The sequence below is a fragment of the Macrococcus epidermidis genome (assembly GCF_003259695.1).
Classification (GTDB): Bacteria; Bacillota; Bacilli; order Staphylococcales; family Staphylococcaceae; genus Macrococcoides; species Macrococcoides epidermidis.
The window spans coordinates 1-57,671 of record NZ_PZJH01000008.1 but is presented as its reverse complement, the minus strand read 5'-3'; the positions used below and the strand labels follow the sequence as shown (position 1 = coordinate 57,671).

Below are 57,671 nucleotides of genomic sequence, written 5' to 3'. Positions count from 1 at the left end.
GTAGATGTTCGTGCAGCTTCTTCTTCATGACAGCCTGTGAGTATTAGGGTTATTGTGCACAATGCTATGATTCTTTTCATGCATCCTCCAAAAATATCCTTAAGTTTATCAGTACTCACATATTTTAACATAACGCTATCAGATTGTAACTAGTTTTGAAGGAACAATTTAACCTCTTTTACAAAATCATCGTATTGTTCATATAACAACCCATGGCCACTATTTTCATAAATCGACAATTTGCTGGCAGGTAATAGTGCAGCGAGCGCTTCGGCTTCTTCAACCGGTACTAATTCATCATATCTACCGCTCATCACGAGCGTCTTTACTTCAATCACATCAAGCCTTTGTGGATTATAATCAACAGTAGAAGTGATGACTGCATCCTCTTCTTTTTCAGTCATACCACTTTGTGTATCTTTCATCTTCTTACAATATTTTTTTACTGTTTTAACATCTTTAAACATATAGTCTTCCAGCATAGCGTTACGTTCTTTACGTGACATCGTTCTTAATATACTTGCATATTGATTATGAAATTCACGCTCAGCTTCGTAGTAACTTCTTATTCCCGTGCTAATCAATATCAGCTTGTTTACATATCTCGGATATTTAGAAGCGATGGTTGCTGCTACAGAACCACCGAGTCCAAATCCTAAAAAGTGTGCTTCTTTAATATACAAAAGATCCAGAACGGTTAATACATCTTCTACATAATCGTCCATATGAATTTCTAACGGTTTATCACTAAATCCATGACCACGCAAATCTATTTTAATAATTTGAAAATTTTTCATAAAAGCCGTATCGAAATCATCAAACATTGTTGTGTTCATAAATTGGCCATGGAGCATCACTAGTGGATACCCTTTTCCAATGAGTTCGTAATGAACAGCTATATCATTATTTGTTAGCGCTAGTTCCATATTCTATCCCTCTAGTCTCTTGTAATTTTTGCAAATTCTAATACATCTGAAGCTTCGTCGTATTTATAATCATTAACGTACTCTACGACTTTAATCGAGCAATGTGCTTTAATCGTTACATCATCTGCACGCAGTAAATCACAAACTACATTTTCTACACTTGCATTTACTGCATCGATTTCACGTACTGTAAGGATTGATGATTCATCTTTAAAGATGAGCTTTTCTCGTTCTGCTTTCACCGTAAGTTCGTCGCATATAATATAGCGAATGTTACTTACTTCAGCGACAGTGATCGTTATGTTTTCTGCATTCAGCTCTTCATCCAGACGCACTGATCCATTAGACTGAAATGTAGTGGCTTTTACTGGTCCCATACCAATAAATGCACCTTTATTTTGAATATCATTCACTTTTATTCCACGCTTTAAGTCCACCGTTCCCTTATTATTGATTGTGTCGATAATTGCTTCATCCTGTACAGCAATATAGCCATCTTCATCAATTACAAGTTCATTCGTTTCAAGTGTTCCTTCAATGACTAATTCACCATAAACTTTCAAATAAGGTACATTTAATTTACCTTCAATTTTTAATACACTATCTTTCTCAATGAATAATTCATTGGCCTCAACACTTGAAGTAACTAATGAATTTCCTTCAACATTGATCGTCTCAAATATACCACCTGTAACTGTTTCATCTTTCCATACGACATTCATCTATATCGTCTCCTCACCTATAATATTAAATAACTCTGATAAGTCTTCAATTCGATAGTCCATCATTGTTTCACCAGGGGCTTTAAAATAATGATTATCTTTAAATACTGTCTTCATTCCTAAACGGTGGGCTGCTTCGATATCATTGACCGGATGGTCACCAACAAAAATACATTCCTCCGGTTTAACGCCGAGCTTATCACACATCATCATAAATATTTCCGGTTCAGGTTTTCTGTAACCTACCGCCTCTGAAATTAACGTTTCTAAAACATATTTCTCTATACCCAAAACATCGATAATATAACTTTGATGTGACACCTTACCATTTGTAATAATACCTATTTTTAATCCTCTATTTTGAATTCTTGAAATAATATCTTTTAAATCAGGATAACCTGTCGCAAACTTCGGATAATTTAAATCATAGTCCAGCAGTAAATCCTTCTTTTCGATGTAATGAATATCAAGTTGATTAAGCAATGCTTTATATACACGATCTTTTTTCACATAACCGTGTTCATCGTATGCTATAAAATAATTGATATAGTCATTTTTTTGTACATGCGTAAAATATTCTCTATATCTTTCAAACTGATCTTCTAAAAATAATCGTAACGAACGTTCTCGATCAAGTAATGTACCATCCAAATCAAATATGATTGCTCTTTCCATCTAAATCCCTCCAGTTAACAATAGTATAGCCTATCTGTTAAAATGAAATCGATTAAAATGACGAGGTGACTTATGAACTGGAAAAAAAGACGTATCATCGACAAAACGGATTATCTTGTATTTCAAGTCAATACGACAGAATTTTCTTATCAGGCACAAAGTGCTGAATTTTATCAGATTGAGGCCCCGCATTGGGTCAATATTATCGCAATACATAATGATTGTATCGTCATGATCAAGCAGTTTCGTATCGGCATAGAAGATTATATACTTGAATTACCCGGCGGTATCGTTGAACCCGATGAATCCCCATTAAATGCTGGTCAAAGAGAACTCAGTGAGGAAACAGGATATATCGGCGAGGCACAAGTGATTGGCGTTATGCATCCGAATCCAGCTTTATTTACAAATCAATTAACAACCATTTTAGTGACCGACAGCAAGCAAAGCGGGACTATTTCCCGAGAAATATTTGAAGATATCGAAGTCGTCCTCGTTCCAATTAAAGACTTAAAAACAAAAATAGCGCATGGCGAAATCACCAATGCGCTTACTTTAGCGAGTTTAATGCAATACTTTAGTTTATAGTATTTCTGTTTTGTTTCAAAATAATCCATAGTAATAGCGGCATACCCATTAAACACATCATGATTGATACAGGAATCTGTACCGGATAAAGCATTGCTCTGCCCAGAAAATCTCCCGTTAAGACGAGTAATACTGCTAAAAGTAATGTCAGGTTCAATTTTGCAAGATGGTTTCCTTTAAAATTCAGTTTTACAAACGGCGGAATAATCATACCGACAAATCCAATAATACCTGTCATACTAATGAGCACAGCACACATAATACTCGTTGTAATGAGCAGCATATAGATGATTGTATGCGTTCGTAAACCAAGTGCAATTGCTCGGTCTTGTCCTAATCCAAGTATTTCAATTTGTTGCTGTAAAAAATAAATAATCATCATACCCACAATAGTTAACGGTAATAAAACGATAACATCTTTAAAACTTACCGAGTTTATCGAGCCAAACAAATAATTCATGATGTTGGATGATTTCTCCGGAAACATCAGCATTAACACATAAACGAGGCTGGAAAAGAAGAAGTTAATAAACATGCCGATCAGTATCATCCATGTTGTCTGTGAATTAAATTTATGATTTAAGCTGGCAAGGATCACTATCAGTAACGTTATCATACTGAATAAAATACTAAATATTGCTGTCATCGTAATGCTAAATCCTAATACGATGGAAAGTGCACTCCCAAAACTTGCACCACTGGCAAGTCCTAACGAAAAACTATCTGCAAGATAATTATTTAATACGGTCTGAAACACATATCCTGTAATGGAAAGAATGATTCCGACGAGCATACCCGTTATAATTCTTGGCAGTCTAATTTCAAGTAAAATTGTCCTACCCATTGGATCCGTTACGTCCAGCCATCCAAAGTTGTCATAAAATAACGATAAGCATGTCACAATAATGATAAGCGACAATACGATAATATTATTTTTCATGTGCGATAGCTTTGGCAATAATTTCCATACCTTGTGCGATTCTTGGTCCTGGACGTGATACAATATCCGGATCAACGGCATAGATTTGATTTTGTTTTACCGCTTCAACATGCTTAAATCCGTTTCTTGATTTTACTTCTTTGATTAATGCTGCATTTGACAGACCACTCGTAGAAATAATGATATCCGGATTTTTCTTAACGATTGCTTCCGAACTCACCGCCTGGTACCCTTCTATGCCACTAAATATATTGACTGCACCGAGTTGTTTCAATAAATCATTCATTAATGTATGATTGCCACCCGTATAAATGTCGGGGTGTGATGAAATTTCCAGAAATACTTTTTTACCCTGGACATCCTTTTTGTATTTAATCGCAGTTTCTTGAATTTGACGTTTAATATCTTTTATCAACGCTTTGCCTTCAGCTTCTTTATGTGTGACAATAGCAATTTGTTCTATGCTTTTATATAGCGAATCAAATGAATGAGCATCCTGAACGACGACGACTTTAATACCTTTTGATTTCAACTTTTGTAACGTTTTCTCTTGCGCTTTTTCCATAGATTGATGCGCAAACACAATCGTTGGTTTCGCTTTTAATATCGCTTCATAATCAAGTTTCATTCCATCAAACTTTTCCTTATCTTTAACCTGTTTAGGATAATCATCTACTGTCGAAACACCGATAATCTCTTTATAGACGCCTAAATCATAAAGAATTTCTGTATTGCTTGGTATTAACGAAATAATACGTTCCTTAGCGTCAGACTGCTGCAACTTGTCTGTCGTATTACAGCCTGAAACAATGAAAAGTACTGTCATCAAGAGTATAAATAACGTTTTCTTCATAAATCCTCCATTCATTCAATTTTTGTATAATTATACCATATGCAATATCTTTCTTACAAAATACAAAAAGCGTTAGTCATAAGTCTTAGTCCTCTTCTGTTTAACAGCTTAAACGGCGGAACAGACGTTGCCCGTACTACAAAAACCGAAGAAAACTATAAATCAAAGAGCGATTTATTCGTTTTCTTCGGTTTTTGCTTGTGGCAAAACACTTCAGTTCCAGCCTCTAGTTACTACATCTTTTCAGGGCTTGAAACGCCAATCAATGTTAAAGCATTGTGTAATGTAATTCTTGCTGCTTCAATTAACGCAACATGTGCTTTAGATTTTTCTAAGTCGTCAGTTAATACTTTCTCAGCATTATAGAATTTATGGAAATGTGCTGCTAAATCCTGAATATAATTTGTAATACGGTGTGGTGCACGTGCTTCTGCTGCCTGATTGATTACCGTTTCAAAATCAGCGATACGTTTCAACAATTCAAATGCTTTGTCATTTGTTATTAAACTAAAGTCTGCGTCAGTAGAAGGTGTGATACCATTTTCAGCTGCCTGACGTAAGATCGAACAAATTCTCGCATGTGCATATTGCGCGTAGTAAACAGGGTTGTCACTTGATTCGCTCTTTGCAAGTTCCATATCGAAATCAAAGTGTGAGTCAGGGCTTCTCATCGTTAAGAAATAACGTGCTGCGTCAATACCTACTTCATCCATGATGTCTCGTAACGTAATGGCGTTACCTGTACGTTTACTCATCTTAACTTCCTGGCCATCCTGCAATAAACGTACCATCTGCATCACTTGTATTTCTAAACGTTTAGAATCTGTACCGAAAGTTTCAAGCGATGCTTTTAAACGGTTAATATAACCATGATGGTCTGCACCGAATAAGTTAATTAACGTATCATAGCCACGTTCAATCTTATCGTAGTGATACGCAATATCCGGAAGGAAGTACGTATAGCTGCCATCTTTTTTAATCAATACGCGGTCTTTATCATCGCCAAACTCAGTTGTACGCAACCAAGTTGCACCGTCTTCTTCAAATAAATAACCATTTTCGCGCATCTTATCTAATGCTTTATCGATTTCTTTATTTTCATAAAGTGAAGTTTCACTGAACCAATTATCAAAATGAACATTAAATTCAGTTAAATCTTTTTTAAGTTTATCCATTTCATAATCTAATCCTAGCTTACGGAAAGCTTTAATACGCTCATCCTTGTCAACATCTTTGTATTCCGGATGCTCTGCAGCTAACTTTTTACCGATTTCAATAATATCTTTACCATGATAACCATCTTCAGGCAGTTCCATTTCCTGACCTAACGCCTGAAAATAGCGCGCTTCAATAGAATATGCTAAGTTTTCAATCTGTTTACCTGCATCATTGATATAGTATTCGCGTAATACGTCATATCCTGCTGCAGATAATACGTTACATAAAGTGTCACCCACTGCCGCATTTCTTGCATGTCCAATGTGCAAGCTGCCAGTTGGATTCGCTGAAACATACTCAACTAAGATTTTTTCATTTTTAGGTTGCTCCGCTTTACCGAAGTTATCTTTTTTAGTTAATGCTTCAGTAATAATACCAGTGAGGTATGCGTTATCCATATAGAAGTTGATAAATCCAGGACCTGCGATATCAATTTTAGTGACATCCGCTTTCTTAACATCTAAATGATTTACGATTGCCTGTGCAATTTCACGTGGATTTTTTTGAGCGAGTTTCGTTAACACCATGGCGATATTTGTTGCATAGTCACCATTTTTAGTATCTTTCGGGATTTCAATTTTAATTTCCGGTACTTCTGTTACAAGCTCTGCTTTTAATATCGCCTGTTTAATTTCTTCGATTAATGTTTCTTTTTGCTGTTGTACGATGTTCATTATACTCGCTCCTTATATTCTATATCGTATGTATAACTGCCTAAGACAGTTTGGTTATTTACAATGGTATATTGAATGTAAACTCTACCGGAATGTTCATCAGACTCAATGAGCATTTGATTGGTTGTAACTTCCATAACAGTTTTTTGATTAGCCAGGTGATACATATTTTGTGTTGTCTCGTATGGGACAAACAGAAAATCTAACGTTAGTTGACCTTTTCGATTAATGCGCACCCGTTCATCCTCAATCTTAACACGTACATCGGTCAGAATATCATCGATTGTTTCCTTATACATAATATATGTATGTGCCTTTTTTATGCGTGTGCCTGTAGTATTAAATTCGAAGGTCTCCGTGCCTTCACTATTTGTGATTTGTTGCTTTATGTGAATCTCTATATCCAAGTTGATCACCCACTAATGATTATAACAAAATTTGCATAAAATTAAAGAAAGCAGGTATAAAAATACCTGCTTTCTTTAGTGTCCTAGCTATTTTTATAGCTACTCATATCTTACTAATGTTAAGCAAAAATTACAACCGAAAATCTACACGATTATTAAAGTCACATTTTTGTCACAAAATTGATAATATGAGGGTGCTTATCTTTTCCGGATACTCGCCGTATTCGGAAAAGATGGACTGTCGTTAGCTCGTTTAACCTAACATTGATTTTAGTTCTTCTCCAGAATTGTTCCACATTTCAGGGTTATGGTGCATTAAGAAGTCTTTTAAGACCGCTTTATTGTCATCACCAATCTGATCTAAAATGAACTTGTGCTTCATCGATTTATCCATCATATTAACATGTTCAGCCATCACTTTATAGCCACGTTTACGTTCCTTATTTACTGCCATATAACAAGCAGTAACACCCGCATAATACGGACCGACTTCTGCACGTTCTGTTGTTACCCATACAAGCCAGTATTCTTTCTGGTCAGGACCTTCTGTTTCAGATTTATCCGTCACCCATTTCACACGCTTTTCAACTTCACTACGCGCATGCATCGCACCGATATCGATAAACGCCTTTTTCTCTGCAACATCAATAAATACTGGTGCCACATTATCTAAGCTAATCGAGCCGATATTTGTACCTTTATGTCCGTCAAGTGGATCATTTTTTATAATATTAAACTGAAATTCTGCCATATTATCACCCTATTCTAATTCATTTAATACGTTAATAATTGCACCTCGAATTTCAAGGTCTTCGATATTTAAAATTGTCTCTTTAGGATAGTAAATTTTATAATCTTTTCGCTGAATACCTGTAATACTATTGATTATAACTGATTGTGTACTAATTTCCTTAATCTTGCCAGTAGAAGTTATTAAGTGAATTGGTTTACGCGAGTTAATACCAGGTCTATTGTAGTCATATGGCAAGTCACTAAACGAGTCCACAACAAAATAATAATCCGGATCTATGCCCGCTTTCGTAAACAATTCAGTGAGTTCATCTATCGTAAATCGATTACCGTCAAACGGTAGATGTTTAAATAAATCACGGTTAACAAATCTGCGCGATAAATCACTTAAAATGGCGTCTTCTTCCTCAATCCATTCCTGCAGATAATAATTTAGAACCATTTCATCAAGTCTTAAATATGCATCAACGGACACTTGATTTGATTTAAAGAACGGCACTAAATATTTAGGTGGTTCTTTAAACGCATAACCTGTCTCATACAACACTTTGGCACGTTTCAGGACACGATTTAATAATACTTCACCACCACGACTGACTGGATGAAAATATACTTGCCAGTACATCTGATAACGGCTCATTAAATAATCTTCTACCGCATGCATACCACTTTCTTTAATCACAACTTCATCCTTTGTCGGACGCATAAGCCTTAATATACGTTCCATATCAAAGCTACCATAACTCACACCTGTATAGAAAGCATCGCGTTGCAGGTAGTCCATACGGTCAGCATCAATCTGCGAACTAATCATTGAAATGACCAGCTTATTATGATGTGTCTTGTTGATTACAGCAGCTACTTCTTTCGGAAATTCGGGTGAAACGCGTGACAACACATGATTCACTTCCGTATCTCCTAATATGATCTGCTGTGTGTAAAGCTCGTGATCCGTATTAAAAATCTTCTCGAAACAATGAGAGAACGGACCATGGCCTAAGTCATGTAACAGTGCTGCACATAATGCGAGTGGACGATCTTCATTATGCCAATGTTCACGTCCAGCAAATATTTCGTCTATCATACGACGTACGATTTCATAAACGCCTAACGAATGATTGAAACGTGAATGTTCAGCAGTATGAAAAGATAAATATAACGTACCAAGTTGTTTTATTCGGCGTAATCGCTGAAATTCTTTTGTCTTGATTAAATCCCAAATTAACTGATCTCGTACATGCACATAGCGATGCACTGGATCTTTGAATACCTTCTCTTCCTGCATCTTTTGGAATTGGTAGCCCATAGTGGTTCTCCTTTATTTTTTCATTACTTAAATTTTATCATAAAGCCTTTAAAATAGAATGATTAACGGCTTTTAAAAATTTTGTAATACAAAAAATTTTCAGAAAGTTATTGACTTATATTTTTAATTAATTTAATATTCAACTTAACAAAAAACTAAATAATTATTTATCAAGAGTGACTGAGGGATTAGGCCCTATGACGTCCAGCAACCTGTCCACACGGAAAAGGTGCCAATTCCTACAGTACAATTGTGCTGAAAGATAAGTAGAGATACTGATGGCTAACGTTTTCCCGTGCATACGGGGAAACGTTTTTTTTGTGAAAAAATTAATTCTGAGGTGAAAGCATTGTCTAAGTTTAGTTCATATTTCTTAATGCAGGAAGTTGATATTGCAGCATACATACTTGAAACTACAAATTTATTTAATCCCGCTGACAACTTAGCAGTAAACGAAATCGGAGATGGTAATTTAAATTATGTCTTTCGTGTATCTAACGGCATCAAATCCATTATCGTCAAACATTCAGGCGTCGTAGCGCGTATTTCAGATGAATTTAAATTATCAACGGACCGTACAATTCGTGAAGGGAAGTTACTCAAAGTACATGGCGAAATCGTACCACAACTTGTACCGCATATTTATGCGATTGATGATGTGATGAAATGCGTCATCATGGAAGACTTAAAAGAATACACAGTATTACGCCAAGGTTTAATCGATGGCAATATATATCCAAATATCGGTGTTGATTTAGGGACCTATTTGGCAGAGACACTGATTAACACTTCTGACTTTGTACTTGATGCGAAAGAGAAGAAGGCTTTACAAAAAGATACGATAAATCCCGAATTATGCGAGATATCTGAAGACCTCGTGTTCACCGAGCCATTTTACAATAATTTCTCACGCAATGAAGTGAGTAGCGCTTTGCTTCCATACGTCGAACAGTTACTTTACAACGATGACACATTAAAGCTTGCAGTTGCAGAAGCGAAACTTAAATTCTTAAATAAAAGTCAAAGTTTAATCCATGGAGATTTACATTCAGGTTCAGTATTTGTGAATGAAACAGAAACAAAAGTCATTGATCCTGAATTCGGTTTCTATGGGCCAGCAGGATATGATGTCGGAAATGTGCTCGCTCACCTCTTCTTTGCATATAGTAATGCGCAGGCGCATGGCCGAGATGAACAAGCTAAGTTTATTGCCGAAAGTATCACAGAAGTATTAGAAGTATTCAAACAGAAAAGTTTAGCGATCTTACAGGAAAAGACGAAAGATGTCGCATTGAAACAAGCTTCAGTTTATGCAAGCTATATCCGTTCAGTGCTTGAAGATGCGTATGTTGTATGTGGACTTGAAATTATTCGTCGTATCGTCGGACTTGCTAAAGTAAATGATTTAACGACTTTACCTGAGCAACAATGTGTTCAGATAGAAGTGCAACTCATTAAGTTTGCGAAATCGCTGATTCAACATCCGGAATCAGTATCCATCTACCCATCTATATTCTCACTCTATACAGAATTTAAGGAGATCGCGGCATGACATTACAATCGATCCAATACAAAGATGGCGTTCTTACGCTCCTTGACCAGACGAAATTACCACATGATATACAGTATGTCGACTGCACAGATTATGAAGCAGTCGCAGTAGCGATTGAAGATATGATCGTGCGCGGTGCACCCGCTATTGGAATTACTGCGGCATACGGTGTCGTAATCGGTGCCTTACAATACAACGGGGATAAAGATTTTATAATTTATATGCAGAATGTTATTACACGACTATCCAACACACGACCAACAGCAATCAACTTGTTATGGGCACTTGATCGAATGAGCCAGGTCATCACCGAAGATGTCAATCAGAGTATCGTGGCTTTAGAAAAGCTCGCGCAACACATTTATGAAGAAGATAAATCAATCAATGACCGTATCGGGAAACATACATTACCACTCATAAAACCGAATTCAACGTTTATTACGCATTGCAATCCAGGTAGTCTTGCAACAAGTGCGTTAGGCACAGCGACAGCGGGATTCTATCTAGCTCACGCTCAAAACATTCAATTTAAAGTATTTAGCGATGAGACTAGACCGAGATTTCAAGGCGCACTTACAGCTTTTGAGTTATCGCAAGCCGGCATCGATGTTACAACAATTACAGATAGTACTGCAGCCACTGTGTTACAGCAACAAGGTGTTACAGCTGTTATTGTCGGTTGTGACCGCGTAGCATTAAATGGCGACGTCGTTAACAAAATTGGCACATTACCGCTCGCTATTGCAGCAAAGTTTTATAATGTACCATTCTACGTTGCAGCACCAACACCAACCTTCGATTTAATGGTATCGAGTGTAGATGCAATTCCAATCGAAGCACGCAACGCACGTGAAGTAACACATATTTATGACAATAAAGTCGCAGCAGACGTAGCAGTTTATAATCCAGCTTTCGATATTACACCTAACAGTTTAATCACAGGACTGATTACTGAACATGGCATTATCGACGCACATGAACAAGCAATCGCAAAACTATTTGAGGAGGTTAAAGCATGAATAAACCATTACAATTATTACTTGCAACAAGTATCTTACTTACAGGATGTAATCAGGCAACATCACAATCTGGAGCGACAGGTGAAATAAAAGGCAAGAAAATTGCTGTTATCCGTAACCTTGGTAGTGATGATCACACGAAACAATTTATCGATGGTGCTAAATCACAAGGTGAGAAACTTGGACTCAAAGTGGATACTTTTCTTTCGAATGGGAATGACGCAAAGTTTCAGCAGCTCGTCGATCAGGCAATCCTTAAAAAATATGATGGCATTGTATTATCACACGGCAAAGAAGATTACAGCTATGATTTGGTTAAGAAAATTGCAGATGCAAAGATCAAAGTTGTTACTTTTGATACAAAGTCAGATAAAGACGGCAAAGTTATTGATAATGTCGTTGCTACAAGTCAAGATGACCATGCATTAGCAAAGTTATCGTTAGACGCGCTGATAAAAGATAAAGAACAACCCGTAAAAGTACTTAAATTATGGGTCGGTCCTGGTTTCCTACCGCTTGATAAACGTCAGGAAATTTTTAAAAAGTATGAAAGCGAAGGCAAAATTAAAGTCGTTGAAAGTATCGGACCAACGAATTTTGAAGACGTACAAGGCGATGTAAAAAAGAAAACACAAGCTGTACTTTCAAAATATCATCCAAAAGATTTCGATGCGGTATGGGGATCTTGGGATGAGATGACAAAGGGCGCTTATCTTGCACTTAACGAAAAGAAAATCAATCTACCGATTTATTCAATAGATATCTCAAACCAGGACATTAACTTTATGAAAGCTAAAAACAGCAACTGGAAGACATCAGCAAGTGTTAATCCTAAAGTCATCGGTGAAACAGATGTAAGAATTCTGGCAAAGCTCATTAAAGAAGAAAAAGTCCCTGCGACTTATGCATTTAAACCAGTTCAAATTACACAAAAAGATTTGAAACAAGATACGAATATGAATAATCTTTCAAAGGCAGTTCCGGCATTTAGTCAGGAAGATGCTTTCAAAATTAAATAACGATAGGACTGAATACAATGCGCTTTGAAGTCTCAAATCTTAATTTAACAATCAATGACCATCATATTTTAAAGGATTTATCTATTCATTTTGAACAAGGAAAGATTCATGCAATTATCGGTGGCAACGGTGCAGGTAAATCATCGTTAATGAAAGTATTGAATGGCACTTACCCTTATCAAAAAGGAACTTTATATAAAGATGGACAAAAAGTTTCAAGCTTTGCAGATGATATCGCTTACGTTGCACAAGAAGTTGATGATGTCTTATTTCAAAGTTTATCGGTATATGATAATTTGACGATTAAAGATCGCACGAAAGGATTTTTTTATAAACAGCAACAAAAACAGAAATTGCAAAATTATATCGATAAATTCGGTTTATCTTTTTCACTGAATACACATGTTAGAGATTTAACTGTTTCTGAAAAACAGTTACTCGTCATCATTCGAGCGATACTCGAAGATAAGCATCTACTCATATTAGATGAACCGACGGCTTCATTGAGTCAGCGTGAAGTTAATATTTTATTCAATGAATTAAATTTATTAAAAAAAGAAATGGCCATCATCTTTATTTCTCATCGCATACCTGAGTTATTAAATATTTCTGATGATATTTCTATCCTTAAAGATGGCGAATGCATCGCATCTAAACAATCAGATGCTTATGACGCTGAAGCACTTTATGAAGCTATTGCTGGAAACATACAGACACATCAACAAACAAATTACACAACAAAAGAACAACAATTTTCTTTTCAGCACATACAAACCGATAAACTTCAAGATATCAATATTCATGGATTTAAAGGTGAAGTAATAGGCATCGCAGGATTAGTCGGTGCCGGTAAGACAGAATTGTGCATTTGGTTATATGACCATTTATCTCATGAAAAAATATCTTATTGTCCAGAAGAACGTCAGAAACATGGGCTGATTATGTCTCACAGTATAAAAGATAATATTTGTTTTAAAAACAAACAATTTTTTACCCATCATCAAAATGAAGAAAATAATATCTTACCTTTAGCAAATGATATCGGCTTGAAATATAAATCGTTTGCTCAACAAGTTCATGCATTATCCGGTGGGAATCAGCAAAAAGTTGTATTATTACGCGGGCTTTATCAACAATCAAACATCTTTATCCTTGATGAACCAACTGTAGGAATCGACGTCGGTGCTAAGCAAGACTTATTTAAAGTTATCAATCAATTAACTGCCAGCGGAAAGACAGTTATCTATGCATCAAGTGATTTTAGTGAACTGATCAATATAACTGATCGCATCTATACACTACACAAAGGTCAAGTCGTAGATGAACAACTGACACAAAATACATCAGAAACTGATCTTTTGCACAAAGCTACTGGAGGAATACAACATGCAGTTTAAACAATTCGGCTTACTCATTGTAATCACTATTTTAGTCATACTATTTAGTTTGACTGCACCAAACTTTCTATCTACTGATAATTTACTTTCAGTCATTAGAGGCATGGTTATTGTCACCATCGTAGCCATCGGTATTACATTTAGTTTGAGTGTCGACGGATTCGACTTATCTGTCGGCTCTATGGTTACGCTAAGTAATGCTGTTATCATTTCATTATTTGTATGGCATGGGATGAATTTTGGGCTATCCATCATGCTCACATTAACAGTTGCACTTGTTGTCGCACTCATCAACTTAATTTTAATCATCAAGTTTAAAATCCCTGACCTTTACGCTACACTTGCGACAATGTTTATCGTTGAAGGTATCGCACTGACGTATGCTGAAGGGGGTTCAATCAGTCAAGGCATGACAAGAGAAAACGGAGCTGCTACAACTGGCAAGATTCCTGATGCATTCAAAGTTTTGTCAGAACCTATACCTTTAATTATCATAATGCTCATTATTGTAGCCCTTACATACGTTTTATTACATCGCACAAATCCCGGACGCATCATGTATATGATTGGCGATAACAAACATGCTGTAGAATTCGGTGGCATCAAGACAACAAAATATATCATTATCAGTTATTTGGCATCTGCATTCTTTGCTTGTATCGGTGGTATACTCCTTGCCAGTCAAGTATCATCAGCTCAAGTTAATTCAGGCTCAGGGTATTTAATGACCGCAGTTGCGGCTGCATTTATCGGTGCAACTGTTTCTAAATCAGGTAAGCCTAATATTATAGGTACATTTTTAGGCGCACTACTCATTGCAATACTGGAAAACGGTCTCGTCATGCTATCCGTTCCATATTATGGCTTGAATATTATAAAAGGCCTTGTCCTAGCAGGTGCATTAATTATTAACTATGCACAATTTAAACAAAGGAGGTTAAAACGTGTCACATATCATAGCGAAGTACCAGCTACACAACAATCCATCTAAAATTGATACTATCGCAGAAAAACTAGCCGTTGGTTTAACTGTCGGGAGCTGGACAGATTTAACGGCTGAAGATCAGGCACATTTAGCGAAATATAAAGGTGAAGTTATTACCAAGGAAATAATCGATGCAGAGAAAGGGTTATTACATATCGCTATTGCTTATCCGGAACATAATATCACCCCAGACTTTTCTTCAATATTAACGACTGTATTCGGCAAACTTTCGTTAGACGGAAAAGTAAAGTTACTCGATATCGATTTTACGGATTACAGTAAACATTTTAAAGGTCCTGCGTTCGGTGTTGAAGGTGTGAGAGAGTTACTAAATATTTATGATCGTCCGCTTGTAATGAGCATCTTTAAAGGCATTATCGGTAGAGATGCATCATTTTTCGAAACACAACTGCGTGCACAGGCGTTAAGTGTCGATATTATTAAAGATGACGAAATATTATATGACGTACCTGAACTTCCTTTTGAAGAACGTATTACTATCGGTAAACGCGTGTTAGATGAAATATTCGAAGCCACTGGCCGTCGCGTACTATATGCTGTGAACCTATCCGGTACGGTGTTTGAATTGCCTGACAAAGCACGTAAGGCCAAGCAACTCGGTGCGAATGCTTTATTATTCAACGTTCATACGTATGGACTTGACGCACTTAAAGGGTTACGCGATTTAGCATTAGATGTACCAATTCTTGCTCACCCTGCATTAAGTGGTGCATTAGGCGGTAGCCCTGACTATGGTATCAGTTATCAATTACTACTATCTAAACTGACACGTCTTGCAGGCGCAGATCTTATTCTCTTCCCGGTGCCGTATGGATCTATCGAACTTACTGAAAGTGATGCTAAAGGTATTGTCGCCCATGCATTAGAAGCGAGTACAATAAAAAAAGCATTTCCTGTCCCGTCAGCCGGCGTTCATCCAGGCCTGGTTAAACGTATTATCGATGACTTTGGTGAAGACATCGTCATAAATGCCGGTGGCGGTGTACATGGTCATCCAGACGGTGCCACTGCTGGTGGTGAAGCTTTCCATGAAGCCATTCGTCATTACAAGACAGGCGTAGGTGGTAAATATTATGATAAGGCGGTGGCTTTATGGGGTACATCATAGCCTGTGATTTCGATGGTACCGTAACAGCCACTGATACGATCGTAGCCATCATCAAGAAGTTTGCTCCTATTGAAGGACGACCTATCACCGATCAAATACTGAATCAGGAAATCTCGATACAGCATGGCGTTACAGAACTCTTCAGATTATTACCGAGCGAAAAGAAAGAAGATATCATTCAATTCGCGTTAGAAGAAGTGAATCTCCGACCAGGATTTCAGAAGTTATTAGACGAAGCACAAACACTAAATATTCCTTTCTATATTATTAGTGGCGGCATGCATTTCTTTATTGATCCCATACTAGAGAAATTTAATGGCATCAAACAAGTGTTTGCCAATACGGTAGATTTCTCCGGAGATTATATGGAAGTAATTTGGAATCATCCGTGCCATAACTTATGTACTGGAAACTGCGGAACATGTAAGCCTTCTATCGTCAGACAGTTAGTGGATGATAATAAAGTTATAGCAATCGGTGATAGCGTTACAGACTTAAAGTTACTGGGTATTGCAGATATTGCATTTACAACTTCAAAGCTTACCGAATTTGCCCAGGAAAAAGGCATCGCGCATCATCATTTCGAAACATTTGATGATATTAAATTAAGCGAGGTGATTAAATGAGTTCACTAGAAGCAATTACACATATCAAAGAACGGCTCGCACGCAATAACTACTTCCCTGGGACAAGCGGTAATTTAGGTATAAGAATAGATGAGCAGCATCTTTATGTAACTACAAGCGGTGTCGATAAATATGAAACAACCGATACAAGTTTTGTCAAAGTAGATATGAATGGTAAGGCTGTTGATACAAATCTTACGCCATCTCTCGAAACCGTACTACATTTAGAAATATTTAAACGCAGTAACGCAAACGCATCAATTCACATCCATACCGTTAGTAACAATGTGATTTCAGAGCTATATCATTCTAAAGGTGCAGTTGAATTTAACAATCAGGAATTAATTAAAGCATTCGGTTTATGGCAGGAAAGTGATGTGTTGCGCATCCCTATTATCGAAAATCCAGCAGACGTTAAAAAACTCGCTGAAGGATTTGGAGAACACGTTACTGCTGATAGTGGTGTTGTACTCATTCGCAATCACGGGATCAATGCCTGGGGAAAATCTACTCAGGAAGCATATAAATTATTTGAAGCAGCAGAATTTTTATTTCAATATCATTTACAACTTGCATCTGCAAGACAATATATCAAATAAGAGGAGCGATAATGATGGCATATTTAATTTTTCAGGAAACAGGTAAACGATTAGACAATCAAGAGGAAATTCATGCATTTTTAGAAAGTAATGAAGTCATTTATGAACAGTGGGATACTTCAAAATTACCAGATACATTAAAAGAAAATTATAACTTAACAGATGAAGATAAATCAGAAATCTTAAACACATTTAAAGAAGAAATTGATGCAATCAGTGCCCGTCGTGGTTACAAAGCAAGTGACGTAATCAGTTTATCAGACACAACACCTAACTTAGATGAGCTATTGACTAACTTCCAGCGTGAACATCATCATACGGATGATGAAGTACGATTCATTGTAAGTGGAAATGGTGTATTTGTTATTCAAGGCAAAGATGATCAGTTCTTTGAAGTACATTTAGATCCAGGCGACTTAATTTCAGTACCACCTAACGTAAGACATTACTTCACTTTATCAGACAATCGTAAAGTTGTTGCTGTAAGAATCTTCGTTGATGAAGCAGGATGGGTGCCAGTATACGAAAAATAAATATAGATTATATTATAAAACCCGACACCTCAATATGAGTGTCGGGTTCTAATTATATCGCCTTCTTCAACAATCCTGTTGTTACTGTTTCACCAAATAACTCTTCATTATATTCTCTTACAAGTTCAAATCCAGTTTTTTTGTAGAATCCACGTGCCTGTTCATTGTTACTTGCTACTTCAACAAATAATTCTTTATAGTCATCAAAGTGATTCAATCCTGCTTCCAGAAGTTCTGCACCTACATTGTGTCTTTGGAATGCTGGATTAACATAGATTGCTGATAAGAATAATTCTGTACCATTGATAAAATTAGCGAAACCAATCACTTCGTCATTATTTTCAGCGACTAAAAATAATGAATCCCCTATGCGTCGCTCTAAACGCTCATCATTATATGCCGCTTCTAAAAACTTAGCAATCGTGCTTGCTTCCATAATTTTTGCATATGTATCATACCACGCCATAGAAGCGATTTTTTTTATATTCGGTACATCTGCATTTGTTGCTTTTCTAATCTTAACCATACGACTTCCTCCTAAATTTTACAGCCTAATATTGTGAGTGAGTAATGATTCCCATCCATTATCGCAACATCAGGCAATTCCCCGTATTTAATAAATCCGTGTTTCATAAATAATTTCAATGCACGTGTATTATGTGAAAAAGTAAATGCCAGAAGCGTCTCTATATCGAGTGTTTGTGCAATTCGCTTCATTTCAGTCACTGCATACTCCCCTAAGCCTATACCACGATAATCAGAATCTAAATACAAACTGATTTCTACCGTCTTTCCGTATGCTGGTCTGCCGTAAAAAGTTTCAAAACTCAACCAGCCCGCTATTTCATTATTTTTGAGAAATAAAAAAATCGGACGTTTTTCCGAATGGTTCAAAAACCATTCTGTCCGACTTTCTACGGTTACAGGCTCAGTGTCTGCAGTCACTAATCTACTTTCAATTGTGGAATTGTAAATTTCAACAATACGCGGCAAATCTTCTAATGTTGCATGTCTCATCTCAATCGACATGTGCATCACCGCCTAAAAATATGATAAATATATTATATCACTATTGATGTCAGAATAATAAATATATTCATTAAATCTTTACTTAAACTGTAGCTTTTCTAATAAAAATTTGCCTAAAGGTGTCGCAACTTTTGTAAACAATGCGTAGCTTAAAAATGGTATGAGCTTTAAATGTTTGTAATAAATATAATGATATTCTAAATATGGTCTACTACCGCGTGCCAGTTTATAATCTTTCGCACCAGCGCTATTGTTAATTTTATAACCATATTCTTTAGCAAAGTGGTATAACAATCCACTTGTCATAAAATACAACCCTTTAACAGACTGATCCATTCCAAAATATGCTGGAAATAATACATTATCTGTTTGACTGACACCCATAAACGACACGATGCGTTCGTTATCTTTAAGGATGAACCATGTAAGTTCCATCTCTTTATATAAGAATTTAAAGAAATCCTCTGTGTAATGCGGATTGAAATCCGAATATTTATCTAAATATACTTGTTTGTAAAGGGGCATTAATTGGTGAAATTCATCCTCACGTAATTCATACGTGAATGTTAGTCCGCTTTTTTCAAAGCGCTTCATATCTTTCTTTAAATCTTTTCGTTCGTTCTTTGTATGTTTATCATCTGGATCGAATATATATATCGCGCGAGATATCATTGCTTCATAGCCGACGTCATCTAACTGTTTCATTTTATCTTGATGAAACTTATCATTTAATGTGCGGTAAATAATTGCATGTTTCGGAAATCTTGCAACGAGTATTCTAGTAATTTCCTGTAGCTGATCGAACTGAAAGTCTTCATACATCGTCGTCGACATAAAAGATGGAAATACTGTCACTGTCTTCTCACCAGTAAGTCCGAGTACCGTTCTGCCAACGTTCAATAACTGATGTGCAAGACTGCGTACTATATTCGGCATCTCCATTCTATTTACTTCTGAAATCATTTCATCAATGTATTGCCCTGTAAACGAATGAATCCAGGATGCATTTTTGCCTCCATCTTTAACACTATAAGGAATGAGCTGCCCGTTCAGCAATATCACTTCTATGCGTGCGTGTACATTCTCGATACCACGATGAATACCATCCATCATATACTGAATATATGCCTTATTAAAAGGAGAGATATCCACTTCGTTAAAAGGGATATCTGCGTATTTCGTATAAATCGTCATTCGTAAGACCTCTTTATCTATAGATTTACAATGTCTTCATTCCATTCGATATCATACGTTGTAATCGTGTTGACTGTTGTCTTTTGAGATTTCGCTTCAAACCACCACTGGGCACCACTTATAATTTGTTCAAAGAAGATTGACTTTTCACTTGGATGCCAGAAAATATCTTTCCCATACTTTAATCGCTCTAAATTATGTTTCTTTGGACGCATAATAAAGTTATATAACGATACGAAGATGAGTTGACGCGCTTCATATTTCGGTTCGCAGCACTTTAATTCCCAAACGTAAGGCTGCATAAATAGCGCACCATTTGTCGCACGTGGATTACATTCGATAAAGTAATAATCACCTGTCGTCTCACATTTAATCACATCAAATGCAATTTGATATGACCAGTTTAAGTTCTGAATCACAGCTTCAATAATAGACTGAAGTTCTTCATTCTTCTCTGAAGTGAAGTGTGTAGAACAGTTATAACTATCATGTGTGTTCGATAAATATAATGAAGTAGATAATGTTTTCCCGTCTTTTGCAAAGCTGTATGAACACCATTCTGTGCCCTTAATTAATGTCTGAATCATAAAAGGGAATTCAATCATATTGTCATTTTCTAATGACATACGTGTTAATTTACGCACAGATTGACCGAAACGACCGTACGGTTGTTTAACGATATATTCATCTCCAGGGAAGTTATTCATAAAAGTTGTTAAGTCATCGTGATTCATGACATATTTCGTATCAGGCACTTTAAAACCCATCGCATCGATTAACTTTGTAAAGTTATATTTGTTGTGCACTGACAGCATCTTAGAAATATCTTCAACCCATACTGGTGCAATTAATCTATCTTTCATATAAGAAAGATAGAAAGATTCTTCATTTAAAGGAATGATCAGATCAATATGATATTGCGTAACAATATTGTTAATATCGCTAATATATTCTTCAGTAGAAAATCGTGGTGACGTCGTTAAAATAAACGCTTCGATAAACTTAGAATTTTTAATGCTGACCTTTTTGGTAGAATCCGTCAAGAAAACTGTTCTGCCTAATGCGACCTGCTGCTGCACAACTTCATAAGAAATTGGCGCACGCGCACCAGTAATTAATATACGTTGCACGAATCGTTCCACCCTTCTATTGATTCATTCATATCGTTATACAAACTAAGCATAGCAAAGGGATGTTAAACTCATGTAAATTTACATTAAAGAAGTATGTAGGATTGTAAAGAGGATTAATTTAAATTAAAGAGACTGGAACAAATTGTCCCAGCCTCTATATCTATCTCTTCAGTTTCTCTTTCAGCTTCGCGTTCTGTTCGTCTAAACGACGTTTACGTTCAGCGTTACGTTTGGCAAGTCTTGCTTCCTCTTCAGGATCACGTTTTTGCGCTAAACGTTTCTCAACTTTTTCAAGTAGTTCTTCTTCAGTTGCAGCTGCTAGAGGGCGGTTATTGACAAATGCGAAAGTTTTTCGTCTACCTGGTCCACAGTAAGACTGGCATGCGATTTCAACTTCAGCATCTGGATCTAACTTCTCTAACTTCGGTAGTAATGTTCTAAGACATACACCCTGACAATCATCGCACACTTGAAACTTATTACGCATTTGCTTCACCACCTTGATTGATTTTTATTTTTGCGTTACGTTCAGTCATGCGTTCGAAGTAATCATTATACAACGTCCACATAGCATCTGTCATCTCATTATTTGATAAAGTTGCACCTAAGTCTTTCAAAGCATACAGTAATTTGAATATGACTTCATCCACCGTAAGCTCTACACCGAGCAGTTCTGATAGACTCGCCATGCACTCAGGATCTATTTGAGGATACGTAAATTTCGTAGTTTCCCCGCGACGTGCCACATCATAAAATTGACGCATCAGTTCAGCACGTGCGCTCCCACTACCTTCGACACAAAGATAAATCTGGACTGCAATACCATCTTTTACACGACGTTGTGAAATACCTGCAAACTTCTTATTATCGATACTTAAATCGTAACTTCCCGGGCAATATGAATGAACGATTTCTTTCGCTTCAATATGTTTATGATAATCTTTAAACATCTCCTGAATCAGTTCATACATATATTCATATCCCGCATCAATCGAAAATGTAATATCTCCAGGAAATATAATCGAAATATTGAGTACACCTGCATCGAGTACCACACCTAAACCGCCTGAATTACGAACAATGGCACCATACCCATGATTGTTTAGGAACGCTATTCCCTCTTCAATATATGGCAGACGTGCATCGTGCATACCGAGAATAATGACATGATCATGAATCCAAGTGCGTACCACACTATCATGATTTTGTTGTCCAATTAAATGACAGTACATATCATCAAAAGCAAAGGACTGCATTGGCTGCAGTCCTCGCGTATGATCTACGTATTGCCAATTCTCTTCAAAAATTGACTTCGTCATCTATTATAAAGATTGTGCTGCAGTGATGATTGATAATGAAACAACATCTTCTGTTGAACATCCACGTGATAAATCATTCACTGGTGCATTTAATCCTTGTAAGATTGGACCTACAGCATCAAATCCACCCAAGCGTTGCGCAATTTTGTAACCGATATTACCAGCTTCTAAGCTAGGGAATACGAATACATTTGCGTCACCTTGAATTGGTGATTCTGGTGCTTTCTTCGCTGCTACTGATGGTACGAAAGCAGCATCAAATTGGAATTCTCCGTCAATAACTACACCTTCTAAATCAGCTTCTGAAGCTAATTTTTCTTGTGCTAAGCGTGTTGCTTCTACAACTTTTTCAGTTTCAGGTGTTTTCGCTGAACCTTTCGTAGAGAAAGATAACATTGCAACTTTAGGTTCCATACCGAAAGCTTTTGCAGTCTTAGCAGACTCGATACCGATTTCAGCTAAAGCAGTTGCATCAAGTTCTGGATTGATTGCGCAATCACCCATTAAGTACTGCTCGTCTTCACGAATCATAAAGAATACACCTGATGTACGAGAAACACCTGGTTTAGTCTTGATGATTTGTAAAGCTGGACGTACAGTATCTGCTGTAGAATGTGCTGCACCTGATACAAGACCTGCTGCACGACCTGTATAAACTAACATCGTACCGAAATAGTTCGGATCGTTTAACATTTGTGCCGCTTGCTCTTCTGTCGCTTTACCTTTACGACGCTCAACAAACTTCGCGATTAATTCTTCACGTAATTCGTTGTTTGTTGGATCCATTATTTCAATTCCGTCAATTGATAAACCTAATTTTTCAGCAAGCGCTTGTACTTCTTCCACATTCCCTAAAACGATCGGTGATACTTTATCACCTTTATGTAATTCAACAGCTGCTTGTAATACACGCTCGTCTGTTCCTTCCGGTAAAACGATTTTCACATTTTTACCTGAAAGTTTTTCATTTAATACATCTAATAATTTAGCCATAATAGCCTCCTGAAATTTTGATTCATCCCCATTAACCATTATAGACTCTTTTTATAGAAATTACACGTCATCAATATGTAAAATCTTCGAACATACATATGTTTCGAGATATGTTAGAATGATAATGATTACAATTAGAGGAGAGATGGATAATGAACGAAGCAGCAAAAACATTAGACGGTTGGTATAGCTTGCACTTATTTTATGCCATTGATTTCACAAGCTTAAAATTAGTTGAAGCAGAAGACCGTACGAAAATGGTAGAAGAGTTCAGTGCTTTTATCAATAAATTAGAAGAAAATCACGTAGCGAAAGAAGGATCTTACGCGTTATATAACATTACAGGTCAAAAAGCTGATTTAATGCTTTGGATGCTTCGACCAGAAATGAAAGACTTAACAGCTGTTGAAACAGCATTTAATAAATTAGCCATTCGTGACTACTTAATCCCAACGTATTCATACGTTTCAGTTATTGAATTAAGTAACTACTTAGCACAGGGTTCTGACGAAGATCCGTACGAGAATCCACATATTAAAGCAAGATTATATCCTGAATTACCACGTTCTGAGTATGTATGTTTCTACCCAATGGATAAACGCCGTCAAGGTGAAGATAACTGGTACATGTTAGACATGGATCACCGTAAAGGCTTAATGCGCTCTCACGGTATGATTGGACGTGGCTATGCAGGTATTGTTAAACAGTTTATCACAGGATCAGTTGGATTTGACGATTACGAGTGGGGCGTTACTTTATTCTCAGACGACGTATTACAATTTAAGAAGTTAGTATACGAAATGCGCTTCGATGAAGTATCAGCGCGTTACGGTGAATTCGGTTCATTCTATGTTGGTAACATCTTAAAAACAGAAGATTTACAAGGATTATTTACAGTTTAATATAGCGTTATAAGGCAACCTTTAGGGGTTGTCTTTTTTTGCGAGTAGACTGAAGTTGAACTTCATAATCCTTGTTGTTTTTGCTAGGAAGTGGCTTCAAATCGTTTTTGACGACACTTACTCACGCAATCCAAGTTGTTCTTACTCGGAAGTGGCTTCAAATCGTTTTTGACGACACTTACTCACACAATCCTTGTAATTGCCGCTCAGAAGTGACCTCAAATCTCTTTTGGCGACACTTACTCACGCAATCCATGTTGTTCTTGCTCGGAAGTGGCTTCAAATCACTTTTGACGACACTTACTCACGCAATCCATGTAATTGCCGCTCAGAAGTGACCTCAAATCACTTTTGACGACACTTACTCACACAATCCTTGTAATTGCCGCTCGGAAGTGGCTTCAAATCACTTTTGACGACACTTATCCTTCTTCACTTCATTGCTTCGATATCAACCAACCATTTTATTTTTCCTGTACAACATGTATTGCGCCGTCATTATGCAATGTATCTGTCGATGCTGTTTCCTCTTTTTCATCAACTTCTCTAAATCTTCTATAATCATTGATATAACAGTTGTAGACATGACCATCAATTTTATCTGTCCACATTTTCTTATCACCTTTTTGATAAGTCACATTGACTTTACCTATCTTAACCTGATATCCATCTTTATGCTTTAGGGTATAATACGTTGTGACATAGTCTTTTGTCTTGCCATCATAATACGCATAAATACCGATGCCCGGTTCATTTGCTTTAGAACTTAATGAGACACTACTTTCCTTGACGCCATCAAATAGTTGTTTCCCCACAGCTTCCTGGGCTTCTTTTTCTGTTGGAAATGTACTACTCTCCAATTGGGCAATCTGACTTTTCGTTACTTTCGGAAACTTTTGCGGGTTCATTAAATTCTGAATTGAAATTCCTATCGCAAATATTCCAATCAGCATCAGTACCATCATTAAAAATTTCTTCGTAAATATGTCCTTCACATCATCAACCTCCTCTCTTTTAAAAATCAAAAAAGCCTGCAATGCATATGCATTTGCAGGCGAATGATTCTAATCATCAGTAAATATGTTCTCACCATACAAACTTCCTTATCATCAGTATAATCGCCTTTCTATATTTTTACAATTATCATAAGTAAGGTTATTTGCTGGTAATCTATATAATTAATGTTGTTCTAAGGTGACTTAGTTTTATTTATATGCTTTCTCTACTTCTTCAATTTGTTTCTTAACAGTGACTGCGCTGCCACCTGAGAAGTACCATAAGTAAGGATCGATTTCTACGACTTTATCATTTTTCACAGCACTTACGTCTTTAATAACATCATTAGATAATGCTTGTTTCGCAGATGATTTACCACCAACTGCTACTCCACGGTCCATCGCATAGATGATATCCGGATTTGTTTTGTTGATATATTCAAAGTTAATAACTTGTCCGTGTCCTTTGGCCTGAATATTTTTGTCCGCTTCTTTCACGCCTAATACATCATGAATAAATCCGAAACGGCCACCTTTACCAAATACAGATAATTCTCCTTCATTGGCTAATACAAACAATCCTTTATCTTTAGACTTTTCAGTCATTGCTTTTACTTCTTCAATCTTTTTGTCTAAATCATCGATTAAAGCCGTTGCTTCTTTTTCTTTACCAAAGATTTTACCGATATTTTCAGTGTTTTCTTTTACGCTTTCGATATATTTCGTATCATCTGTACCAACATATAAAATTGTAGCGTCTGGTGCTGCTTTTTTCATTTCTTCCATTACTTTTTGTGTTGCCTGGCGTCCAGAAATTAAGATGAGTTCTGGTTGTTGTTCAGCTAATTTTTCAAAGTTAGGTTCTTTTAAACTTCCTAAGTTTGTATATTTATCATCTTTAAAGTTTTCAAGGAATGACGGAACACTGCGATTGCCTTCACCTTTAGGTAATCCTTTAACTTCTCCATCGACACCTAATTCCTGCATGGTTGCCAATGTTCCGTAGTCAAATACTGCAATATTTTTTGGGTTTTTCGGAACTTCTACAGTTTCTGTTACGTCTTTTGCGTCACTTCCGTCTTCTTTTTCACCCATTAGTTTGTATTTATTTTCAATTTTAATCGTTTCAGCCTTATCTGAGTCTCCTGCTGTCTTATCTTCTGATTTTGTACTTTCTTTGTCATTACCACATGCTGCTAACACTATAATTAAAGCTAAAGTTAATACTAAACTAAAAATACGTTTCATTCCTATATTCTCCTTTGATTTATGTATTATTCCCCTGTAAATAAATTAGCCCTACATTAAAAACTACCCGGCAACACTCCTTTCAATGGATTGAATTATACTGCCTGTACTTCTTCGATAAACTCATCAACTGTCATGTGCTCATCGTCAAAATAGACACAGATTTGCTGACCGAAGATACATTCAATTTGAATGTCCATATCGTATACTGCTTTTAATTTTTCTGTTGTAATAACATCTTCTTTTTTTCCGTCTAATAATACGACACCATCTTTTAAGGCAATGATGTAATCTGCATAACATGATGCAAAGTTAATATCATGAATCACAATAACAATCGTCTTTTGTTTTTCGCGAACTAATCTACGGAGTAACTGCATCATCTGAACAGAATGTTTCATATCTAAATTATTCAATGGTTCATCTAAGAAGATATAATCCGTATCCTGTGCTAAAGTCATCGCAATATATGCGCGTTGTTTTTGTCCCCCTGACAATTCATCTAAGAAGCGATTTTCAAAAGGTTTGAGTTCTAAATATTCAATTGCTTCATCAACAATTGCGTGATCTTCTTTCGTTAAACGACCTTTAGAGTATGGAAATCTTCCGAAGTTAACTAAGTCGCGAACAGTAATTTTTAAGTTCGTATGATTACTTTGCTTTAATACTGCAAGTTGCATTGCGATATCATCACTTTTCATCTCTTCAACCGGAACATCATTTAACAACACAGCGCCACTATCGTAATCACTTAAACGTGTAATTGCTGATAACAATGTACTTTTACCGGCTCCATTCGGTCCGATAATCGCCGTGATTGCACCTTTTTTTATTTCCACGGAAATGTCACTTAGAATTTCTTTCTGTCCAATCGATTTGTGCAAATGTTGTACTTTAATCATGTGCACCCTCCTTAAATAATAGATAGATGAAGTAAACGCCACCTATAAAGTTAATCAATATCGTAATTTCTGTTGTGCCATCAAATACGTATTGATTGATCATTTGTCCAAGTAATAGTGTAATGCCTGATACTGCTAATACCGAAATGATTAAATATTGATGTTTAAATGTCTGCATAAATTGATACGTAACATTACAGACAATGATACCTAAAAATGTAATGGGTCCAACGAGTGCGGTCGATATACTTACTAATACCGCAACCACTAACAGCATATTACGCGTTAACTTTTCAACATTTACACCTAGATTCGTTGCGTGTGTGTTCCCTAAACTTAATACGTCTAATTCATGTGCATGCATGTAAATATAAATGAGTAACAGCACAATGATAATACAGCTGATGAGTAATAACTTTTCATTGACCGTATTAAAGCTTGCGAACAGTTTATCCTGTAATAATAAGAAATCATCCGGATTCATTACCATATGCATAAAGCTCGATAAACTAGAAAAGCATGTTCCCATTACAATCCCAAACAGTAATACAAAATACACGGATGTATTTTTCTTAAAGACGATATTGAATAAGCCTAATGTAAACAAAATCATCAGTACAACGGAAATAAAGAAATTCACATATACATTGAAGAATAAATCCCCTAGTTTTCCGAAGAAGAATATAATGATGGTCTGGATAAATAAGTAGACCGCATCAAGTCCGATGACCGATGGTGTTAGTAGGTGGTTTTCAGTGATGGTCTGGAAGATGAGTGACGATACACCAATTGCTGCACCGACTAAAATAATTGCAGCAAGCTTTCGCAGTCTTGATGGTAGTACATAATCTAAAATTTGCAGATTAAGCTGGATCATTACAAAGCCAATCATCAGTGCAATCATAACGAATAAGAGTAACGATAATTTTTTCGTTGTATTAGGCATATTCTTTCCTCCTTTTCAGAAGGATGACCATAAATACAACACTACCTAAGATACCTAGCGTTAGCCCTATCGGTATTTCGTATGGAAAGATAATAATTCGGCTGAATATATCAGCAATCATTACAATTATTGCACCGAGAAGCGCAGTGTACGGTAACGCTTTATTCATATGATCTCCGACAAAAAGTCCAACGATATTCGGTACAATTAATCCCAGAAACGGTAATACACCGATTGTTACAACGACAGTCGCTGAAACCACTGCTGCAATGACTACGCCGAGATTCATTATTTTGTTGTATGAGATTCCTAAGTTCTTACTAAATGACTCTCCCATCCCAACAATCGTAAAGTGATGTGCAAAGAAATACATAATAATAACCATTGGAATGATGATATACAGCACTTCATAACGTCCTTTCGTAATCATCGAAAAATCACCGACAAAGAAGTTAGAAATGCTTTGCACTGCATTAAATCTTAATGCCATGAATGTTGCTAAACTGGAAACGATATTACCAAGCATCAATCCGACGAGCGGAATGAATATCGCATCTTTAAACTTAATACGATTAACAATCCACATAAACATAAATGTCCCGAGAATAGCAGTTGTAATACTAAATCCGAGTTTCACTAATAATGGCGCTTGTGCAAAAAAAATCATTGATATCAATACACCAAATTTCGCAAAATCCATCGTACCAGCTGTTGTCGGCGAGACGAATTTATTACGTGTAAGCTGCTGCATCAGTAACCCTGCAACACTTAATGCCACGCCAGCTAATATAATAGATAGTGTTCTCGGGAAACGACTATTTATTAAAATATTTTTCTGATTGTCTGATAGGTGCATTAAATGTTGCGGCGAAATATCAATTACCCCTACAAATATCGAAACAATCGATAATAACACTAATACAATAAGGCCATAAATCATTTTCATCAACAAGAGCTCCAATCATAAATGATAATAATTATCATTGAGAAACATTTTCAGTTACAATCATAACAGACTGAGAATTATTTTCAACCTGTATTTTAAAAAAATACGTTGAAAAATTAGTTATTATTAAAAAATTTGTATTGGTAACGCTTTATTTCATGATATATTGAACATAAGTAAACAAGAAGGGGTGAGCTTATGAATAAACAACACGGAGAACAGGCACTAGAAAAAACGATAGGTTTCTGGACCGCAATAACGGTTGTTATCGGAACAATTATCGGTTCTGGTGTGTTTGTGAAACCGTCAGTCGTATTAAATCATGCGGGGACAAGTGATCTTGCAATCTGGGCATGGATTGTCGGGGGTATACTGACACTTGCTGCCGGTCTTACAATTGCTGAAGTTGGTGCTCAAATTCCTAAAACAGGTGGATTATATGCTTATATAAGAGATATTTACGGACCATTCTGGGGATTTTTAACTGGCTGGATGCAAACTGTTATTTATGGACCTGCAATCATTGCTTCATTGTCTTTATTTTTCGGTATTTTAGTAACAAACTTCTTTGAATTAGATCCTGCTTTAGGTATATGGATCGGTATTGCAGCATTTACTTTCCTGGTCATCTTAAATATTATGGGGACTGGTTTAGGTGGTGCGATGCAGACATTTACAACAATCTGTAAATTGATACCTGTATTCGCGATTATCATTTTCGGTCTGTTATGGGGTAAAGAAGGTATATTCGGTCAAGACGTTACCAGCTTAATTAAAAATCAAGAAGAAATTAACTTTGGTCGTGCTGTATTAGCGACACTTTTCGCCTATGATGGATGGATTCTATTAACGAACTTAACTGGAGAAATGAAAAATCCTAAAAGAAATCTACCGTTAGCAATGTTTGCCGGCTTAAGCGTCGTTACACTTGCTTACGTGTTGATTAATATCGCTGTATTCCATGTTATTCCTGCTGATAAATTAGTAGGCATGGGTAATACTTCTTCAGCGGAAGCAGCTAAGATCTTATTCGGTGATTTCGGTTCTAAATTTGTGAATATCGGTGTAATTATTTCAATCTTCGGATGCTTAAACGGTAAAATTATGACATTCCCACGTATTCCATTTGCGATGGCCGATGATCATCTATTACCATTTGATAAAGCAATTAGCTATGTCAGCCCTAGATTCAAATCACCAATTGGTGCATTAATTGCTGTATATGTTATCAGTATGATTTTATTATTATTAACAATTGTTATTCCTGATATCGTTAATGCAGATTACTTATCAGAAGTATGTATCTTTATTATTTATATCTTCTATCTAGCAGCATTTATTGGTCTATTCTTATTAAGACAACGCAATAAAGGTGTTAATCGCGATTACTCAGTGCCGCTATATCCGATTGTTCCAATCGTTGCGTTACTTGGAGGATTATTCATTATCATCAGTACGTTAATGAGTGACTTTGTCGGTTCTATGCTGGGCGTGGCATTTGTTATCATCGGCATTCCTTTCTATTTTATTTTAAGAAAGAGACATTAAAATGTTTAATGCCTTACAAATCGGATATATATAAATTATATAACACATAGAAATGAGGCAAATCATTATGAATAAATTAGTGAGATTAATTATTAAATTAAGTCCTATTCTAATTCCAATCGTAAAGAGACAATTAGAAAAACGTGCTCAACAGCAATCAAATACAAATGCTCAACACGTTAACAATAAGTAAAAATAAGGCTGACGCGAAAGCGTCAGCCTTATTTTATTATAATTTAATTGCTGCCAACATGAGGGCAACCCATGCTGCAATAAACAATACGCCACCAATCGGTGTAATAGCACCTAATATTTTAATTTGTGTTAAAGCTAAAATGTATAAAGAGCCACTAAAGAAAACAATACCAAGTGTCATCATCCAGCCTGCTGCATTTAAATTTAACTTTGTTGTACCATTTAATATACCAATCGCTATTAATCCGAGTGCATGATACATTTGATATGTCGTTGCTTTCTCCCAGATGCCCATATATTTTTCACTTAACTTACCTTCTAAACCATGGGCACCAAACGCGCCACATGCCACTGCCATCATTGCATTAATCGCACCGATAATTAAAAATAATTTCATCACTTTTTCCTCCTGAATTTAAAAATCAAATATTGAATCACCGTTACCGAAACCGTCATCCGTTTTTACTTTATTGTCACTTGATACTACTTTAGCTCCCATCATCTTCAACTCTTCAGTTGTGATACCTGCATGAGGCCCAGTAATTTTACTGACATTTGTTAGCTGTACTGGTGTATCAGACATTGCTACACCACTTTCTTCAGTTTGCCCGAAACGCGCTAACATTTCAATGGCATAAAGATGCTTATTAAACGCTGCATCACTATTCGCTTGTTTCAATAGCGTTATTTCCTGAGATAATTGTGCAATTAATTTCTGGTTCATGATAAATCCTCCCTTGCCCAGTTAATTGGCGTTAGTCCGTGCATTTCTAAATCTTGGTTTATTTTACTGAAAGGTTTTGAACCGAAGAATCCACGATATGCACTGAGTGGACTAGGATGGACACTTTTAATAATTGTATGTTTATCTGTATCAATAAACTGCGTCAGTTTTTGCGCTGGACTGCCCCATAGGACAAAGACAGCATGTTCTTTATGATGAGATACCGCTTCAACAATCGCCTGTGTAAAATATTCCCACCCAATACCTTGATGTGCATTCGGCGTCTTTTGTTCGACAGTAAGCACTCTGTTCAAAAGTAGTACACCTTCTTTAGCCCATCCGGTAAGATCACCTGTTACACGCGTGATACCTAAGTCGCTTTCAAGTTCTTTATACATATTACGTAGCGATGGTGGTAATTTAGTACCATTTTGCACTGAGAACGCTAAGCCATGCGCTTGATTCGGACCATGATACGGATCTTGTCCGATAACAACTACTTTAACATTTTCAAAAGGCGTTAAAGCGAATGCATTATAAATCGCTTCACGAGGCGGATAAACTGTTTTCGTATTATAAGCTTCTTCTAAAAATGCATCCATATCTGAAAAATCAAGTGTTAATTTAATTTCATGAAATATCTTTTGCCAATCCATAACTTCACCTCATTGAAATTGTAACATAACTTAGTGTTTATTTATTTTTTAAAATCCTCATTAATGATATGATATTATAACAAATAACTTTATAGGGGAAATGAAATATGAGCTTAAAAAAGATTTTAACAATTGCAGGATCTGATACAAGTGCCGGAGCTGGTATGCAGGCTGACTTAAAAACTTTCCAGGAATATAACACTTACGGGATGGTAGCATTAACTGCTGTTGTAGCAATGGATCCAGAAACATGGGGACATGACGTTACACCACTTCCAATCGAGTTATTAGATAAACAAATTAAAACAGCATTATCTATCGGACCAGATGCCATTAAAACAGGTATGTTAGGTACTGAAGAAATTATTGAACGTGCAGCCAAAGCTTTCGAAGATTCTGATGCAGCGTTTTTCGTTGTAGACCCTGTTATGGTATGTAAAGGGGAAGATGAAGTACTTAACCCAGGCAATACTGATGCAATGATTAAATACTTATTACCACTTGCTACTGTTGTGACACCGAACTTATTTGAAGCAGGTCAATTATCTGGTTTAGGTAAACTAACTACAATCGAGCAGATGAAAGAAGCAGCAAAGATTATTCATGAGCGTGGTGCAAAACACGTTATCATCAAAGGTGGCAAAGCTTTAGAATCTGATGAAGCGTTAGACCTATACTATGATGGGGAAACTTATACATTACTGACAACAGATAAATTCCAATCATCATATAACCATGGTGCAGGTTGTACATTTGCAGCTGCTACGACAGCAAACTTAGCATTAGGTAAATCTCCACGTGAAGCTGTTATCGCTGCTAAAGGATTTGTAGCATCAGCAATTAAACACGGCTGGAAAATGAACGAATTTGTTGGTCCAGTACAGCACGGTGCTTACAATAACGTTGAGAAGATTGAAGTAACGACTAAAGAAGTTTAATTATAATGCTGAGACGTTTGTCTCAGCTTTTTTATGTCTTTTTTTCTTATGCAAGCTCAAAAGGTATAATTTTTACAATTTATTTAGTAAAATAGTCTAGTATAAACTTTGAGGAGCAATGAAGATGGAATTAATCGAAAAACAACAAGTACAGGAGCTATTGAATCAATTTCAAGAGAAGCCTGTCTATTTACATGTAGAAACAACGAATGGGGCTTATGCAAGTCACTTTGACGAAAAAGTGTTCAATGCGGGTACATTCTTACGTAATATTCAAGTATCATATATACAAGGGATTATTACTGGCGGCGGAAAAGAACCTTTCCGTGTCGGTTTAAAATTAAATGGCGGATGGATCTATGTGCAAGGTTTAACACACTTCGAAATTGACAAGCAAGGTCGTTTCTTAATGGCAGGATTAAACTATCAAGGACAGCTTGCAGCAGCTCTTGAAATAAGCGAAACACCATTTGAAGTTTAAGGGGGAAATGATGATGGAACAAGAAAGACAAGTACTCGTAATCTTCCCTCATCCGGATGATGAAGCATTCGGTGTATCAGGTACGATTATGAAACATATCGATGCAGGTACGCCTGTCACTTACGCATGTCTCACATTAGGACAGATGGGAAGAAACTTAGGAAATCCACCATTTGCAACACGCGAAACATTACCTAAGATTCGTGAGAAAGAATTAGAAGATGCATGTCGCGTAATGGGGATTACCGACTTACGTAAAATGGGTTACCGTGATAAAACGTTAGAATTTGAATTACTAGATGACTTAGCGGATATGGTTACAGGATTAATTAGTGAATTAAATCCTTCAAAAATTATTTCGTTCTATCCAGGTTACTCAGTGCATCCGGATCACGAAGCAACAGCGGATGCAGTCGTTGAAGCAGTCCGTCGTATGGACGGTGAGAAACCTAAACTACATTTAGTCGCTTTTAGTAATGATACCGTTGAGAATATTGGCGAACCCAATGTTGAATATGATATTTCGGGATATGAAGAAAGAAAGATGAATGTATTAGGTGCCCATGCATCGCAAACAGGACCAATGCTAGAAAATTTAGCAGCCAATACGCAAGAAGCAGAAGCGGCAAAAGATATGTGGCTTCGAAAAGAACGCTTCTACGAATACGAAGTTTAATTAGGAGAATGAGATGGATCAATATAATTTAAATACACGTGAAGGTCGCTGGAAACATTTCGGTTCAGTAGATCCAATCAAGGGGACTAAACCTACTGAGAAAGAAAAGATGACTGACCTGCAAAGTTCAAAAAAAGATTTTTTATTCGAAATCGATCATGTAGGTATTAAAAATTTAACATATCCAGTCCGTCTGGATGGATATCAAACAGCAGGAACATTTAGCTTATCTACACATTTAGCTAAAGATGAAAAAGGCATTAACATGAGTCGTATTTTAGAATCAGTTGAAGCCCATTATGAAAATGGTTTATCACTTGATTTTGAAACATTAAAAGCAGTGTTAGTCACTTTACAAACAGTAATGCATCAAAAAGATGCGACCGTTGATGTAGATGCGAAATGGTTCTTTGACCGTTTCAGTCCGGTAACGAATTTACGTGCAATCGGACATGCAGATACGCGTTTTTCTATGACAGTTGAAGATGAGACGACAGTCAATAAATCATTAACATTAACAGCAATGGTAACAACACTTTGTCCATGTTCTAAAGAAATCAGTGAATACTCTGCGCATAACCAACGTGGAATTGTGACAGTGAAAGCCGACTTCGCGCCAGAAGGTGAATTACCTGAAGATTTTAAAGAACGCATCTTAGAAGCGATGGAAGTCAATGCAAGTTCAATGTTATATCCTATATTAAAACGTACAGATGAGAAATCAGTAACTGAACGTGCGTATGAAAACCCTCGTTTCGTTGAAGACTTATTACGATTAATCGCAGCTGATTTAGTAGAATTAGATTTCATTGAAGGTTTCACAATTGAATGTCGTAATGAAGAATCCATTCATCAGCACGATGCATTCGCTCGACTAACTTATAAGAAATAGGTGATTGCTATGTCTGAAAAAGAAAAAATGATTGCCGGATTAATGTATGACCCGAGTGATTTAGAATTAAAGAACGATCGTTTGAACGCTAAATTGACTGTACGTGCGTATAATAACACGCCTGAGAATTTAGCGGAAGAACGTGAACAACGTATAAAAGCAATTCTTGGTTCGTCAAAAGAGAATGTAATGATTGAAACTGATTTCAGATGTGACTATGGTTATAATATTCATGTGGGTGAAAACTTTTATGCTAATCATGATTTAACGATTTTAGATGTAGCACCAGTTACTATTGGTGATAATTGTATGATAGCACCTGGCGTGCATATCTACACAGCAACTCATCCGATTGACCCTACCCAGCGCAATAGCGGTTTAGAGTATGCTAAGCCTGTTGTGATTGGAGATAATTGCTGGATTGGTGGACGTAGTGTGATCAATCCAGGTGTGACAATCGGCAATAACGTAGTGATTGCCAGTGGATCTGTCGTAACCAAAGACGTACCAGATAATGTTGTAGTCGCAGGTGTACCAGCCCGCGTTATACAAGTAATAGAATAATATGATGAAAGCGATGATACTTGTGGGTATCATCGCTTTTTAATTGGATGTGTATCGTATTAGTTGTTGAGATGTGTCCAATATTGCTATGTTATTGGACACGTCGCACCAGATTACAAATCGTTTAGTTCGATATATCACTTATATCGGACTTGTTTAGCTCTGTGAAATCTAAACTTCTCCATTCATCACTTGCATAATTGCACGCCCGACACCGCTGTCTTCATTAGATCCTGCCATGTAACGCGCTACTGCTTTTACTTCATCTGTACCGTTTTCCATTGCAAAGGAATACTTCGCTTTCTCAATCATCGAAATATCATTTAAATTATCACCAATCGCCATCACTTGGTCCATCGTGATATTTAGCTGTTCACATAGCGCCTCTAATGCAATCCCTTTTTGTGCATCATTATGTGTGATTTCAATGTTACCACGAGATGACGCAGATACTGCTAAATGTTTAAACTGGGCAAGTTCCGCTTTAGCTGTATCAATTTTGTCTAAATCACTAGAGAAGGCTAAGAATTTCATCACAATCTCACCATCACGTTCATATACTTCCTGATAATTTGATACTTCTTTTAGTGATCCATTATCAATTCGTTTCTGGATAGCGTTGCGTATTTTTTCTACATCGGGTGTGTGTCCCATCTTTTCTGCAATATCCAGATAAATTTGTAAGTCTTTCTCTTTATCTTCCGTATAAATGCGTGCACTTGTGTATACCTGATAATACAAACTATATTTATCTAATATCGAAGTAACTTCTTTAATCTGCTGATCGCTTAATTTCGAAGTATGTCTAATATTGAATTCCTCATCACGCACTTCCGCACCATTCAAACAAATGAATGGGACTTTTAATCCGGTCGGTTTAATAGGTGTATTCGCTTCATAGAATGCACGCCCTGTAGCAATAACAACTGTCACACCTTTTGATTGTGCGTATTCAATCGCCTTAATATTTTCTTCAGATACTTCATGTGCGCTGTTTAATAATGTTCCATCCATATCGGTTGCAATTAGTTTAATCATGGGCTCATCTCCTCATTTGAATACATTCAGTTTACCAAATTTTTTAAGGGATATCTAAAATAACCCACTATTGAGTATGTTTTGTTTTTCGAGTAACTTTTTCTGTCTTAAGCTTCTAAAAAAATCTTTCAGTAAGTTACTACATTCATCATGACATATCCCGCTAATCACAGTTGCACGATGATTAAATTGTGGTTGATTGAGTAAGTTCATCAGACTGCCACTGCACCCACCCTTTTCATCATGTGCGCCGTAAACAACAATTGGTATGCGACTCATCACGATAGCACCACTGCACATCACACATGGTTCGAGTGTCACATACAAAGTACACTCCTCTAAGCGCCACGACCCTAAATGTTCACTTGCTGCCTGAATTGCTTTCATCTCCGCATGATGAATGGGATTTTGTTCAGACTCCCGTGTATTAAACCCTCTACCGATAATTTCACCGTGATGGACTACTACAGCACCAATCGGTACTTCATCAATCGCTAAAGCTTTATGCGCTTCTTCAATTGCAAGTTTCATATAAACTTCATGATTCAAATTATCGTCCACCTTCATAATTTTTGTGTTACAATACTATATACTATTTTATTCTACATTAGAGGAGATTATTATGACACCTTTATATATTGCAATTGAAGGCCCTATCGGTGTCGGTAAAAGTTCATTAACTACTTTACTTTCTAAACATCTAGGTGTTCCTGCGATGTACGAAATCGTAGAAGAGAATCCTTTTCTTTCAGACTTTTATGCTGACATTGAAAAGTGGAGCTTTCAGACCGAGATGTTTTTCTTATGCCATCGTTACAAAGAGTTAAGTGAGTTAAGTAAAGATACAGCTGTAGTCAGCGATTATCACATTCTAAAGAATAAAGTGTTTGCAAAGAATACTTTAAACGATAATGAATATGATAAATTCATCCGTATCTATGATATTCTAACTGAAGATATTAGAGAGCCTGATGCAACGATATTCTTGACTGCAGAACTTGATACTTTAAAGACACGTATCGCCAAACGTGCACGAGACTTCGAACAGATTATTGAAGATAATTATTTAATTAAGTTAACCGAAGATTATAAAAATGTATACGAATCTATGAAAGATAGTGATACAACCTTACTCATCGATACGACACATCTTGACTTTGTAAATAATCCACAAGATTTCGAACAAATATTACAACGCATTACCGCGAGAATTGGAGATCACAATGTACCAAATACCAAATGATGCAATTATTACTATTGCTGGCACAGTAGGTGTCGGTAAGTCTTCTTTAACAAGAGCTTTAGCTGAAAAATTAAACTTTAAAACGTCTTTTGAAAAAGTTGATAATAATCCTTATCTTGAAAAATTCTATGCTGACTTTGATCGTTGGAGCTTCCATCTGCAAATTTACTTTTTAGCTGAACGTTTCAAAGAACAGAAACGTATGTTTGAGTATGGTGGTGGATTTATTCAGGACCGTTCTATTTACGAAGACGTTGATATCTTCGCTAAAATGCATGAAGAAGGCGGTACGATGACAGCAGAAGACTTCAAAACGTATTATGAATTATATGAAGCCATGGTGATGACGCCATACTTCCCTAAACCTGACTGTTTAATCTATTTAGAGTGTGACTATGAATCTGTGATTAATCGTATCGCCGAGCGTGGACGTCAAATGGAAATTGAAACTGATGAAGCTTACTGGCGTGCCTTATTTGCGCGTTATGAAAAGTGGATTGATGGTTTCAACGCCTGTCCAGTCGTACGTGTCAATATTAATGAATATGATGTGTATGACGATATCGATTCACTGGATCCTGTTATTCAGAAAATCGCAAAAGTCATTGAAACGCATAGAGCTATGCATCAAAGATAAATAAAAAGATGATACGGTAAAAATTTACCGTACCATCTTTTTATTATTTTATAACTCAAGTTTATCAATCATCTCAGCAACACTACCTAGAACGACGTGGGCATTACGCAAATCTTGTTGATCGCCTGATCCTGATAATACGCCAACGATTTTACCAACTTCACCATTTTGCCCAAGTTCTACATCCATCTCTGTATCACCAACCATCATCGTATCTTCTTTGACAACATTTAAATCATCCATGATCAGCTGTAACAGTTCTTTTTGTGGTTTATGATAATCAGTGGAATCACTCGTAATAATCTTATCGAAGTATGCACGAATGTTATATTTATCAATAAATAAATCCATCGATGCTGTGTCGTCCGCAGACACAATCGCAAGCAGATAACCTTTATCATGTAAAGATTTCAATGTGTCCTGAACACCTTCAATCATTTCGATGTCTTCCGCTTCATTGTCAGACGTTGTATGTTCAATCTTTTTAAGTAACCAGCTTGCCATCGCATCACCATTCGGAAGTTTTTCTAAACTTGAGACGATAGTCTTTGTTGTTTTTGCGCCAATCAATTTATCAACATGATCATCGACAATACCGAACGCGTCTTTTATTTCAGATTTCGGCACATGTATATTAGTACGCACTGAAAATTCATTGATCAAGTCATCAGCTAACTTTACCAACGGATGTCCTAATTTCATTAATGTTCCGTCTTTATCAAATACGATTAATTTCGTCATAATCCTTCTCTACTCCTTAACTTCACTTTTATTAATTTTATACCCGCTTCACGCAAAAATATCTCACTCTATTTTGAGTGAGATATTTTATTTATTTGATTTCTAAAGCTAAATCTCCCGCTTTTACATGATTAAAACGTCGTGCAACACCGTAGTGTAATACATATGTTACTACAAGTGGTAATAAGACCCCCGCAATCATAAATTGCGTAAATGGTACAACGCCTTGATCATTTAAAATCTGCAACGGTGCGATAAATCCGCATAAGCCGATACCACCAATTTCATATGGTACGCCTAAATGAAATCCAAGGATTGCAACAGGTCCACTGATTGCAGCAGCTGCAAGTGGCGCTACCATAATTTTAGGGTTGTTTACAATGTTCGGGAACTGAACTTTAGGTGTACAAACGAGCTGTGCCAAGAAACCACCTAAATCATTATCCTTTAAGCCCATAGCTGTGTATCCTACAAATTGTGCTGAGATACCGACAAGTGCTGCGGCAGAAGATGCCGGGTCAAGTTGTAATACAATAACCAGCGCTGCTGATGATGCTGGTGTCATTACGATAACTGCAAATACGAGTGCAATCACTACAGATGAGATGAGCGGTTGTCCTTCTACAGATTGAGCGATCGATTTCGAAATAACGACTAATGCTGGTTCCACGACACGCGCCAGATAATATCCAGCTAAACTACCAGCAAGTACTGCAGATGTTGGCACTGCCATCATGTCAAGAATCGTCTTTCCAGTTACTTTCTTACCAACATACGTTGCTACGATTGCACCGATAATTGCACCGATTGGAAGTCCTGTCTGGATTGTAAAAGCTCCATTTACTTCTTTTAATGCGTTACCTCCAATCGTTGCAGCAACCATCGCAGATACTAATGTAATACCATTTGCGCCTAAGCTATAAGCGATAGCTCCTCCTAGTGCCGGTGCTAAAATTAACATCGAAATCGTACCGAAAAGAACTAATAAATCAAAATGTAATAAACCTCCAAGCGACTTTAATAGCATCCCTACACCGAGAGATACAAAGATACCGGCTGAGATACCTTGTGCGCCTTTTTCAAATCGATCTTTAAAATATGCTTTTTTACGCATCTCATGTTCCATAATTATCCACTCCTATTTTTAGTTTTTACATAATATGACCTTCTTTCTCGTTACAAATATGAATATCCATAATTGACCACGCTCCTTATTATTTATTCTACTGAAATACACCATCCAAACGGATCTTCTTTTGAACCATTTTGAATGCTTGTATACGCATTATATAGTTCTTCAGTTAATTTACCTGTATTGCCATCGCCAATCGTTAATACTTCATCTTTATATTTAATCTCGCCAACCGGTGAGATAACGACTGCTGTTCCTGCGCCGAATACTTCGGTTAAACTGCCATCTTTTGCACTATCCACAACTTCCTGAATACCGATGCGACGTTCTTCCACAACATATCCTAAATGCTCAGCTAGCTCTAAAATCGACTTACGTGTAATACCTGGTAATATACTGCCATTCAGTTCAGGTGTTACAAATTTATTATTGATAACAAAGAATATATTCATACTCCCTACTTCTTCAATATACGCCTGTTCAACACCGTCTAGCCATAACACTTGGTCGTACCCTAATTTTTCAGCTCTAGATTGAGCAATTAAACTTGCAGCATAGTTGCCTGCTGCTTTCGCAAATCCTACACCACCTCTAACTGCTCTAACATATTCATCTTCAACATAGATTTTGGTAGGTGATAATTGTCCACCTCCATAATAAGCTCCAACTGGTGATAAAAGAATCAGAAATTTATAGCTAATCGCTGGTCGTACACCTAAGAAAGGTTCGTTCGCAAATACAATCGGTCTAATATATAAAGACTGACCTGCGCCATCTGGAATCCACGCTTCTTCCAGTGCAACAAGCTGTTGAAGAGCTTGTATCATTTCTTCAACGTCTATTTGAGGCATCTCTAATCGTTCACATGACTGATTCATTCGTTTAAAATTTTGATCGGGGCGAAATAACTGAACACCATCTTGTGTCTTATAAGCCTTCAGTCCTTCAAAAACTGCCTGACCATAATGAAGCACTTGCGAAGCAGGGCTCATGGAGATTTCCTGATAAGGGATGATTTTTTTATTATGCCAACCTTCTTCTTGTGAGTAATCCATTGAAAACATATAATCTGTAAAAAATTGACCAAATCCCAAATTTTCAGGATCAGGCTTTTGCTGTTTATGCATTCGTTCTTCCACTTCAAATACAGCTACCATTTCATTCAATCCTTTCAAAATTTATTATTAATGTCACTTAGTATAGCAACTCTAAATTCGTTTTTCAATGAGTTTTTAGAAAATTCTAATTCTTTTATACAATTAAAACGCTTACATTAAAAAATCAAAAAAATCCGAAGAAATTCGCAATAATTGCTACGCATTTCTTCGGATTATTTATAAGATTTATCGATTATTTGTTTTCTTTTAATTTAATTGCATCTAACATCTCTTTCGTCATTGCATCTAAATCAAACTTAGGTTCAAATCCCCATTGTTGCTTCGCTTCAGTTGCATCGATTGAGTTTGGCCAGCTTTGTGCAATACCTTCACGTACTGGATCTACATCATAATCAAGTTCGAAGTCTGGCATTACTTTACGAATGCTTGCAGCGATCATTTCTGGATCTACACTCATCGCTGTAACGTTAAATGCGTTACGGTCTTTTAAGTTTTCAGCCGGTGCTTCCATTAACTTGATAATTGCATCAATCGCATCATCCATAAACATCATATCCATGAATGTATCTTTGTTGATGTATGAAGTGTATTTACCTTCACGAATCGCTTTGAAGTAAATTTCTACTGCATAGTCAGTTGTACCGCCACCTGGTTCTTTAACGTGTGAGATAAGACCCGGGAAACGTACACCACGTGTATCTACGCCGAAACGGTGGAAGTAATAGTCACATAATAACTCACCAGAAACTTTGTTTACACCGTACATTGTTGTAGGACGTTGTATTGTTACTTGTGGCGTATTGTCTGCTGGAGTACTTGGTCCAAATGCACCGATTGAAGAAGGTGTAAAGAACTGCATGTTATATTTACGTGCAACTTCTAATGCGTTCAGTAAACCGCCCATATTTAAGTTCCATGCGAATACCGGATTTTTCTCAGCTGTTGCCGATAATAATGCAGCCATATGCATTAAAGTATCTGCTTTAAAGTCTGCAGCTAATTTGTCCATACGTTCAGCATCTGTTACATCTAACTCTTCGAAAGGACCTTCTAAAACTTTTGCGCCTTCTTCTGGACGACGTAAGTCTGTAGCTAATACATTGTCTACACCATAAATTTCACGTAATTTAAGTGTCAATTCAGTTCCGATTTGACCTAATGCACCAGTAATCATAATTCTTTTCATGTTTATACCCCTTTATGTACATTTGTCTTTCTTGAAAGTACAAATGTAATGATTTTTAATTATTTGCACATTCATTCTATAATAAAAACGGTTACATGTCCATTAGGGAGATACATAAAAAGAGTGGGAAATTCCCACTCTTTTGTGATTTGTTCATATTATTTTAAGATTTACAAATTATTTAATGATATTTAATGCTTTACCGACGCGTTCATAAATTGCTAAAGCATCGTCTAACATTTCTTTAGTATGCGCAGCAGTTGGCATATTACGTACACGTCCTGTACCTTTTGGCACAGTTGGGAAGACGATAGATTTAGCATATACGCCTTCTTCCATTAAACGTTTAGAGAATTCTTGAGTTGTTTTCTCATCACCGATAATACATGGAGTAATAGGTGTTTCTGAATGACCGATATCGAAACCTAATTTTTTAAGGCCGTCTTTTAAGTAGTTACCATTTTCCCATAACTTATCATGTAATTCAGTAGATTCCATTAAAATATCAATTGCTTCAGTTATCGCACGCGTATCTGATGGTGCTAATGAAGTAGAGAATAAAAATGGACGTGAAGCAACTTTTAACCAGTCGATTAAATCTTGTGTTCCAGCTACATATCCGCCAACAACACCGATTGCTTTTGATAAAGTACCGATTTGGAAATCAATCTTATCCTGAAGACCGAAATGTTTCACTGTTCCTGCACCTTTACCCATTACACCACTACCGTGTGCATCATCAACATAAGTGATTAAACCAAATTCTTCAGCAATTTCAACGATTTCTGGTAATTTTGCAACGTCTCCATCCATAGAGAATACACCATCAGTAATATACATTACTTTTTTGTAAAGACCAGATTCAACCGCTTCTTTTGCTTTCGCACGTAAATCGTCCATATCTGAGTGGTTTACACGGATGATCTTCGCTTTAGATAAACGACATCCGTCGATGATAGATGCATGGTTTAATTCATCTGAAAGAATTGCATCTTCTTTATTCATAACTGCACTAATTGCTGCCATATTACAGTTAAATCCTGATTGGTATGCAATTGCAGCTTCAGTACCTTTAAATTCTGCTAATTTTTCTTCTAATTGAACGTGTAAATCTAATGTACCATTGATTGTACGTACTGCACCTGCACCAACACCGTGTGAGTCTACAGCTTCTTTAGCGACTTTCTTCATGCGATCATTTGTAGCTAAACCTAAATAGTTATTAGATGAAAGGTTGATTAATTCTTTACCTTTAATTTTAATGATTGGACCGTTTGCGCCTTCAACAACATTAATTTCATTGTATAGACCGTTGTCTTTTAAATAATTTAAATTCTCTGATAAGAACTGTTCTAATACTTTAGACATTTTAAGCACCCCTTGAATGTAATTTTCATTTACATCATAACATAAGTTATAATGAACTGCTATTGAATAAGTAAACGGTTTCGGCCAGATTAAGAAGTTTAAATATTCTAATTTCTCTGTTACACTAATAACATTATACTGTAGAGGAGTGAGCCACTTGGATATCCAGCAGCTCGTACAAAATGAAACGGAGCAACTTATAAAAGACCGCAGATTTTTACATATGCATCCAGAACTGTCTTTTGAAGAAACAAATACTTATGCATTTATTCTTGAGCAATTACAGCAGCTCAAACATTTCTCGATTAGAGAACGTGTCGGTGAGAAAGGATTAGTGGCAACCATTTCAAATGGTAGTGGTGCTTCAATCGCTTTGCGTGCTGATTTTGATGCACTGCCGATTCAGGATCAAAAAGACGTCCCGTACAAATCACAAAATGATGGTGTTATGCATGCCTGTGGTCATGATGGTCATACTTCTATTCTGCTAGGAGTAGCACGCATATTAGATAAACACTTCGACAATATTAATGGAACCATTGTTCTACTTTTCCAATTTGCTGAAGAACTTGCTCCAGGTGGTGCAGAACCAATGACCAATGATGGTGCCCTTGAAGGCGTGGATAGAGTTTACGGCAATCATCTGTGGTCACCTTTTGAACATGGGGCGATACATTGTAAATACGATGCGATGCTGGCTAGTCCGGATATGTTCGATATCACAATACAAGGAAAAGGCGGACACGGTGCTCATCCTGATACAGCAATAGATGCGATTGTGGCGATGGCAACATTTATTACAAATATACAGACTATCGTTTCCAGAAATGTTCCCCCAACAAGTGAAGCCGTACTTACTATCGGAAAAGTTGTTGCTGGTAATGCATTTAATATTATAAGCGATAAGGCTTTTTGTACCGGCACAGTGAGAACATTCGATTCTGAAATAAAAACGCTGATAAAAACAGCGATGGAAAATGAATTAAAAGGACTATCGATTGCAAAAGGATTAACATACACATTAGATTATATCGACGGTTATCCTGCTGTTATCAATCATAATGAATGTGTGGATGTTATTAAACGTGCCTCAGAACGTTCCGGGTTATCCTTTAATGAAATGGAACAAGTGATGATTGGTGAAGATTTCTCATACTATCTACAGCATAAGCCAGGCGCTTTCTTCTTTACCGCTGCTGGTAATAAAGAACGTGGCATAACTGCACCTCACCATCACCCTTTATTTGATTTTGATGAATCTGCAATGAATGATGCTACAAAATTATTTTTAAATATATTATTAGAAGAAGGTGTACTATGTTTAAACAAATAGAGAAGTATTATGACGAACTTGTAGCATTACGTCGTCATTTTCATATGAACCCTGAACTATCATTTCAAGAAACGGAAACGCCCCAGTTTATCGCTGATTACTTATCTGATTTAGGTATTGAAGTCGAAACCGGTGCAGGTGGACGCGGTGTCGTAGGACGATTAATTAAAAATCCTGATTTACCTACACTTGCTATTCGTGCTGATTTCGATGCATTACCTATTCAAGATGAAAAAGAAGTACCTTATAAATCACAAGTTCCAGGTGTTATGCATGCTTGTGGGCATGACGCACATACAGCGGTTCTACTTATTACAGCGAAAATCCTATCAGAAAACTTTGATAAACTGAACGGAAATTTAGTATTCATTCATCAGCATGCTGAAGAGGTTGATCCTGGTGGTGCAATACAAATGATAGCAGACAATTGTTTAAGTGGTGTGGATGCTATTATCGGTCAACATGTGTCAAGTTCTTTAGATGTAGGAAAGATTGGTTATAAATATGGGACAGCTACAGGCATCCCTGATGATTTCTGGATTACCATTCAAGGCAAAGGGGGGCACGCCGCACATCCAGATACGACGATTGATCCAGTTGCAGCAACAATACGCTTATGTAATGATCTTCAATATATTGTTTCACGTAAAACAAATCCAACGACTCCTGCAGTGCTATCTATTACACAATTAGAAGCAGGTGATCAGAACAATGTTATTCCAGATACATCTAAAATAGCTGGGACAATAAGAACTTTTAATGCAGAAACACAAAATTTAATGTATAAAGAACTGAAAAAATGTCTGGAAGGACTCGTAACAACAATGGGAATCACTTATGAATTAAAATATTTAAAAGGATATCCTCCAGTTGTAAACACTACAAACGAAACAGACTTAATTGTTAGTGCTGCTCGCAAAATAGAGAGCGTAGAAGAACTTGTTGAACTTGAGCCTTCTCTAGGCGGAGAAGATTTTTCTTATTACTTGCAACGCGTTCCAGGTTCATTTTTCTATACTGGTACACGTAACGAGAACTTTAAGGCAGATTTCCCTCATCATCATCCAAAGTTTGATATTGATGAAAGAGGTATGTTGAATGCAGTAAAAGTATTCTTACAAGCTACTGTTGATTACTTTGAACAAGGGGGGGCTGTAGATGACATGGTATAAAACGGTAGACCAATATAAAGAAGAGCTGATTGAAATAAGAAGATATTTGCATATGCATCCGGAACTCTCTTTTCATGAGACAGAAACAGCCGAGTATATCGCAAATTATTTAACAGCGCTAGATATTCCAGTAACGCGTAATGTTGGAGGTAATGGGTTATATGGTGTGATAGAAGGTAAATTACCTGGCCCAACAGTATTACTCCGCGCGGATTTTGATGCATTACCTATTCAGGATTTGAAAGACGTACCTTATAAATCAAAAGTACCGGGTGTAATGCATGCTTGTGGGCATGATGGTCATACAGCAATGCTGCTGATCACCGCTAAAATCATAAAAGCACATCAAAGTGAACTTAAAGGAACAGTCATTCTTTGTCATCAACATGCTGAGGAAGTTTTACCAGGTGGTGCTAAATCAATGATTGAAGCAGGTGTTTTAGATGGGGTAGACTACGTATTTGGCACACACACTTCAAGCAACCTGGAAAGTAATGCAGTGAGTTTTGTTACCGGTCCTTCATATGGATTTGCCGATGCATTTACAATTGATATACATGGATTAGGCGGACATGGTGCTGCGCCACATACGACACATGATGCAGTTATCGCAGCTAGCTACTTAATCACACAACTACAAACCGTTGTCTCTCGTAGCATCGATCCGATTAAAACAGGTGTATTAACGATTGGAGAATTTAAAAGTGGCAATGCCTTTAATGTTATTGCAGAAACTGCGCATTTAAGCGGTACATTGCGCACGTATGATAAATCGATTAAAGATGTAATGATAGAAAGAATAAATGAAATAATCGAAGGTATTGAAAAGAGCTTTAATGTTAATATTACATTAAACTACACAGACGGTTATCCTGCATTAATTAACAGTGAAAAAGAAACATTATGGCTTAAAAATTTAAGTGAAGCTATTTCAGAAATTGATGAAGTATTAGAAGGAACACCATCTCTTGGTGGTGAAGATTTTGCTTACTTTCTTCAGGAAAGACCAGGATGTTATTTTAACACTGGAGTTAGAAATGAAACAATACAAGCTGATTTTCCACATCATCATCCAAAATTTGATATGGACGAAAATGGATTGCTCAATGGGGTTAGAGTATTTGTCAATTTAGCAGAACATATGGATACACTAGAAAAAGAATAGTAAAAATATAAAATAAAACCCACGAGGCGTCCCTCGTGGGTTTTAAAAATCACAAAAGTGATATTATTTTTCGATTACAGATACAACGCCTGATCCTACAGTACGTCCACCTTCACGAATTGAGAAACGAGTTCCGTCTTCAATCGCGATTGGAGAGATTAATTCAACGTTCATTTCAACGTTGTCTCCAGGCATAACCATTTCAGTACCTTCTGGTAAGTTAACTACACCAGTTACGTCAGTTGTACGGAAGTAGAACTGTGGGCGGTAGTTAGTGAAGAATGGCGTATGACGTCCACCCTCTTCTTTAGATAATACGTAAACTTCAGCTTTAAATTTAGTATGTGGAGTGATAGTTCCTGGTTTAGCTAATACTTGTCCACGTTGAACATCTTCACGTGAAACCCCACGTAATAATGCACCAATGTTGTCACCAGCTTCAGCGTAATCTAATAATTTACGGAACATTTCAACACCAGTTACAGTTGTTTTAGATGGCTCTTCAGTTAAACCGATGATTTCAATTTCTTCACCAACTTTAACTTGTCCACGTTCAACACGTCCTGTAGCTACTGTACCACGACCAGTGATTGAGAATACGTCCTCAACTGGCATCATGAATGGTTTTTCAGAATCACGTTCTGGAGTTGGGATATACTCATCAACTGCATCCATTAATTCCATGATTTTTTCTTCGTATTTTTCTTCGCCTTCTAATGCTTTTAAAGCAGAACCAGCGATTACTGGAATATCGTCGCCAGGGAAATCGTATTCAGATAATAAGTCACGAACTTCCATTTCAACTAATTCTAATAATTCTTCATCGTCAACCATGTCAACTTTGTTTAAGAATACTACTAATGCAGGTACACCTACGTTACGTGATAAAAGAATGTGTTCACGAGTTTGAGGCATTGGACCGTCAGCAGCAGATACTACTAAGATACCACCGTCCATTTGAGCAGCACCAGTAATCATGTTTTTAACGTAGTCCGCGTGTCCTGGGCAGTCAACGTGAGCATAGTGACGTTTGTCAGTTTCATACTCGATGTGTGAAGTATTGATTGTGATACCACGTTCTTTTTCTTCAGGTGCGTTATCGATTTGGTCGTAAGAACGAGCTTCCCCACCTAATTTTTTTGATAATACAGTTGCAATTGCAGCTGTTAAAGTTGTTTTACCGTGGTCAACGTGACCGATAGTACCAATATTGGCATGTGTTTTCGAGCGATCAAATTTTTCTTTAGCCATTTCGAAATCTCTCCTTAAGTTTAAGTTAATTTTTTAATATTACTCATGAGAGATTCTCACCCTCATGAGGGAATACATAATTCATTTATAAATCATTTAGTCTTAAATTGCAATATATTGAACTGTGCACCGTTCAAGTATTTACAGATTATTGACCTTTGTTTTTCTTGATGATTTCTTCTGATACTGATTTTGGTACTTCTTCATAGTGATCGAACACCATTGAGTAAGTTCCGCGACCTTGTGTATTAGAACGTAAGTTAGTTGCATAACCGAACATTTCAGCAAGAGGTACAAATGCACGAACAACTTGTGCGTTACCACGAGCTTCCATACCTTCTACGCGTCCACGACGACTTGTAACGTCACCCATAATATCACCCATGTATTCTTCAGGCATTACGATTTCTACCTTCATCATAGGTTCTAAGATTACAGGATCACATTTTTTAGCAGCTTCTTTTAAAGCTAATGAAGCAGCTACTTTGAAGGCCATCTCAGATGAATCGACATCATGGTATGAACCATCAAATAATTTAGCCTTAACATCGATTAATGGATATCCAGCCAATACACCGTTTTCCATTGCATCTTTAAGACCCGCTTCAACTGAAGGAATATATTCACGAGGAACTACCCCACCGACGATAGCGTTTTCGAATTCGAATCCAGCTCCAACTTCATTAGGTGAGAATTCGATATGAACGTCACCATATTGTCCGCGACCACCTGATTGACGTGAGAATTTACCTTGAACGGCAGCAGCTGTTTTAAACGTTTCACGGTATGATACCATTGGCGCACCAACTGTACATTCAACTTTAAATTCACGTTTCATACGGTCTACAAGGATATCTAAGTGAAGCTCACCCATACCACCAATGATAACTTGTCCTGTTTCAGGATCAGTATGCGCATGGAATGTAGGATCTTCTTCTTGTAATTTAACTAATGCGTTAGTCATTTTATCTTGGTCAGCTTTAGATTTAGGCTCAACAGATAAGTGAATAACTGGTTCTGGGAATTCCATTGATTCTAAGATTACTTGAACCTTTTCATCACATAAAGTATCCCCAGTAGTTGTATCTTTTAAACCTACTGCAGCAGCGATATCTCCAGCGTAAACTGTTGAAATCTCTTCACGTGAGTTAGCATGCATCTGTAAGATACGTCCTACACGTTCACGTTTACCTTTAGTAGCATTTTGTACATAAGAACCTGAGTTTAATGTACCAGAATACACACGGAAGAATGTTAATTTACCTACGAATGGGTCAGTCATAACTTTGAACGCTAAAGCAGCAAATGGCTCAGAATCATCTGGTTTAGCGATGATTTCAGCATCTTTATCGTCAACTTCGTGACCTACGATTGGTTTAACATCTAATGGTGATGGTAAGTATGCAATTGCAGCATCTAACATTAATTGAACACCTTTGTTTTTGAATGCTGTACCAGCTAATACCGGGAAGAATTCAACATCACAAGTAGCTTGACGGATTGCAGCTTTCAATTCTTCAACTGAAATCTCTTCTCCACCTAAATATTTGTCCATTAAATCTTCATTAACATCCGCAACAGCTTCAATTAATTGTTCGCGCATTGCTTCTGCATCTGCTAAGTATTCTTCAGGAACATCAGATACTTCAATGTCAGTACCTAAATCATTTGTATAAGTGTGTAATTTCATTTCAACTAAATCTACGATTGCGTTGAACTGATCTTCAGCACCGATTGGCATTTGAATTGGGTGTGCATTTGCTTGTAATCTGTCGTGTAAAGTACCTACAGAATAATTGAAGTCCGCACCAGTTTTATCCATCTTGTTGATGAATACGATACGAGGAACTCCATATGTAGTAGCTTGACGCCATACAGTTTCAGTCTGTGGTTCAACACCTGATTGTGCATCAAGTACTGTTACCGCTCCATCAAGTACACGTAATGAACGTTCAACTTCTACAGTGAAGTCTACGTGTCCAGGTGTATCGATGATGTTGATACGCGTACCGTTCCACTGAGCTGTTGTAGCAGCTGAAGTGATTGTGATACCACGTTCTTGTTCTTGTTCCATCCAGTCCATTTGTGAAGCACCTTCATGTGTTTCACCAATTTTGTGGATACGACCAGTATAATAAAGAATACGTTCAGTAGTAGTCGTTTTACCAGCATCGATGTGGGCCATGATACCGATATTACGAGTGTTGCTCAAAGAGAATTCTCTTGTCATGGGTATTCTTTCTCCTTCCAGGATTGGTTTATTTTAAGAAAGTAGCCCTCAAGTAAATTGAAGACAGCAAGCTGTACACAATTACTAAAGGGTTAACTTTTATCTTACCAACGGTAATGAGCAAATGCTTTATTTGCTTCAGCCATTTTGTGTGTATCTTCGCGTTTCTTAACAGCACCACCAGTGTTGTTAGCAGCATCTAAGATTTCGTTAGCTAAACGCTCTTCCATAGTTTTTTCACCACGAAGACGTGCGTAGTTTACTAACCAACGTAATCCTAAAGTTGTACGACGCTCAGCGCGTACTTCTACAGGTACTTGGTAGTTAGATCCCCCAACACGACGAGCTTTAACTTCTAATACAGGCATGATATTGTTGATCGCTTCTTCGAAAACTTCCATAGAATCACGACCAGAACGTTCTTGAACTAATTCAAAAGCGTTGTATAAAATCTTTTGAGCAGTACCACGTTTTCCATCGATCATAATTTTGTTGATTAATTTAGTAACTAATTTTGAATTATGAATTGGATCCGGTAATACGTCTCTTTTAGCAACAGGTCCTTTACGAGGCATATTAATATCCTCCTTCCTCAGTATATTTTTTTTATTTTTCGATGTCTAGTGAGAACACTACATTTACAAAAATGAAATATTCTCTAAACAGTAAGTGCATGATTTAAATTAAAATTATGCTTTTTTAGCTTTAGGTTTTTTAGCTCCGTATAAAGAACGTCCTTGCATACGGCCGTCAACACCTGAAGTATCTAATGCTCCACGTACGATATGGTAACGTACCCCCGGTAAATCTTTAACACGTCCTCCACGAATAAGTACTACACTATGTTCTTGTAAGTTGTGTCCGATACCAGGAATGTAAGCATTAACTTCAATATTATTTGATAAACGCACACGTGCATATTTACGTAACGCTGAGTTAGGTTTTTTAGGTGTCATAGTTCCTACACGAGTACATACACCACGTTTTTGTGGAGATGCTAAATCAGTAGCTTTTTTCTTATGACTGTTATAACCTTTGTTTAATGCAGGCGCAGTTGATTTTTTAATTTTTGAAGTTCTTGGCTTCTTAACTAATTGGTTAATAGTTGGCATTTTGAATGTCCTCCTCTCTTTTGTTTAATTCCACACATCCAGGTGGTTCATTTTTTAGGTAAAAAAAGATTTGTAAGAATACCGCCTTACAAAGCGGATTTCAAATGTGCAACAACAGTTGCTCTCACTTGAATGCCATATTGTTTACCCAGCGCGTCTTTAGACTTACTGAATTCAATAGGTAATTGCTTTTGGTATGCTAGTAATAGCACGGTAGTTAATAAGTGGATATTGGTATCGCACGCAATCTCAAGAGATGCTACACGATCCTTCTTAAGTGCTTTTACAGACTCCTTAAGTCCCACTACATATTGACTAGAGTGCATAACTTTTTCATTAGACATTGCAATCCTCCAAAGCTATTAAGTGCTACTCATCAACCTAAATAATACTATCATCATTTTAGGTATAAGTCAATTATATTTCAATATTTTTTTACTTTAATTACGTATTGCCTTCTTATCCAAAATAACATCAATATAATTCACGATGCCATAAGGTAATGCATCAATATTTTTCGTATAGGCATCAACATATATTTTCCTTCTAACTTTTCTTATCGGTAAATATAATCTCTTTTGATTTAATCTTTTTAAATATTGATAACCCACATTGCTTGGTGCATCATTTTCCTTATAATGAAAATCATTCATAATCTTATAGCCTTCTGTCAATTGACCATACCATTCCTGGAATTTACACTGTCTCAATAGATCAATCGTTTTATAAGGTTGCAAACTATGATAATTTTCGTACATCCACACGAAATCAGCATCGATGGCCATTAAATTAGTATTGATATACTCCAGATAATCCATCTCAATAAATAACAATTGAATATCATCTTTAAGTAAACGTTGCTGCATCGCTTCAAAAAATACCTTAGTTTGACTATTCGCAACTACTTTTAACGGGCGTAAAATTTGATTCTTGACGTCAAGCTTCACTTTTTCATCTAATGTTGTATTTGCAACATCCCTATTGATTTCTGTTTCCGTAAACTCTTCCATCGTCTCCATAAATATACGACTAATATATTCACGCTGTTTAATTGACAAGTCTTTATGTGGATTAAACAATAGAAATTCTTCACCAATATTAATAAATACAACTTCATTATTATCTTTCTTATATGAATCAAAATGATTCTTCTCACTACGTTTATTCAAATATTTAATTCTTTCAATATCTGGCAAATGTCCTCTATAAAACAAATTATAACGAATCGTTAAGCTATCTTCCGATAACTCATCCAACAGATATGGTCCACTTCCAATTAAAGTATGTTCATCAATACGTCTATAAATCGCACTATATTTTTGCGAAAATAAATATTTAATATATTTTGGGTGTTTGTTAAAACTTATAATAATATAATGATCGTTAACAACTTCAATATGTTCAATCTCAGAAAACAAGGCAGCAAACGGGCATTTTTCACTACCACAGTAATCAAGACTATCCTTTACATCTGCTGCTATTAATAAAGAGCCATCCGATAACTTTACCTGTCTCTTCAGATGAATATGCAATGCGTCATCTTTCCATTCATCGACACTCACTAAATTGGGTATAATCTTTCCGGTAGCAGAAACGCGATATAACGTATCGTAAAATTGATGACTCAGTTGCGCTCCTAAATAATCATTGATATGTGCAGGATGTAAATTCTCTGGAATTTTATGTACCCACTCAATGAGTTCATTGCTATCCACAATTTCCTCTTCATTCATTTTTTCATCGACGATTTCCTGTAATTTCACAAATGCATTATGACGCCATGGCTGTTGTAACACTTTTTGTAAATCCTTTACATTCATCGTGTCGATATTACGCTTAATATCTTCGATAATATCAGCCTGTACATCACGTTTAAGCTCTATTTTCACCTTATTGCCTCGACCACGACCAGGCTTATATTCAATCAGACCTTCTTCATCCCACGTTTTTAACAAACGACTCAATTGTTTCGTAGAAATTAACATTTTCTCTGCAATAATATCCAGTGTAAAGTCATCGATATGATTTATGTAATGTTCTAGTTCAATAATACGTTGATCAATCATTATTTCTCCTCTTCCACAGATATAATCGAATCGTATTTAACGACCCCAAAGTCAGTTACCTCATAATCTTTAAAACTATCCATCGTTAATACTTTTTTTCCGTAATAATCTAATATTACAATCAGACCATTTTGTATTAAAAACTGTTCATAGTTATGCTCTGCATATCGCCAGTAATCTATCGATTTATGCTGATAAATATATTGCAGATACTCACTTTCCTTATAGTGCTTTATCCAGGTAGAGAACTTTTCACTCAGTAACAAGTTAAAATACTTTTGATGCATCGGTAAAGCTTCATTCATCATTACTACATCGACATCAAAACTCTCAAGTGGCTTGGCAATATAGTCTTCAATCGTAACTTCAATATATTCAAAAGATTTCACACATGCATTAAGCGTCTCAATCACTTTACTTACCGTATATCTCGACCCTTTAATAGCTAACATTCTCAACTTATCAATAAATACTTCGGGCTGCTCTTCTCCTAATATTATGCGCGCAAGACGTTTACGCTCTTCAAGTGTCATATGACAATTCGGATTAATTGTCAGAAAGTCCATACTATATCTTATCCTCGTATGTTCCTCTTTTAAATCTTTACGCTGCACAAAATCCTGATACTGATTCAAATCATTGATTAGCCATACATCCGTAATATCAGGGATTTTCGTCGTATAATACGGATTGAGTTTTAACATTAAAATATCAGGCTTTAATGAGTGAACAAAATATGGTCCGGTAAAGAGTATCTTATTGGCTTTTACTTTATAGATAGTCGCAAAATCCTGACTTAATATATATTTAATCAAATCACTCTTCTTACGCATCGATATCTTCAACTTAAAAGTATCTACCACTTCCACGCTTAATACATCATTTAATCCAGGTAAATCAGCTTTCGCTTCAATTAAATCAGTTAATACCTGAACAACATTATAGGCAAATAACAAATCACCGTTTGAAAAATGAATATCCCTTTGCAGATGAATAATCAGATCATTGCCAATCCACTCATCAAAAATAACTAACGTCTTTGTAACTTCATTACCTTTTACGTTATATAATCTTTCTCCAACATTTGAAAGCACTGTAACTAAGGCGACATCTAAAGGTTCTAATGGATGAATTCGCTCTGGTATACGATAGAGATAATCAATGAAGTTAAACTGTTCCACAGAAAAATCACGACGGCTGTACAGTACCTCTTCAATGCATAAACGTAATATACGCTTTGAATTTACAGACATATCTAAAGCCATTATGGATTGTAATTGCTGCACATCATAATCTTCTAAATTTCTAATGAGATGATTAATAAATTCCGCTTCAATATTTTTAAGAAAATCAATTTGTGTTGCATTACCTCGACCTAAACCACTGTTAAACAAAATAAAGCCATCTTCACTCCATTTATTCATTAAACGAGATAACTGTCTTGATGAAATTTCAAGGAAATCCGAGACGGCATCACGTGAAAAATCGTTGTGTTGCATATATAAATAAAGCTTTAATAATTTTTCATCTACATCAACCATCTCAAATCTCCTTTCTCTTTATTTAAAAATTAAAACCACCAAGACCAGAAATAAATGTAGGTAACGCTGGGTCTGGCGTATCTAACGGACCTTTTACAGTAGCCACAGTAAAATCATTCATTTGTAAATCTAAATGATGATTATCTGTCGGTTTATCATTATTTGTTTTTGCAACTTCGATATCTTCTTTATCGTCATCATTAAATTTTTGATTGTCATTGTTTTTATCATTATCCTTTGAACGATTTAAAGGATGGTCTTTATCTACTAAAGAATGATTTACTGGCCACTCAATTGGACTTAATCCAATTAATATATCCAGTTCATCCTCACGACTTCTATTTTCCTCAGTATTATCTTCAATGAGCGGTTGATATGGATTGCGTAGTATACCCGCTAAATCATTTTCATCATGAGCAACATAAACAATACTATTTGAGACATCGCCATTTGGAACTATACGCTCATTATCAGGCACGATTGTACCTGTCGGATGATACGTTACATTGATATCTACTGAATCTGTAGCAGGAATATCAATATCGATATTAGGAATGTTGTGTTCTTCAACATTATTGTCTACAGGTGGTAAAACACTTGGACGATCAGGTAACTGTTCTGACACAGAAGGTAACTCACTTGATGGCGCCGGTGTGATAATTACAACCGGACGTTCTGTTGTTGGACGTTCTGTCATCGGTCTTTCTGTTTCAGGCGCTTCTGTTGTTGGACGTTCTGTCATCGGTCTTTCTGTTTCAGGCGCTTCTGTTGTTGGACGCTCTGTCATCGGTCTTTCTGTTTCTGGATCTTCCGTTGTCGGTTCCATGGTCGGTAACTCTGTCGTCGGCATTACGATTGATGGTAATTCCGTTGTTGATTCCACAGTTGTAGGCGCTTCAGTCGTTGTTTCTTCCGTTGATGGCGTTTCTGTTGTTGGTTCTGCTGTTGTAGGTGCTTCAGTCGTTGTTTCTTCCGTTGATGGCGTTTCGGTTGTTGGTTCCGCAGTTGTTGGTGCTTCGGTCGTTGTTTCTTCCGTTGATGGCCGATAACAGTATCATGTGGTGCTTCTAATACGATATCTGGATTTTCTTCTGCTTCTTTAGCGATTTGAATCATCGTATCACAGAATGAATCCAATG

At 36.6% G+C, this 57,671-nt stretch carries 63 protein-coding genes, 1 pseudogene and 1 riboswitch (1 of these 65 running past the window's edge); of the genes and pseudogenes, 23 read left to right on the top strand and 41 right to left on the bottom strand.

Annotated elements, in window-relative coordinates; genetic code table 11:
• From BHU61_RS11890 to BHU61_RS11875, 4 genes are all read right to left on the bottom strand, one after another.
• Positions 1-80, bottom strand: the 5' end (the start) of a protein-coding gene (locus tag BHU61_RS11890) for a hypothetical protein (RefSeq protein WP_111717130.1). 694 nt of this gene lie to the left of the window's left edge; 80 of the gene's 774 nt are visible here — the first part of the coding sequence; the start codon lies at positions 78-80; the stop codon falls past the left edge of the window.
• Between the two features lie 69 nt (positions 81-149).
• Entirely contained in the window at positions 150-926 is a 777-nt protein-coding gene (locus BHU61_RS11885) for an alpha/beta fold hydrolase (protein ID WP_111717128.1), read from the bottom strand.
• 11 nt (positions 927-937) lie between these two features.
• The gene (locus tag BHU61_RS11880) at positions 938-1,648 is read right to left on the bottom strand and encodes a hypothetical protein (RefSeq protein WP_111717126.1); all 711 of its coding nucleotides are present in this window, start codon (positions 1,646-1,648) and stop codon (positions 938-940) included.
• Positions 1,649-2,323 carry an HAD family hydrolase gene (locus tag BHU61_RS11875; protein WP_111717124.1) on the bottom strand — a complete coding sequence of 225 codons (675 nt, stop codon included), beginning with the start codon at positions 2,321-2,323 and terminating at the stop codon, positions 1,649-1,651. It lies immediately after the preceding gene.
• A gap of 72 nt (positions 2,324-2,395) precedes the next feature.
• Between BHU61_RS11875 and BHU61_RS11870 the strand changes: the two genes are divergently transcribed.
• Positions 2,396-2,911 carry an NUDIX hydrolase gene (locus BHU61_RS11870; protein WP_111717122.1) on the top strand — a complete coding sequence of 172 codons (516 nt, stop codon included), beginning with the start codon at positions 2,396-2,398 and terminating at the stop codon, positions 2,909-2,911.
• Here the strand turns inward: BHU61_RS11870 and BHU61_RS11865 are convergent.
• The 6 genes from BHU61_RS11865 to BHU61_RS11840 all read right to left on the bottom strand — a co-directional run bounded on the left by BHU61_RS11865 (position 2,901) and on the right by BHU61_RS11840 (position 9,059).
• On the bottom strand, positions 2,901-3,851 hold the full coding sequence (locus tag BHU61_RS11865; protein WP_170122553.1) for a FecCD family ABC transporter permease: 951 nt from the start codon (positions 3,849-3,851) through the stop codon (positions 2,901-2,903). The genes BHU61_RS11870 and BHU61_RS11865 overlap by 11 nt on opposite strands.
• Positions 3,841-4,704, bottom strand: coding sequence for a heme/hemin ABC transporter substrate-binding protein (locus tag BHU61_RS11860; RefSeq protein ID WP_111717118.1), 864 nt, complete (start codon positions 4,702-4,704; stop codon positions 3,841-3,843). Before BHU61_RS11860 ends, BHU61_RS11865 begins: the two co-directional genes overlap by 11 nt.
• 233 nt (positions 4,705-4,937) lie before the next feature.
• Positions 4,938-6,596, bottom strand: a complete 1,659-nt coding sequence (argS, locus tag BHU61_RS11855; protein ID WP_111717116.1) for an arginine--tRNA ligase — start codon at positions 6,594-6,596, stop codon at positions 4,938-4,940.
• Positions 6,596-7,003: a YwiB family protein gene (locus BHU61_RS11850; protein WP_170122552.1), complete on the bottom strand. Its 408-nt coding sequence runs from the start codon at positions 7,001-7,003 to the stop codon at positions 6,596-6,598. Before BHU61_RS11850 ends, argS begins: the two co-directional genes overlap by 1 nt.
• A 253-nt stretch (positions 7,004-7,256) precedes the next feature.
• A complete protein-coding gene (locus tag BHU61_RS11845) occupies positions 7,257-7,754 on the bottom strand; it encodes a YwhD family protein (RefSeq protein ID WP_111717112.1) in 498 nt (165 codons plus the stop codon).
• A gap of 9 nt (positions 7,755-7,763) precedes the next feature.
• Entirely contained in the window at positions 7,764-9,059 is a 1,296-nt protein-coding gene (locus BHU61_RS11840; RefSeq protein ID WP_111717110.1) for an HD domain-containing protein, read from the bottom strand.
• Between the two features lie 164 nt (positions 9,060-9,223).
• Positions 9,224-9,328, top strand: a riboswitch (SAM riboswitch).
• An 80-nt stretch (positions 9,329-9,408) separates the two neighbouring features.
• Between BHU61_RS11840 and mtnK the strand changes: the two genes are divergently transcribed.
• The 9 genes from mtnK to BHU61_RS11795 are packed head-to-tail and all read left to right on the top strand — an operon-like array spanning position 9,409 to position 17,918.
• The gene (mtnK, locus tag BHU61_RS11835) at positions 9,409-10,611 is read left to right on the top strand and encodes an S-methyl-5-thioribose kinase (RefSeq protein WP_111717108.1); all 1,203 of its coding nucleotides are present in this window, start codon (positions 9,409-9,411) and stop codon (positions 10,609-10,611) included.
• A complete protein-coding gene (mtnA, locus tag BHU61_RS11830; protein ID WP_111717106.1) occupies positions 10,608-11,630 on the top strand; it encodes an S-methyl-5-thioribose-1-phosphate isomerase in 1,023 nt (340 codons plus the stop codon). The genes mtnK and mtnA overlap by 4 nt, the downstream gene beginning before the upstream one ends.
• On the top strand, positions 11,627-12,649 hold the full coding sequence (locus BHU61_RS11825) for a sugar ABC transporter substrate-binding protein (protein ID WP_111717105.1): 1,023 nt from the start codon (positions 11,627-11,629) through the stop codon (positions 12,647-12,649). The genes mtnA and BHU61_RS11825 overlap by 4 nt, the downstream gene beginning before the upstream one ends.
• A gap of 17 nt (positions 12,650-12,666) precedes the next feature.
• Positions 12,667-14,046, top strand: coding sequence for an ATP-binding cassette domain-containing protein (locus BHU61_RS11820; RefSeq protein ID WP_111717103.1), 1,380 nt, complete (start codon positions 12,667-12,669; stop codon positions 14,044-14,046).
• Positions 14,036-15,037: an ABC transporter permease gene (locus tag BHU61_RS11815; protein WP_111717101.1), complete on the top strand. Its 1,002-nt coding sequence runs from the start codon at positions 14,036-14,038 to the stop codon at positions 15,035-15,037. Before BHU61_RS11820 ends, BHU61_RS11815 begins: the two co-directional genes overlap by 11 nt.
• Positions 14,991-16,160: a 2,3-diketo-5-methylthiopentyl-1-phosphate enolase gene (locus tag BHU61_RS11810; RefSeq protein WP_111717099.1), complete on the top strand. Its 1,170-nt coding sequence runs from the start codon at positions 14,991-14,993 to the stop codon at positions 16,158-16,160. Before BHU61_RS11815 ends, BHU61_RS11810 begins: the two co-directional genes overlap by 47 nt.
• Positions 16,145-16,786 carry an MtnX-like HAD-IB family phosphatase gene (locus BHU61_RS11805; protein WP_111717098.1) on the top strand — a complete coding sequence of 214 codons (642 nt, stop codon included), beginning with the start codon at positions 16,145-16,147 and terminating at the stop codon, positions 16,784-16,786. Before BHU61_RS11810 ends, BHU61_RS11805 begins: the two co-directional genes overlap by 16 nt.
• Positions 16,783-17,385 (top strand): methylthioribulose 1-phosphate dehydratase, encoded by a 603-nt coding sequence (mtnB, locus tag BHU61_RS11800; RefSeq protein ID WP_111717096.1) that lies wholly within the window; start codon positions 16,783-16,785, stop codon positions 17,383-17,385. Before BHU61_RS11805 ends, mtnB begins: the two co-directional genes overlap by 4 nt.
• A 14-nt stretch (positions 17,386-17,399) precedes the next feature.
• Positions 17,400-17,918 carry a cupin domain-containing protein gene (locus BHU61_RS11795; RefSeq protein ID WP_099577073.1) on the top strand — a complete coding sequence of 173 codons (519 nt, stop codon included), beginning with the start codon at positions 17,400-17,402 and terminating at the stop codon, positions 17,916-17,918.
• Positions 17,919-17,970: 52 nt separating this feature from the next.
• Here BHU61_RS11795 and BHU61_RS11790 read toward each other — a convergent pair whose 3' ends face one another.
• The 7 genes from BHU61_RS11790 to pta form a co-directional block, all read right to left on the bottom strand.
• Positions 17,971-18,444, bottom strand: a complete 474-nt coding sequence (locus BHU61_RS11790; protein WP_111717094.1) for a GNAT family N-acetyltransferase — start codon at positions 18,442-18,444, stop codon at positions 17,971-17,973.
• Positions 18,445-18,455: 11 nt separating this feature from the next.
• Entirely contained in the window at positions 18,456-18,947 is a 492-nt protein-coding gene (locus BHU61_RS11785; RefSeq protein WP_096077909.1) for a GNAT family N-acetyltransferase, read from the bottom strand.
• Positions 18,948-19,025: 78 nt separating this feature from the next.
• The gene (locus BHU61_RS11780) at positions 19,026-20,141 is read right to left on the bottom strand and encodes a peptidogalycan biosysnthesis protein (protein WP_111717093.1); all 1,116 of its coding nucleotides are present in this window, start codon (positions 20,139-20,141) and stop codon (positions 19,026-19,028) included.
• A gap of 17 nt (positions 20,142-20,158) precedes the next feature.
• Positions 20,159-21,271, bottom strand: a complete 1,113-nt coding sequence (locus BHU61_RS11775) for an ATP-grasp domain-containing protein (RefSeq protein ID WP_111717091.1) — start codon at positions 21,269-21,271, stop codon at positions 20,159-20,161.
• Positions 21,272-21,434: 163 nt separating this feature from the next.
• Positions 21,435-21,761: a YuzB family protein gene (locus BHU61_RS11770; RefSeq protein ID WP_099577062.1), complete on the bottom strand. Its 327-nt coding sequence runs from the start codon at positions 21,759-21,761 to the stop codon at positions 21,435-21,437.
• Positions 21,754-22,593, bottom strand: coding sequence for a lipoate--protein ligase family protein (locus tag BHU61_RS11765; RefSeq protein ID WP_111717089.1), 840 nt, complete (start codon positions 22,591-22,593; stop codon positions 21,754-21,756). Before BHU61_RS11765 ends, BHU61_RS11770 begins: the two co-directional genes overlap by 8 nt.
• A 3-nt stretch (positions 22,594-22,596) precedes the next feature.
• Positions 22,597-23,586: a phosphate acetyltransferase gene (pta, locus tag BHU61_RS11760; protein WP_111717087.1), complete on the bottom strand. Its 990-nt coding sequence runs from the start codon at positions 23,584-23,586 to the stop codon at positions 22,597-22,599.
• A 152-nt stretch (positions 23,587-23,738) separates the two neighbouring features.
• Between pta and hemQ the strand changes: the two genes are divergently transcribed.
• Positions 23,739-24,488 carry a hydrogen peroxide-dependent heme synthase gene (gene hemQ, locus BHU61_RS11755; RefSeq protein ID WP_111717085.1) on the top strand — a complete coding sequence of 250 codons (750 nt, stop codon included), beginning with the start codon at positions 23,739-23,741 and terminating at the stop codon, positions 24,486-24,488.
• Between the two features lie 464 nt (positions 24,489-24,952).
• Here hemQ and BHU61_RS11750 read toward each other — a convergent pair whose 3' ends face one another.
• The 5 genes from BHU61_RS11750 to BHU61_RS11730 all read right to left on the bottom strand — a co-directional run bounded on the left by BHU61_RS11750 (position 24,953) and on the right by BHU61_RS11730 (position 29,525).
• Positions 24,953-25,483, bottom strand: a complete 531-nt coding sequence (locus BHU61_RS11750) for a hypothetical protein (RefSeq protein ID WP_111717083.1) — start codon at positions 25,481-25,483, stop codon at positions 24,953-24,955.
• A 210-nt stretch (positions 25,484-25,693) separates the two neighbouring features.
• The gene (locus BHU61_RS11745; protein WP_111717081.1) at positions 25,694-26,731 is read right to left on the bottom strand and encodes a ferrated catecholamine ABC transporter substrate-binding lipoprotein SstD; all 1,038 of its coding nucleotides are present in this window, start codon (positions 26,729-26,731) and stop codon (positions 25,694-25,696) included.
• Between the two features lie 95 nt (positions 26,732-26,826).
• Complete coding sequence (locus tag BHU61_RS11740; RefSeq protein WP_111717079.1) at positions 26,827-27,633, bottom strand: iron ABC transporter ATP-binding protein; 807 nt, start codon at positions 27,631-27,633, stop codon at positions 26,827-26,829.
• The gene (locus tag BHU61_RS11735; RefSeq protein ID WP_111717077.1) at positions 27,626-28,579 is read right to left on the bottom strand and encodes an iron chelate uptake ABC transporter family permease subunit; all 954 of its coding nucleotides are present in this window, start codon (positions 28,577-28,579) and stop codon (positions 27,626-27,628) included. The genes BHU61_RS11740 and BHU61_RS11735 overlap by 8 nt, the downstream gene beginning before the upstream one ends.
• On the bottom strand, positions 28,572-29,525 hold the full coding sequence (locus BHU61_RS11730; RefSeq protein ID WP_111717075.1) for an ABC transporter permease: 954 nt from the start codon (positions 29,523-29,525) through the stop codon (positions 28,572-28,574). Before BHU61_RS11730 ends, BHU61_RS11735 begins: the two co-directional genes overlap by 8 nt.
• Before the next feature lie 198 nt (positions 29,526-29,723).
• Here BHU61_RS11730 and BHU61_RS11725 point away from each other — a divergent pair, with 198 nt between their 5' ends.
• A complete protein-coding gene (locus BHU61_RS11725) occupies positions 29,724-31,073 on the top strand; it encodes an APC family permease (protein ID WP_111717073.1) in 1,350 nt (449 codons plus the stop codon).
• A gap of 67 nt (positions 31,074-31,140) precedes the next feature.
• On the top strand, positions 31,141-31,266 hold the full coding sequence (locus tag BHU61_RS13710) for a hypothetical protein (RefSeq protein ID WP_275542459.1): 126 nt from the start codon (positions 31,141-31,143) through the stop codon (positions 31,264-31,266).
• 36 nt (positions 31,267-31,302) lie between these two features.
• On the opposite strand, the gene BHU61_RS11720 is transcribed toward BHU61_RS13710, so the two are convergent.
• From BHU61_RS11720 to BHU61_RS11710, 3 genes are read right to left on the bottom strand one after another with little or no spacing between them, the layout of a single operon-like run.
• Positions 31,303-31,668 carry a DUF423 domain-containing protein gene (locus tag BHU61_RS11720; RefSeq protein WP_199798234.1) on the bottom strand — a complete coding sequence of 122 codons (366 nt, stop codon included), beginning with the start codon at positions 31,666-31,668 and terminating at the stop codon, positions 31,303-31,305.
• Between the two features lie 15 nt (positions 31,669-31,683).
• Positions 31,684-31,992, bottom strand: coding sequence for a DUF5327 family protein (locus BHU61_RS11715; protein ID WP_111717069.1), 309 nt, complete (start codon positions 31,990-31,992; stop codon positions 31,684-31,686).
• Entirely contained in the window at positions 31,989-32,648 is a 660-nt protein-coding gene (locus tag BHU61_RS11710) for a uracil-DNA glycosylase (protein ID WP_111717067.1), read from the bottom strand. Before BHU61_RS11710 ends, BHU61_RS11715 begins: the two co-directional genes overlap by 4 nt.
• Before the next feature lie 107 nt (positions 32,649-32,755).
• Here BHU61_RS11710 and thiD point away from each other — a divergent pair, with 107 nt between their 5' ends.
• The 5 genes from thiD to BHU61_RS11685 all read left to right on the top strand — a co-directional run bounded on the left by thiD (position 32,756) and on the right by BHU61_RS11685 (position 36,199).
• Positions 32,756-33,586, top strand: coding sequence for a bifunctional hydroxymethylpyrimidine kinase/phosphomethylpyrimidine kinase (gene thiD, locus BHU61_RS11705; protein ID WP_111717065.1), 831 nt, complete (start codon positions 32,756-32,758; stop codon positions 33,584-33,586).
• A gap of 124 nt (positions 33,587-33,710) precedes the next feature.
• A complete protein-coding gene (locus BHU61_RS11700; protein ID WP_111717064.1) occupies positions 33,711-34,067 on the top strand; it encodes a YojF family protein in 357 nt (118 codons plus the stop codon).
• A gap of 13 nt (positions 34,068-34,080) precedes the next feature.
• Positions 34,081-34,743: a bacillithiol biosynthesis deacetylase BshB2 gene (gene bshB2 / locus BHU61_RS11695; RefSeq protein ID WP_199798233.1), complete on the top strand. Its 663-nt coding sequence runs from the start codon at positions 34,081-34,083 to the stop codon at positions 34,741-34,743.
• 13 nt (positions 34,744-34,756) lie between these two features.
• A complete protein-coding gene (gene folE2, locus BHU61_RS11690) occupies positions 34,757-35,635 on the top strand; it encodes a GTP cyclohydrolase FolE2 (RefSeq protein WP_111717062.1) in 879 nt (292 codons plus the stop codon).
• A 9-nt stretch (positions 35,636-35,644) separates the two neighbouring features.
• Complete coding sequence (locus BHU61_RS11685) at positions 35,645-36,199, top strand: sugar O-acetyltransferase (RefSeq protein ID WP_199798232.1); 555 nt, start codon at positions 35,645-35,647, stop codon at positions 36,197-36,199.
• Between the two features lie 171 nt (positions 36,200-36,370).
• Here BHU61_RS11685 and BHU61_RS11680 read toward each other — a convergent pair whose 3' ends face one another.
• On the bottom strand, positions 36,371-37,237 hold the full coding sequence (locus tag BHU61_RS11680; RefSeq protein WP_111717061.1) for a Cof-type HAD-IIB family hydrolase: 867 nt from the start codon (positions 37,235-37,237) through the stop codon (positions 36,371-36,373).
• Positions 37,238-37,291: 54 nt separating this feature from the next.
• Positions 37,292-37,786: a tRNA adenosine(34) deaminase TadA gene (gene tadA, locus BHU61_RS11675; RefSeq protein ID WP_275439883.1), complete on the bottom strand. Its 495-nt coding sequence runs from the start codon at positions 37,784-37,786 to the stop codon at positions 37,292-37,294.
• A gap of 73 nt (positions 37,787-37,859) precedes the next feature.
• Between tadA and BHU61_RS11670 the strand changes: the two genes are divergently transcribed.
• Positions 37,860-38,480, top strand: a complete 621-nt coding sequence (locus tag BHU61_RS11670) for a deoxynucleoside kinase (protein WP_111717057.1) — start codon at positions 37,860-37,862, stop codon at positions 38,478-38,480.
• Complete coding sequence (locus BHU61_RS11665) at positions 38,455-39,117, top strand: deoxynucleoside kinase (protein ID WP_111717175.1); 663 nt, start codon at positions 38,455-38,457, stop codon at positions 39,115-39,117. The genes BHU61_RS11670 and BHU61_RS11665 overlap by 26 nt, the downstream gene beginning before the upstream one ends.
• A 48-nt stretch (positions 39,118-39,165) precedes the next feature.
• On the opposite strand, the gene BHU61_RS11660 is transcribed toward BHU61_RS11665, so the two are convergent.
• The 5 genes from BHU61_RS11660 to BHU61_RS11640 form a co-directional block, all read right to left on the bottom strand.
• Positions 39,166-39,858: an HAD family hydrolase gene (locus BHU61_RS11660; protein WP_111717055.1), complete on the bottom strand. Its 693-nt coding sequence runs from the start codon at positions 39,856-39,858 to the stop codon at positions 39,166-39,168.
• A gap of 91 nt (positions 39,859-39,949) precedes the next feature.
• Positions 39,950-40,984, bottom strand: coding sequence for a PTS sugar transporter subunit IIC (locus tag BHU61_RS11655; protein WP_242444257.1), 1,035 nt, complete (start codon positions 40,982-40,984; stop codon positions 39,950-39,952).
• A 92-nt stretch (positions 40,985-41,076) separates the two neighbouring features.
• The gene (locus tag BHU61_RS11650; protein ID WP_111717051.1) at positions 41,077-42,147 is read right to left on the bottom strand and encodes a branched-chain amino acid aminotransferase; all 1,071 of its coding nucleotides are present in this window, start codon (positions 42,145-42,147) and stop codon (positions 41,077-41,079) included.
• 193 nt (positions 42,148-42,340) lie between these two features.
• A complete protein-coding gene (locus BHU61_RS11645; RefSeq protein ID WP_111717049.1) occupies positions 42,341-43,294 on the bottom strand; it encodes an NAD-dependent epimerase/dehydratase family protein in 954 nt (317 codons plus the stop codon).
• A gap of 177 nt (positions 43,295-43,471) precedes the next feature.
• Complete coding sequence (locus BHU61_RS11640) at positions 43,472-44,662, bottom strand: glycine C-acetyltransferase (RefSeq protein ID WP_111717047.1); 1,191 nt, start codon at positions 44,660-44,662, stop codon at positions 43,472-43,474.
• A 157-nt stretch (positions 44,663-44,819) separates the two neighbouring features.
• Between BHU61_RS11640 and BHU61_RS11635 the strand changes: the two genes are divergently transcribed.
• From BHU61_RS11635 to BHU61_RS11625, 3 genes are read left to right on the top strand one after another with little or no spacing between them, the layout of a single operon-like run.
• Positions 44,820-45,995 (top strand): amidohydrolase, encoded by a 1,176-nt coding sequence (locus BHU61_RS11635; RefSeq protein ID WP_239243129.1) that lies wholly within the window; start codon positions 44,820-44,822, stop codon positions 45,993-45,995.
• A complete protein-coding gene (locus BHU61_RS11630) occupies positions 45,980-47,167 on the top strand; it encodes an amidohydrolase (RefSeq protein WP_111717043.1) in 1,188 nt (395 codons plus the stop codon). The genes BHU61_RS11635 and BHU61_RS11630 overlap by 16 nt, the downstream gene beginning before the upstream one ends.
• Positions 47,154-48,332, top strand: a complete 1,179-nt coding sequence (locus BHU61_RS11625) for an amidohydrolase (protein WP_111717041.1) — start codon at positions 47,154-47,156, stop codon at positions 48,330-48,332. The genes BHU61_RS11630 and BHU61_RS11625 overlap by 14 nt, the downstream gene beginning before the upstream one ends.
• A 63-nt stretch (positions 48,333-48,395) precedes the next feature.
• On the opposite strand, the gene tuf is transcribed toward BHU61_RS11625, so the two are convergent.
• The 9 genes and pseudogenes from tuf to BHU61_RS13635 form a co-directional block, all read right to left on the bottom strand.
• On the bottom strand, positions 48,396-49,583 hold the full coding sequence (gene tuf / locus BHU61_RS11620) for an elongation factor Tu (RefSeq protein ID WP_111717039.1): 1,188 nt from the start codon (positions 49,581-49,583) through the stop codon (positions 48,396-48,398).
• A gap of 148 nt (positions 49,584-49,731) precedes the next feature.
• On the bottom strand, positions 49,732-51,813 hold the full coding sequence (fusA, locus tag BHU61_RS11615; RefSeq protein ID WP_111717037.1) for an elongation factor G: 2,082 nt from the start codon (positions 51,811-51,813) through the stop codon (positions 49,732-49,734).
• Positions 51,814-51,917: 104 nt separating this feature from the next.
• Positions 51,918-52,388 (bottom strand): 30S ribosomal protein S7, encoded by a 471-nt coding sequence (gene rpsG, locus BHU61_RS11610; RefSeq protein ID WP_096077875.1) that lies wholly within the window; start codon positions 52,386-52,388, stop codon positions 51,918-51,920.
• Positions 52,389-52,502: 114 nt separating this feature from the next.
• A complete protein-coding gene (rpsL, locus tag BHU61_RS11605) occupies positions 52,503-52,925 on the bottom strand; it encodes a 30S ribosomal protein S12 (protein ID WP_099577390.1) in 423 nt (140 codons plus the stop codon).
• An 86-nt stretch (positions 52,926-53,011) separates the two neighbouring features.
• Complete coding sequence (locus BHU61_RS11600) at positions 53,012-53,269, bottom strand: ribosomal L7Ae/L30e/S12e/Gadd45 family protein (RefSeq protein ID WP_111717035.1); 258 nt, start codon at positions 53,267-53,269, stop codon at positions 53,012-53,014.
• A gap of 96 nt (positions 53,270-53,365) precedes the next feature.
• A complete protein-coding gene (locus BHU61_RS11595; protein ID WP_111717033.1) occupies positions 53,366-54,991 on the bottom strand; it encodes an ABC transporter substrate-binding protein in 1,626 nt (541 codons plus the stop codon).
• Entirely contained in the window at positions 54,991-56,532 is a 1,542-nt protein-coding gene (locus BHU61_RS11590) for an SgrR family transcriptional regulator (protein ID WP_111717031.1), read from the bottom strand. The genes BHU61_RS11595 and BHU61_RS11590 overlap by 1 nt, the downstream gene beginning before the upstream one ends.
• 22 nt (positions 56,533-56,554) lie before the next feature.
• Complete coding sequence (locus BHU61_RS11585) at positions 56,555-57,415, bottom strand: hypothetical protein (RefSeq protein WP_146608873.1); 861 nt, start codon at positions 57,413-57,415, stop codon at positions 56,555-56,557.
• Positions 57,416-57,581: 166 nt separating this feature from the next.
• A pseudogene (locus BHU61_RS13635) lies at positions 57,582-57,671 on the bottom strand (hypothetical protein); the annotation flags it as partial.

Excerpts from the sequence above, each read along its gene's own strand:
- BHU61_RS11885 (WP_111717128.1), bottom strand. The coding sequence starts at position 926 with ATGGAACTAGCGCTAACAAATAATGATATAGCTGTTCATTACGAACTC.
- BHU61_RS11880 (WP_111717126.1), bottom strand. The coding sequence starts at position 1,648 with ATGAATGTCGTATGGAAAGATGAAACAGTTACAGGTGGTATATTTGAG.
- BHU61_RS11875 (WP_111717124.1), bottom strand. The coding sequence starts at position 2,323 with ATGGAAAGAGCAATCATATTTGATTTGGATGGTACATTACTTGATCGA.
- BHU61_RS11870 (WP_111717122.1), top strand. The coding sequence starts at position 2,396 with ATGAACTGGAAAAAAAGACGTATCATCGACAAAACGGATTATCTTGTA.
- BHU61_RS11865 (WP_170122553.1), bottom strand. The coding sequence starts at position 3,851 with ATGAAAAATAATATTATCGTATTGTCGCTTATCATTATTGTGACATGC.
- BHU61_RS11860 (WP_111717118.1), bottom strand. The coding sequence starts at position 4,704 with ATGAAGAAAACGTTATTTATACTCTTGATGACAGTACTTTTCATTGTT.
- argS (WP_111717116.1), bottom strand. The coding sequence starts at position 6,596 with ATGAACATCGTACAACAGCAAAAAGAAACATTAATCGAAGAAATTAAA.
- BHU61_RS11845 (WP_111717112.1), bottom strand. The coding sequence starts at position 7,754 with ATGGCAGAATTTCAGTTTAATATTATAAAAAATGATCCACTTGACGGA.
- BHU61_RS11840 (WP_111717110.1), bottom strand. The coding sequence starts at position 9,059 with ATGGGCTACCAATTCCAAAAGATGCAGGAAGAGAAGGTATTCAAAGAT.
- mtnA (WP_111717106.1), top strand. The coding sequence starts at position 10,608 with ATGACATTACAATCGATCCAATACAAAGATGGCGTTCTTACGCTCCTT.
- BHU61_RS11825 (WP_111717105.1), top strand. The coding sequence starts at position 11,627 with ATGAATAAACCATTACAATTATTACTTGCAACAAGTATCTTACTTACA.
- BHU61_RS11820 (WP_111717103.1), top strand. The coding sequence starts at position 12,667 with ATGCGCTTTGAAGTCTCAAATCTTAATTTAACAATCAATGACCATCAT.
- BHU61_RS11815 (WP_111717101.1), top strand. The coding sequence starts at position 14,036 with ATGCAGTTTAAACAATTCGGCTTACTCATTGTAATCACTATTTTAGTC.
- BHU61_RS11805 (WP_111717098.1), top strand. The coding sequence starts at position 16,145 with ATGGGGTACATCATAGCCTGTGATTTCGATGGTACCGTAACAGCCACT.
- mtnB (WP_111717096.1), top strand. The coding sequence starts at position 16,783 with ATGAGTTCACTAGAAGCAATTACACATATCAAAGAACGGCTCGCACGC.
- BHU61_RS11795 (WP_099577073.1), top strand. The coding sequence starts at position 17,400 with ATGGCATATTTAATTTTTCAGGAAACAGGTAAACGATTAGACAATCAA.
- BHU61_RS11790 (WP_111717094.1), bottom strand. The coding sequence starts at position 18,444 with ATGGTTAAGATTAGAAAAGCAACAAATGCAGATGTACCGAATATAAAA.
- BHU61_RS11785 (WP_096077909.1), bottom strand. The coding sequence starts at position 18,947 with ATGTCGATTGAGATGAGACATGCAACATTAGAAGATTTGCCGCGTATT.
- BHU61_RS11780 (WP_111717093.1), bottom strand. The coding sequence starts at position 20,141 with ATGACGATTTATACGAAATACGCAGATATCCCTTTTAACGAAGTGGAT.
- BHU61_RS11770 (WP_099577062.1), bottom strand. The coding sequence starts at position 21,761 with ATGCGTAATAAGTTTCAAGTGTGCGATGATTGTCAGGGTGTATGTCTT.
- BHU61_RS11765 (WP_111717089.1), bottom strand. The coding sequence starts at position 22,593 with ATGACGAAGTCAATTTTTGAAGAGAATTGGCAATACGTAGATCATACG.
- pta (WP_111717087.1), bottom strand. The coding sequence starts at position 23,586 with ATGGCTAAATTATTAGATGTATTAAATGAAAAACTTTCAGGTAAAAAT.
- hemQ (WP_111717085.1), top strand. The coding sequence starts at position 23,739 with ATGAACGAAGCAGCAAAAACATTAGACGGTTGGTATAGCTTGCACTTA.
- BHU61_RS11745 (WP_111717081.1), bottom strand. The coding sequence starts at position 26,731 with ATGAAACGTATTTTTAGTTTAGTATTAACTTTAGCTTTAATTATAGTG.
- BHU61_RS11740 (WP_111717079.1), bottom strand. The coding sequence starts at position 27,633 with ATGATTAAAGTACAACATTTGCACAAATCGATTGGACAGAAAGAAATT.
- BHU61_RS11735 (WP_111717077.1), bottom strand. The coding sequence starts at position 28,579 with ATGCCTAATACAACGAAAAAATTATCGTTACTCTTATTCGTTATGATT.
- BHU61_RS11730 (WP_111717075.1), bottom strand. The coding sequence starts at position 29,525 with ATGAAAATGATTTATGGCCTTATTGTATTAGTGTTATTATCGATTGTT.
- BHU61_RS11725 (WP_111717073.1), top strand. The coding sequence starts at position 29,724 with ATGAATAAACAACACGGAGAACAGGCACTAGAAAAAACGATAGGTTTC.
- BHU61_RS13710 (WP_275542459.1), top strand. The coding sequence starts at position 31,141 with ATGAATAAATTAGTGAGATTAATTATTAAATTAAGTCCTATTCTAATT.
- BHU61_RS11715 (WP_111717069.1), bottom strand. The coding sequence starts at position 31,992 with ATGAACCAGAAATTAATTGCACAATTATCTCAGGAAATAACGCTATTG.
- BHU61_RS11710 (WP_111717067.1), bottom strand. The coding sequence starts at position 32,648 with ATGGATTGGCAAAAGATATTTCATGAAATTAAATTAACACTTGATTTT.
- thiD (WP_111717065.1), top strand. The coding sequence starts at position 32,756 with ATGAGCTTAAAAAAGATTTTAACAATTGCAGGATCTGATACAAGTGCC.
- BHU61_RS11700 (WP_111717064.1), top strand. The coding sequence starts at position 33,711 with ATGGAATTAATCGAAAAACAACAAGTACAGGAGCTATTGAATCAATTT.
- bshB2 (WP_199798233.1), top strand. The coding sequence starts at position 34,081 with ATGGAACAAGAAAGACAAGTACTCGTAATCTTCCCTCATCCGGATGAT.
- folE2 (WP_111717062.1), top strand. The coding sequence starts at position 34,757 with ATGGATCAATATAATTTAAATACACGTGAAGGTCGCTGGAAACATTTC.
- BHU61_RS11685 (WP_199798232.1), top strand. The coding sequence starts at position 35,645 with ATGTCTGAAAAAGAAAAAATGATTGCCGGATTAATGTATGACCCGAGT.
- BHU61_RS11680 (WP_111717061.1), bottom strand. The coding sequence starts at position 37,237 with ATGATTAAACTAATTGCAACCGATATGGATGGAACATTATTAAACAGC.
- BHU61_RS11670 (WP_111717057.1), top strand. The coding sequence starts at position 37,860 with ATGACACCTTTATATATTGCAATTGAAGGCCCTATCGGTGTCGGTAAA.
- BHU61_RS11660 (WP_111717055.1), bottom strand. The coding sequence starts at position 39,858 with ATGACGAAATTAATCGTATTTGATAAAGACGGAACATTAATGAAATTA.
- BHU61_RS11655 (WP_242444257.1), bottom strand. The coding sequence starts at position 40,984 with ATGGAACATGAGATGCGTAAAAAAGCATATTTTAAAGATCGATTTGAA.
- BHU61_RS11650 (WP_111717051.1), bottom strand. The coding sequence starts at position 42,147 with ATGGTAGCTGTATTTGAAGTGGAAGAACGAATGCATAAACAGCAAAAG.
- BHU61_RS11645 (WP_111717049.1), bottom strand. The coding sequence starts at position 43,294 with ATGAAAAGAATTATGATTACTGGTGCATTAGGTCAAATCGGAACTGAA.
- BHU61_RS11640 (WP_111717047.1), bottom strand. The coding sequence starts at position 44,662 with ATGTCTAAAGTATTAGAACAGTTCTTATCAGAGAATTTAAATTATTTA.
- BHU61_RS11630 (WP_111717043.1), top strand. The coding sequence starts at position 45,980 with ATGTTTAAACAAATAGAGAAGTATTATGACGAACTTGTAGCATTACGT.
- BHU61_RS11625 (WP_111717041.1), top strand. The coding sequence starts at position 47,154 with ATGACATGGTATAAAACGGTAGACCAATATAAAGAAGAGCTGATTGAA.
- tuf (WP_111717039.1), bottom strand. The coding sequence starts at position 49,583 with ATGGCTAAAGAAAAATTTGATCGCTCGAAAACACATGCCAATATTGGT.
- fusA (WP_111717037.1), bottom strand. The coding sequence starts at position 51,813 with ATGACAAGAGAATTCTCTTTGAGCAACACTCGTAATATCGGTATCATG.
- rpsG (WP_096077875.1), bottom strand. The coding sequence starts at position 52,388 with ATGCCTCGTAAAGGACCTGTTGCTAAAAGAGACGTATTACCGGATCCA.
- rpsL (WP_099577390.1), bottom strand. The coding sequence starts at position 52,925 with ATGCCAACTATTAACCAATTAGTTAAGAAGCCAAGAACTTCAAAAATT.
- BHU61_RS11600 (WP_111717035.1), bottom strand. The coding sequence starts at position 53,269 with ATGTCTAATGAAAAAGTTATGCACTCTAGTCAATATGTAGTGGGACTT.
- BHU61_RS11595 (WP_111717033.1), bottom strand. The coding sequence starts at position 54,991 with ATGATTGATCAACGTATTATTGAACTAGAACATTACATAAATCATATC.
- BHU61_RS11590 (WP_111717031.1), bottom strand. The coding sequence starts at position 56,532 with ATGGTTGATGTAGATGAAAAATTATTAAAGCTTTATTTATATATGCAA.